Here is a 57,671-nt window from a genome sequence, read left to right as displayed (position 1 = left end):
AAGCTCTCCGCGCTCGGCTCGGCGGTCAACGACCTGCGGGTCTCGGGCGGCAGGAAGGCCGGCGCCGTGCTCGCCGACTCCGCCGTCAGGCGGGACGCGGTCAAGGAGTACACGACGCGGAACGACCACTGGGGCGCCTACAAGAACTGCCTGCGCACCGACTTCGAGGACGCCGGCACCAAGTGGGACAGCGCCTACATCAAGTACCCCGACACCTACGCGGTCAAGACCGCGGACGGCGGCGCGCTGGTGGCCTCGACCTCCTACTACGTCGAGCTGGAGTTCTCCACCCGCCCCGAGACGTGCTCCGTCGTGCCCGGCGGCAACACCACGGCCTACCTGCACGGCGACCAGAACGGCGTCCGCAGCCGCTACGCCGGCCTCAACGTGATCTCGGTGCCCGCGGCCGGCCGTCCCGTGCAGCTCGGCGGCGACGTCCAGCTCATCGGCGCCAGCTCGTAGCCCTGCCGGCGCCGGCTTGCCGACCGTCCGGCGCCGGCTCCCGCACGCCCCCCGGCGTACCCCCGACCGCTCCCGTGCCCGCGGGGCGCCCACCGTACGATGGACCGCATGACGACCGAAGCCAGCCGCCGTGTCCTGCTCGCCGCCCCCCGCGGGTACTGCGCGGGCGTGGACCGTGCGGTGATCACCGTCGAGAAGGCGCTGGAGCAGTACGGCGCCCCGGTCTACGTCCGCAAGCAGATCGTGCACAACAAGTACGTCGTGCAGACGCTGGAGAAGAAGGGCGCGGTTTTCGTCGACGAGACGGCCGAGGTCCCCGAGAACGCGATCGTGATCTTCTCCGCGCACGGTGTCGCCCCGGTCGTCCACGAGGAGGCCGACCGGCGCAAGCTCGCCTCGATCGACGCGACATGCCCGCTGGTGACCAAGGTCCACAAGGAAGCCGTCCGGTACGCCAACGACGACTACGACATCCTGCTCATCGGCCACGAGGGCCATGAGGAGGTCATCGGCACGATGGGTGAGGCGCCCGAGCGCACCCACCTCGTCGACGGCCCCAAGGACGTCGCCGACCTGACCGTGCGCGACGAGTCGAAGGTCGTCTGGCTGTCCCAGACGACGCTGTCGGTGGACGAGACGATGGAGACGGTCGACGCGCTCAAGGAGCGCTTCCCCAACCTGCTCTCGCCGCCCAGCGACGACATCTGCTACGCCACCCAGAACCGGCAGGTCGCGGTCAAGCAGATCGCCGCGGAGGCCGACCTGGTCATCGTGGTCGGCTCGCGCAACTCGTCGAACGCGATCCGGCTGGTCGAGGTCGCCCTGCAGGCCGGCGCGGGCGCGTCGTACCTGGTGGACTTCGCCGACGAGTGCGAGGACGGCTGGCTGGAGGGCGTCGCCACCGTCGGTGTCACCTCGGGCGCCTCGGTGCCGGAGATCCTCGTCGACCAGGTACTGGAGTGGCTGGCGGTGCGCGGGTACGCGGACGTCCGGGTTGTCACCTCGGCCCAGGAGTCCATCCAGTTCTCGCTGCCCAAGGAACTGCGCCGGGATCTGCGTGCGGAGGCCGCCGCGGGGGAATCGGCCAAGGGGTGAGTTTTTCCACGCGCCTCCCATGGGGGGGAGCTACGAGAGGTGAGGCCTACGGCCCGCCTCTAGCCTGGAGGTCATGAACGTGTTCGGTGTGGACATCGGCGGTACGGGCATCAAGGGCGCCCCCGTCGACCTCGACAGGGGCGATCTGACGGACGATCGCTACAAGGTGCTGACCCCGCACCCGGCGACGCCGGACGCGGTGATGGACGGCGTCCAGGACGTCGTCTCGCACTTCGGCTGGTCAGGGCCGCTCGGGGTGACCTTCCCCGGCGTCGTCATGGACGGCGTGACCAGGACCGCGGCCAACGTGGACCCCGGCTGGATCGGCGTGGACGCCCGCAAGGCGCTCAGCGAGCGCCTCGGGCTGCCCGTGGTGGTGCTGAACGACGCGGACGCCGCGGGCGTCGCCGAGATGACCTTCGGCGCCGGGCGCGGCCGCGGCGGCACGGTCGTCGTGCTGACGCTCGGCACGGGCATAGGCAGCGCCGTCTTCGTCGACGGCCGCCTGCTGCCGAACACCGAGCTGGGTCACCTGGAGCTGCACGGCCACGACGCGGAGAAGCGCGCCTCGGTCAAGGCCCGTGAGGACGAGGACCTGAGCTGGGAGCACTGGGCGCACCGGCTGCGCAAGTACCTGGAGCACGTCGAGATGCTGTTCTCGCCGGACCTGTTCGTGCTGGGCGGCGGCATCAGCCGCAAGGCCGACAAGTTCCTGCCGTACCTGCGGGGCCACGGGCTCAACGCGGAGATCGTCCCCGCCGAGCTGCAGAACAACGCCGGGATCGTCGGCGCCGCGATGGCAGCAGCAAAGCTCTGACCGCGACGATCAGCGCGGCCGCCACGGTGCCGGTGTAGAGCCAGCCGGTCATCAGGGCGAGACCGGTGAACAGCCCGAGCAGGTGCCCGACCAGACCGCCGCCCCCGCTGTCGGCGGTCAGCCCGATCCCCAGCGCGAAGGCGATCGGCGCCGACACGGGGGCCGCCACCAGGTCGTAGGGGCGTACGTAGACCGCCGCGGTCACGCTCACCGCGACGAAGACGACGCCGAAGAAGGTGCCGGGGCCGTCGAAGAGCATCGCGTCGACGGTGCCGGCCAGCACCGTCACGAGGGTGACCAGCACACCGGTGCCCAGGCCCGTCAGCCGGGGCCTGGGCCGCTGGACGGCACGCAGCCGGCGGACCAGTGCGGTCAGCGGGTGCGCGGGCTTGGCCGGGGCGGCGATCTTGCCCGGGCCGGTCACCGGCGCTCCCTGCGTTGCTCGCGCACTGTGTTGGTCCACTCACCCAACGTAGGCGCAGCGGGTCGGGAATCCGTGCAGCGGACCCGGACATTCGCCCGGCTGGGCGCCCGTGTTCGAAGCCGGGCCGGGCCGCGCGCCGCGGCCCCGTAGACTGGCGGACGGCATCCGGCTGCGGACGCCTGCCTCGTTACGGGAAGCTACGGGAAGTCGCCACGTGTCGCTCACCATCGGAATCGTCGGTCTGCCGAATGTCGGCAAGTCGACGCTCTTCAACGCCCTGACCAAGAACGACGTGCTCGCGGCCAACTACCCGTTCGCCACGATCGAGCCCAACGTCGGCGTGGTGGGCGTCCCCGACGCCCGGCTCGACACGCTCGCCGAGATCTTCAGCTCGGCCCGCGTCCTGCCCGCCACCGTCGACTTCGTCGACATCGCCGGCATCGTCCGCGGCGCCTCCGAGGGCGAGGGCCTGGGCAACAAGTTCCTCGCGAACATCCGCGAGTCCGACGCGATCTGCCAGGTCATCCGGGCCTTCAAGGACGAGAACGTGGTCCACGTGGACGGCAAGGTCTCGCCCAAGGACGACATCGAGACCATCAACACCGAGCTGATCCTCGCCGACCTCCAGTCCGTCGAGAAGGCCATCCCGCGGCTGACGAAGGAAGCCAGGCTGCAGAAGGAGAAGGTCGCGGTCCTGGCCGCGACCGAGGCCGCGCAGGCCATCCTGGCCGCCGGCGACACCCTCTTCTCACACGGCATCACCAAGGGCACCGAGCAGGGCACCCTGCTGCACGAGCTGCACCTGCTCACCACCAAGCCCTTCCTCTACGTCTTCAACGTCGACGAGGACGAGCTCACCGACGAGGCCTTCAAGGACGAGCAGCGCGCCCTGGTCGCCCCCGCCGAGGCGATCTTCCTCAACGCCAAGCTCGAATGCGACCTGGCGGAACTCGACGACGCCGAGGCGCTGGAGCTGCTCCAGTCCGTCGGCCAGCAGGAACCGGGCCTCGCCACCCTGGCCCGCGTCGGCTTCGAGACCCTGGGCCTGCAGACCTACCTGACCGCCGGCCCCAAGGAATCCCGCGCCTGGACGATCAAGCGCGGCGCCACCGCCCCCGAAGCGGCCGGCGTCATCCACACGGACTTCCAGAAGGGCTTCATCAAGGCCGAGGTCATCTCCTTCGCCGACCTGGTCGCCACCGGCTCCGTCCCCGAGGCCCGCGCCAAGGGCAAGGCCCGCATGGAGGGCAAGGACTACGTGATGCAGGACGGCGACGTGGTGGAATTCCGCTTCAACGTCTAGCTGAGCGGGTGGTAGCCCGTCTGACCTGCGGCGGAGGGAGTGCGCGGCCTCAGCGGTCCGCACCCGGTCCGCAACCGTGCTGACGCATGGTCAGCGCGGGGGAGTGGCTGCGCCGCTTCGGTGGCTGCCGCGTCGCTCGTCGGGGCGGTCTGCGTAGGCCTTGTCGACGGCGGCCCGGGGCCCGTGCCCTTCGGGACACCGGCCTTGGCGCACGATGGCCGCCAGGCGTGGTCCATGAAGTGGGTGTAGACGATGGGTCCGCCCTGGGGCGCCGTGAAGAGCCAGCCCCCTCGGCGCCGTCGACGGGGAAGTCCCGCAAGTGGGTCTTGAGCGCGGCGACTGCCATTTTCGGCAGCGGGACCGTGTGGTGGGAGCGGGCCGTCTTCGGCGGTCCGACATAGACCCCGTGCTTGGCTGTCTGCTGGATCTGCTGCTCGACCGTGACGGTCGCGTGCAGCAGGTCCGCGTGGCGGAGCTGGAGCCCGAAGAGCTCGCCGGGCCGCAGCCCGTGGCGGCGCCCAGCAGCACCAGGGCCTTGTCGCGACCCGGTATTTGCTCGGAGAGCGCACGGACCTGTTCCACCGCCAGGGGCACCACGCGCTTTCGGGGGACGGAGGGGAGCTTCGCGTCGTTGCATGGGTTGTGCGGGATCATGCGATCACGGACAGCGGCCCGGAAGACGGCGTTGACGGTATTGAAGACGATTCTGGGACGAGATCACCCGGTGCGACGCCCAGCGCCCGTCGGCCACACGACCTCGATAGTGAGGCCGAGGGCGCGGGCCTCCTCGACGACGTCGGCGGTGCCGCCGCCTTTGGTGCCCGGCGGCATGCCGTTCCAGACGGCCACGAGCCGGTCGGCCCGGCGTAGCAGTTCGCTGTTGGCGGCTTCGTACGCTTCCCGACCGGCAGTGGCATGGTCCATCACCACCACCTCGGTGGCTGCGGCCAGGAGCCGGTCGAATTGCGCGGCGTGTGCAGCCTTGACCTTCGTCTCGCGGTAGTCGCGGGAAGGGATTACGGCGACGAGGCTTCCGCCGGCGTCCAGGACGGCTTCTGCGAACAAGGAGTCCGAGCCGGCGGCGATGCAGGAGACGCCGACCAGTTCCCCGTCCGCCACGTCACGCACCAACCCGTCAAGGGCCGCCCTGACCAGGGGAACGGAAGCGTCGGTGAGGTCCATGTGGCCGGTTACAGCGAGGATGGTCACAGCGTTCCTTGTCAGTCGGAGAGTTGCTCGCGGAGCCTAGCGCGCGCTTCCCGTACGGGAGCTGAAGTTCTGTGACCCACCGTGTAGGCGTACAGCTCGGCCATGCCTTCTCGCACGCGTCCGGAATGGACACGCTCGGCGACATCGCAGGCTGCGTGGGTCTCGGCGACGGCCGCGGCGAGATCGCCGGAGAGGAAGTAGACCTCGGCCAGACCAAGGCGGTCCAACGCGTGTGATCTGCCGGCCTCCGGTCCTCGACGGGTGAGTGCAGTACGGATCTGTTCCTCGGCATGTCCGGCGTGGAGCCGAGGATCGCGCCGGGCGAGTTCCAGGTAGCGACCGCCGGTGACGCCTGCCAGTTCCGCTTCGTCGAAGTACCCAATCCAGTAGGGCTCATCGAGACCGCCATCGGCAAGTGCGTGGCGGGCTTGTTCGGTGGCCCGGTTGAACGCTGCGGTTCTGCCGAGTGCGGCCAAGGCCCATGCCTCTCGCGTGTGGAGCATCGCACGGAGTCGCGGTCCGGCCTCGTCACGGACACCCTCCTGCGCGAAGCGGACGAGTTCCAGGGCGTCTGTCGGGCGGGCCGCGTAGAGCAACTGGCGAGCCATGCCGGCCAAGGTGTTGGCGCCCCAGAGACGGTCGCCTGCGGCGTGGGCCGATCGCAAGCTGAGCCGGTAGTAGTCCTGCGCTCGTCGTTGCAGCCCCGCATCCCACGCCATGCCAGCGGCGGTACCGGCCAGCTGCGCCAGCACCGCGTACAACCGCTGCTCAACGAGTGGTGCTTGGTGTTCGTGGAGGAGCGCGGTCACCTCCTGCAGCTGGCCAAGGACCGCCCGGCGCCGCAGTCCACCGCCGTACTTGTGGTTCCAGGTGCGGAACGCCTTTGCTGTCTCCTCAAGCTGCTCGACGTCGCGCATCCCCAACCGGCCGGGGCGGTTTCGGCGGGATCCTGTCTCCCCGGGCAGCATCCAGCCTTCCAGCGAGTCGAGCAGAAGCGGTCCGGTCATCACCGTGGCTGCGATCGCTCGGGCGAGTGCGCGTCGGTCCATGGTGAGGTCGACGCGGGTGAGTTGGTCCGCCAGCTCGACAGTTGCGCCGTTCTGCCACGGAGTGTCCATGCGGGCTGTCACCTCGGGAGTTTCGGGGCGGGCCGGTTCGGCCTCCTCCGTTTCCCAGGGACGGGTGGCGAGGCCGATGAGCTTGCCGGGGATGTGCAGGCCGTCGGCGATGCGGCACAGCACGTCGTACGAGACGACGCGCGTCTGCCCGTTCATGATGGTCGACACCTTGCCGGGGGTTAATCCGCACGCCAATGCGATGCGGTTCTGGGACAGGCCACCATGCTTCTTCAGAAGCCTGAATGCCTCGGCGAAGTCGTGTTCGGCCAACGCCTGACGCATATCGGTCCTGGTCAGGACGTCCGTGGAAATCGGTGTGGCGTTCACGAGCCGCCTCCGGAGGTGTGCGGCATCCCGGCTATCAGGCTGGGACAGCGGTGTTACCGCCTCGGTAATCCCCAACGGTCATGGTGGCGAAGCGGCGTGAGCGTAACGCTACTCACAGACACCGTTCATCGAAACCGAGTGGGGAAACCTCATGCCGAACCTGCCTCGTTGTGTGAGGCCTTCGCCGTGCAGGCTGCGTCATCAGGGCCGCGCCCGTGAGGTGAACGGCCAGTGAGAGTCACGAAAGTGGTCCGACGAGCCACGCCCAACGGCCGCGTCAAACGGCTGCAGACCGCGATCTTGTTCGAACGACCCGCCGGGCCAACCACTGTCGGCATGGATGTTGCGGGCGCAGGCGTCGTCGCGCTCTGTCGCGCTGCGGCGCCGACGCCGAGGCCCGCCATCGCCCGACGAGGGGGGCTGGCTTCATGATCAAGACCGCGTACGCCGCGACGGAGACCACGCCTACGGGTCCCATCCCGAGGCTCGCCGAGCCGGTCTGCGACGAATTCGCGGTGCGGGTCTCCGTCGGATCCGCGACGTACGGCGCTCTCGAAAGGGACGTCGACGGCCAGTGGGTTGGACGCCTTCGCCGCATCAGTGCCGCCAAGTTGCGCGCCTGGGGCCTGGACCCGCTCATGGACGATGTCCAACTGCTAGTCAGCGAACTGGTCACCAACGCCCTGCGGTACGGCGAGGACGGCGAGGTCGCGTTCCGCCTCGTGATCACCCAGCAGGGGGTGTTGATCGCGGTGAACGACGGTTCCAGCCGCCGCCCGCGCTTGAGCGTCGTCGATGACGCGAGCGAAACCGGCCGTGGCCTCTTCCTCGTCGCCGCGATAGCCGACGACTGGGGAGTGAGCGCAGACGGCACGACCACGTGGTGCACGTTGCTTGTCGCGGAGGCGCGCTGATGACGGTGCAGGCCAATCCCGCCTCGTATCCACGCCGAGAGCAGCCCGCAATGACGAACGCGAAGACGCTGTTCCCCGTCTGTGGTCGGCCCGCCCGGCTCCCGGAGTACCTCGTCCAGGAGGCTCTTCGCATCGCGGCACCGTACGGATCGGCGGACGAGGCAGATGTGGAGAGGGACTTGTGGTGCCACCTTCAAGTTCACGGCGATGGGGACCATTTCGCCCTCGTACTGGACCTCGACGGCGTGGCCACCGGTGCCATCTGGACTCGCTGGGCCGGCGGCACTCCTGTTGCAGCGCTGGACATCCGACCGGATTGCTCATTCATCGATCCCGATTCACGCGATGCCTGCTGCGAGTTCGCCCTCCACCCGGGTGTCCACAGCCACCGACTCACCGCTATGCCCGTCGCGTCCTCTTGACTTCCCACCTCAGCGAAGGAGATCGAGTCTTGACCACCACCTCGGCGGTATTGGAACCGGTCAACGGAGTACCACTCGCACAGCAACCGTCCGCAGCAGGGGCCACCTCGCGGGGCGGCACCTGGTCCATCAGCACGACGGGCAGAGTCACCCTCACCGGGTACCTGCCGCCCTGGGCGGACGAGGAACCGAGCGAATCGGACGTGCCGCTGGAAGAGCTCTCCGTCAAGCTGATCGACCTCGCGGACTGGCGACCCTTCGACGGGCAGAGGATGCGCATCCACAACCCCGCTCACGCTGACGGCGCCAGCCTGGCCGTGGAAGAGAGCCTCTTCGACGGCCACATCGCCTGCTACCCGTACAGAGAGGACCTGCAGGAGCGGACTCCGTACGCCAACGTCCTCGTGGTGAACGATTTGTGGTTGAACCACCTCACGCCCGAGGACCTCACCAGGCTCACAGCTCAACTCCGCGCGCAAGCCGACCACATTGAAAAGGACGTCACTCCGATCCTCGAAGCAGCCCGCAATGACTGGACCGCTCGCCAGGTCGGACGCGCGAACCACGTCGTCGATGAGCCTGCCGGCGCGTCGATAGCCTCCGCGCCGATTGGCACTGTCCGCGGTTGACCGAGCACCCGACGTACACGCGAGAGTGAAGGAACTTCCCCTGATGACCGATATGACCGTCGAGCCCGACGAGGCCACCCGCCTGCGGAACAACGTCGTGGACACCCTCCGTGCCGAGGGCTGGATCACCTCGCCCGAGGTCGAAGCCGTGATGCGGGCGATTCCCCGCCACGAGTTCACTCCTGAGGCGTCCCTGGAGAAGGCGTACGAGCCCTACGCGGCGGTGATCACCAAGACCGACCAGTACGGCGTCCAGCTCAGCTCCGTGTCGGCGCCGCAGATCCAGGCACTGATGCTGGAGCAGGCCAAGGTCCGCCCCGGAATGCGGGTGCTGGAGATCGGTTCTGGCGGGCTGAACGCGGCCTACCTCGCCGAACTCGTCGGTGAGGACGGCGAGGTCACTACGGTGGACATCGACCCCGTCGTCACCGACCGCGCGAGCCGACTGCTGGACGAGCACGGTTACGGCCGCGTCACCGTCCTTACGGCCGACGCCGCCGAACCGATCCCCGGGTTGGGGAAGGTCGATGTCGTGCTGGTGACCGTCGGCGCCTGGGACATCCCGTCGGCCTGGACCGATCAGCTCAAGCCCGGCGGTCACCTGGTGGTGCCGTTGCGAATGCGCGGCCTGACCCGGTCCATCGCCTTCGTCCGCGTCGGCGACCACATGGAGAGCGAGTCCGCGAGAATCTGCGGCTTCGTTCCGATGCAGGGCTCCACCGCCCACAAAGAGGATTTGCTGCTGGTCAACGGCACCCCCGAGATCGGGCTGCGGTTCGACGACGGTCTGCCCTCCGATCCGAGCCTGCTCGACAACGCCGTCACTTTCCCGCGGGTCGAGCTGTGGACCGGGGTGACGATCGGCGTCAGAGAGCTGCTGGACACCCTCCAGATGCACCTGGCCATCAGGCTGCCGGGCTTCTGCGTGATGGCTGTGGACCCCGACCTTGACTCCGGCGTCGTCGCCCCGGCCAACAAGAGCTTCGCCCTGGCTGCCGTGGACGACCAGGGCCGCACCTTCGCCTACCTCACCACCCGCCGCAGTGAGGACGACAAGCACGTCGAGTTCGGCGTGCACGCCCTCGGCCCCGACGCCGCCGCGTTCGCCGAGACCATCGCCGCGCACCTGCGCGACTGGGCCGGCAAATACCGCGGCGGCCCCAGCCCGGTCATCCGGGTCTATCCGGCCGGCACCCCCGATGACCAGATCCCCGGCGACCGGGTCATCGACAAGGTCCACAGCCGGATCTCGCTCTCCTGGCCCGCCCGGCAGTAGCTGCGGCCCAGGGTTCCTGCACCATCCCCAACGGAAGGAAGGGCACCACCATGACCAACGCCACCCTGACCCCTGCGCAGGCACTCCTGGACGACGACTTCGCGCCCCTCGACGTAAGGGTCGTCCTCGCCGCGCACCCGTTCGGCAAGCTCCAGTGCGCCACCGGCGACGGCTGCGGCAGCACCTGCTCAGGCGGCGCCTCCGCGTGCAGCTCCTTCGTGGAGGACCCCGCCTGATCCCAGGCACCTCCCCTCACCCGGTGGGCCGGACGCACGCCCGGCCCACCGGCCCCCGCCCGCGCGCCCGTACCGGAAGGGAACACCTCATGGCCCCCCGAGCGGCCGTCACTTACCGGTGGCAGGGACCCGCGTTACTGCGAGCCAGCACCAGCCCCGGCGTCGCTGACCTGCCCCGCATGCTCGACCTGGACGACGCGGCAGAAACCCGCATGTGGCTGGACCGCATTTGGCAGCAGGAGGCGTTCCGCGACGCCCTGCGCGCGGCAACCCCCGTGCTCTCGGCAGCCGTCGAAGCCGTAGCCGGCGGACAGGAGACTCGTCCCCGGCAGGTACGGCGTACGGCGCTGTCCACGATCTCCTACCTGCTGCGGTGGCAGAACCGCTCCACCCCTCTCGGCCTGTTCGCCGGCACCGCCGCGGTGGCCGTCGGGGACACCGCTCGTATTCAGTGGCGCGAGAGGCATCATGTGCTGCTGCGTGCCGACGCCGAATGGGTCGCCGACATCATCGGACGCCTCCACTCCAGCCCGGAACTGCTGCGTCGTTTGCCGCTGGTGGCCAACAACACCGCCCGCGAGCGCGGTAACCGCCTCGTCGCCGTCGGAGCCCCGGCCGACGCCTACGCCCAGCTCATGGCCCCGATCGAGATATCCGTCCACAACGCCCGGCCGGTGGCCGCAGCAGTGGCCGCCGCCCGCGAGCCGATCACCTACGACGACCTGCGCTCCCACCTGCACACGCTCTTCCCGCAGGCCACAGTCGGCCAGATCGACCGGCTCCTGCGCGACCTGGTCGGCCAGCAGATCCTCCTGTCGAGTCTGTGGGCGCCGATGACCACCATGGACGCCTTCGGCCACCTGTGCGCCGAGCTGGAACGGCACGACGCGGACACCATCCCCGATCTCCACGACCTGGTCACCGCGCTGTTCGACGTACGCGACGAGATCGCCGCCCACCAGCCGGCCTCGGCCACCGCCGTGCTGGACCGCCTCTTCCCGAAGATGTGCGTGATCTCCCCGGCGACTCCGACGCCCTTGATCATCGACACCGGGCTCGACTGCGAGGCGCAGATACCCGCGGCCGTGCTGGATGAGGTGCAGGCCGCCGTCACGGCGCTGTACCGGACCACCTCGCAGCCCTACGGCTACCAGCACTGGCGCGACTACCACCGCCGCTTCCGCGCCCGGTACGGCGTCGGCGCGCACGTGCCCGTCATGGAGCTGATCTCCGACAGCGGGCTCGGGCTGCCGGCCGGATACCTCGGCTCGGAACGCGGTCGCCCGCCCAAGCTCCTCACCGATCGAGACCAGGTCCTGCTCGCGCTGCTGCAAGACGCCCTGATGGACGGCGGAAGCGAACTCGTCCTCACCGACAAGGTGATCGACACTCTCGCGGACGCCGCCGCCACCGAGCCGCACTTCGTCCCTCGCGTCGAAGCCGCCTTCGAGATCCACGCACCCTCCACCACGGCCCTTACCCGCGGCGCCTTCCAGGTGGCGATCACCGCCGTGCCCCGGCCGGGCAGCAGCATGGCCGGCCGGTTCGCCCACCTGCTGGCGCCCGACCACCATGAAGTCCTGGCTGACGGCTACCACACCGACCCCGACGCGCTCACCGCCCAACTCAGCTTCCCGCCCCGCAAACGCCGCACCGAGAACGTCACCCGCACACCCCGCCTGCTGCCCCACGTCATCGCCGTAGGCGAGCACCCGGCCGCCGACGGCAAGACAATCGACCTCGACGACATCGCCGTCACCGCCGACGCCCGCCACTTCTACCTAATCCGGCGCTCCACCGGGCACCGCGTGGACGTGCGAGTCCTACACGCTCTGGAAGCCGCCACACAGACTCCGGCGCCGGCCCGATTCCTCGCCGAGGTCGCCGGCGCCCGCTACGCCGCCTACAAACCGTTCGACTTCGGAGCCGCAGCCCACCTGCCCTACCTGCCCCGCGTGCGCTACCGCCGCACCATCCTGGCCCCCGCACGCTGGCTGCTCACCGCCGACGAGCTGCCCGGCCGCGCTTCCGAGCAGGATTCGTGGGATGGGGCGTTCGACACCTGGCGTACCCGGCTGCGCGTGCCCGACGCGGTGAGCATGATCGAGCACGACCAGCGCCTCCCGGTGGACCTGAGACATCCGGTCCACCGCCGCCTGCTGCGAACCCAGCTCGACCAGAACCGGCGCCTGGAATTACGCGAGGCGCCCGCCGCCGACGCACACGGGTGGATCGGCCGCGCCCACGAAGTATGGATCGCCCTCCACCGCACCGGGCCGGCCCCGACCGCCGAGGACGGCCCTCACGGTTCACTCGCGTATGGCGCCGAGCCGCCGCGACTTCACCTGTCCGGCGCCGGCAACGTGCTGTACGCACGCCTGCACGCCCACCCCGCCCGCTACGACGAGATCCTGACCCAGCACCTTCCCACCCTGCTCGCCGCGCTCGGCGATACCGCCTCGCTGTGGTGGTTCACCCGCCACCGTGAGACCGCCCGGCCGGACGCCGACCAGTATCTCGACCTCGTGTTCCACCTGGCGCCCGGCACCTACGCTGTGGCGGCCGAGTGCGTCCACGACTGGACCGGCACTCTCCACCGCACTGGCCTTGCAGCTGGCCTGACGCTGGCCGACTATCGGCCGCAGACCGGCCGGTTCGGGCACGGCGACGCGATGGACGCCGCACATCAGGTCTTCGCCGCCGACTCCGCCGCCGCCGTCGCACAGATTCGGTTCACCGGCCAGAACGACACCGTCACCCCGCAGGCCCTCGCAGCCGCCAGCGCCCTCGACCTTGTCCAGCACCTCGCCCCCTCCGAGGCGGAAGGCACGGACTGGCTCATCCAGCGGTTGCCGCAGGTCACCGGCCGCCTGGACCCCCACCTACGCGAACAGGTACTCGACCTCACCGCCCCTGGCGGCCGGGCCGCCTTGGGCGTACTGCCCGAGGATGACGCCGTCACCCAGGCTTGGAAGGCCCGCGCCGCCGCCCTCGACGCCTACCGACTCCGCCTGGCGGGCGCCGATCCGCTCCGGGCCGCCCGGTCGCTGCTACACCAGCACCACGTCCGTGCGCTGGTCGTAGACCCCACCGCCGAGGCCGTCACCCTCCGCCTCGCTCGCACGGCGGCCCTGCGCCAGCAGAAGGCAGTCCGATGACCGCGGTTACCACCAGCGCCGCCGAGACGGTGCTCCACGTCGCCCGCCACTTGACTGAGCCCGCGCCCCCTCACCCGGCCGAGCCCTGGGCCGTACAGTCCCTCGCCGACGGCGTAGCCGGCACCGCCCTGCTCCACATCGAGGCCGCACGCAGCCACGCACAGCCCTGGAGCACCGCCCACCGCTGGATCAGCGCCGCAGTCTCCGGCCAGGTCAGCGCCGCCGACACCACCGGCCTCTTCCTCGGCGTACCGGCCATCGGCTTCCTCCTCAGCACCCCACCGCCCGAGTTCGACCACCTCTACGGCCAAGCCCGGCACACCGTGCACCAGCACATCCTGACGCTCGCCCACCGCCGTATCGACGCCGCCCGGGCCCGCATCCACCGTGGCGACCTGCCGACCTTCGCTGAGTACGACCTCTTCTACGGCCTGACCGGCATTGGCGCCTACCTGCTGCGCACCAGCCCCGAAGACGTAGCCCTCGACCGCATCCTCCGCTACCTCGTCGCGCTGACACGCCCACTCGCGCCGGGCGCTGGCGGCCTGCCCGGCTGGTGGGTCGCGCACGATCCGCGACGAGGCCACTCCCCACGCTTCCCCGGCGGCCACGCCAACCTCGGAGCCGCCCACGGCATCACCGGCCCACTCCTCCTGCTCGCCCAGGCGCTACGACACGGCATCGAAGTCAACGGCCACCGAGATGCGATCCGGACCATCTGCGAGCACCTCGACACCTGGCGCCGGGACACCGAGACCGGCCCATGGTGGCCCGAACACCTCTCCCGCCGAGACCTCGAACAGCGCCACCCGCACCGCCCCCACGCCGCGAGGCCGAGCTGGTGCTACGGAACCCCCGGTATCGCGCGGGCGGGCCAACTCGCCGGCATCGCACTGCGCGACACCGACCTCCAAGCGCTTTACGAAGACGCCCTGTACCTCGCCCTGAGCGACCCCGCGCAACTGGCCAAAATCACGGACACCGGCCTGTGCCACGGCTGGGCGGGCATCTACCAGATCGCCGCTCGCGCCGCCGCAGACGCCAGCGACCCCCGCCTGCGCGGACTACTTCCCACGCTGGGGGACGCTCTCCTCGGCCACACCCGGTACGAGCCCACAGCGGCGCCCGGGTTGCTGAACGGCGCCGCAGGTACCGCGCTCGCCCTGTCCACTCTCGCCACCCAGCAGCCCCCGAGCACCGGATGGGACGCATGTCTCCTGATCAACTGATCCAGCCCGAACCGGGCACGACCGAACGCACCGTCCTCGCCGTGCTCTCCGGCCGCCCGCTCGCCGAAGCCGCCGCGGAGGCTGGGATGGACCCGGTGAACCTCTCCGACGCCCTGCGGGCCTTTCAACAAGCAGGCCGCGAAGCCCTCACCGACCATGCGGCACAGCACGAGTGGTGGCACGCCTATATCCACTTCACCGACTGGGCGAACGCCGACCGCACCTTCACTACCCACGTACTGCCGCTGCTACGAGCAGGAGAAGCTGACGGCACCCTCGACGGCTGGTGGTACACCCGGAAACACCCTTGCTGGCGCCTGCGCCTCCACCGCCACCCCCGGTCCGAAACCATGACGCCCATCGGAGACGCCCTCGACCACCTCGTCACCGAAGGCCACATTCACCGATGGTGGCCGGGCATCTACGAACCGGAGACGGCCGCCTTCGGCGGCCCCGCGAGCATGACGGGCGCCCACGCGCTGTTCGTCGCCGACAGCCGCGAGATCCAGCAACTGCCCTTCCGCGAGGCCCTACCCCTCGGCTCCCGCGAGCTGTCCGTCCTCCTGTGCACGACCCTGATGCGCGCCGCCGGCCTCGAATGGTACGAACAGGGCGACGTCTGGCACCACGTCATCACCGCCGAACACCGCTCCAGCATCACGGACATCCCCCGCGAAACCCTGGATGCGAGAGCAGCGGAGATCCGGCTCCTGCTCCTGGCCGACACCAACTCCCTGCTGAACCCGGGCGGCCCCTTGACCCGGGTTACCGAGTGGGTGGCTGCCTTCCACCAAGCGGGCCGCTCACTCGCAGAGGCAGTACAACTTGGATCGCTGGACCGGGGATTGCGCCAAGTCCTCAGCTACCACGTGATCTTCCACTGGAACCGCCTCGGCCTCTCCCTCCGCGCCCAAAGTGCCCTGGCATGGGCGGCCCGCACCGCCATCCTCCACTCCTGCGTACCGGATCCGGCGGTGGAAGGTTGAGGTCTCGCCTCTACCTCGTCGGGAGGTAGGGGCGGTAACCCGGTGAGTATGGAGATTCCGGGCGAAGGGGAAGGTTCCCGCATTAAGCTTGGACGGCCAGATGTTGTTCGACACGGGGGCTCGCCGGTGACGGGTGGAAGCGGAGCGTACGCATGTCGATAGCCGTTCCCGCTTCACGAGGCCGGGTTCCGGCAGTGGTAGCGGAGCAGTTCGCGGCAGCCCGGGGAAGGCGTGTGTCGGCGTTTGTGACTCGGACCAGCCGGGGAATCGGCCAGCGATGCCCTTGGGAGCTAGTGTCTATCGGTGGGCATACGGACTCCGAGCGCGGGGCGGTGGCATGGATCATCGCTGAGGCGTTGATGCGGCAGCGGTGCGGCAAGGTGACACACGCATTCGACTCCTGGAGGACGGCCACACTGGGCGGTGCTCCGTTGAATGGGCAGCTTCGGCAGTTGGTGACAGCTTTTGCGGAACCGGTATTCAAGCCACAGACCGATCCGGCGGCCAAGCCGCATCACGGAGTACCTGGTCATGTAGGCGAATGGCTCTGGTATCTACTGGCGTTGGAGAGCCCGGATACGGCCGCACGGGCACGGGAGTACCTGACTCCACCCAAGGACAACGTCAACGACTCCGGCGGAGACGGTCTGGTGATCTACCGCTCACGTTCAGGCACCGGACCGGAACTCCTCTTCCGACTTTGGGAAATGAAGAAATACACCGGGAAGGATGATTCGGTCACCGACACGGTCCGCGGTGCCTGGGATCAACTATCGGAGAGCGGCATCAACTACGTGATCTCACAGATCGCCTGGGCAGACCGGGAAGTCTCTGGCGACGTCGGTACATTTGTCAGCGAGCTGGCCGATCTGTGGCTGGAGGGGCATCCCAGCAGCGGTGCTGGGGTGAGCGTGGCCACCAACGCGTCCGCGGCTCCCAAACAGCGCGCCTTCACAACGTCTCACGAGCGCATTCCGCACCTACGGCACGATGGTCAACTCGAAGGCCTGATCGTGGCTATCGATGATTTCCCCGATTTCGCCCGGCAAGTTCAGGAACTGGTGTGGACCGCACTATAAACCCCGAAATCCTTGCGATCGCGCTCGGTGTGCACGAGGCCGGCGTGCTGCCGTCCCCAGATGAACTCGCCGCACTGATTGCAGAGGTTGAGGTCAGTGCTATCAGGGCCGAGGCTGGTGTCCCGGACCAACTGCTAGGGACTGCCTGGTACCTACACGGCATCGCTGCCGCACTTGAGGGCACCGACCTGTATGACCCAGTCCGGCGCCGACACGCCTTCGCCGTCAGTGCCCACATCCTTGAACTCGCTCTGGACGACAGCCGCAACCGTCTCGACACCACCGAAGGGAACGAGGACGACCGGACCGGCGAAGACGAAGACCTGGCGGAGACGACGGAAACGGAAACCACGGGCCCTCCGCACGATCCCGATGAGGTTCGAGCCCGCCGTCTGTCACTGGCGTTCGGCGCCCAGGTGGGCTACCGGCGATGCGAGCAGGACCCGAACGCTGCCGCGGTCTTCCGACAGGTCGACCCACTCCTCGTCACCGAGGAGTCCTTGGCCTCTCACCTGGACACGCTCGCCGTTGAGGCCGGGGTGGCATTCTTGGGCTTGCAGCGACGCAGGCTGACCCGGGTGGTGCGCGTGTGGCGACGGCAGTTGGCCGACCTGCAGCGACTGGCCGGCGTAACCGATCTACGAGAGAGCATGTACGGCCCGGCGCAGGCAGTCATTGAGGCGGTTCACAACCTGACGCTGTTTCTTACTCGTGCCGACCCCGAAGCATTGGAGACCGCCCGGGCCCATCTGTCCGACGTGGTCACCGGCGGCGCTGGCCTGGCGGACCGCTCCGCCCGCTGGGTCGCTGCCCATCTGCTGGAACTCCTGGACGACCTGGCCGAGGGCAGTCTCCAACGGCTGCTGCCTCCCGATACCCCGCCAGCACTCGCCCACGCTTTCGCCCTGTCCGACCCTCCCGTGATGACGCTGTGGCCACCGCAGCGGGAACTGCTCCGGCAGTCCCGCCCGCTGGACCCGGCCACCTCCCGGCTGCTGATCAGCGTGCCGACCAGCGCCGGCAAAACGCTCATGGCGCAGCTAATCATCTGCGCCCATCTGGCTGCTGGCGCCGGTCGGGTGCTGTATGTCTCTCCGCTGCGCAGCCTGGGCCGGGAGATGCGCCAGGCCCTTCGCTCCCGGCTACGGGTGCTGGGCCGTAAACTCGGCGACGACCAGCCCGACTTCCCCGCGCTCGGCGCCCAGGCCGCAGCCAGCAACGCAGACGTGGAGATCCTCACCCCCGAGCGGCTGATGCACGCCCTGCGGCAGGACGCGAATGCGGCGCTGGAGGAGGTGGGCCTGATTGTGGTCGACGAAGCTCATCACATGCAGCACACCGAGCGCGGCTTCCTTCTCGAAGGACTGCTGGCTTTCTGCCAGGCTCATCCGAGCCCACCTCGACTGGTACTGCTGTCTGCCGCAGTCGGCAACCACGCTGAGCTCGCAGGCTGGCTCGATCCCAGCCAGCCTGCCGAGGACGTCGTGTTCACCTCACAGTGGCGCGGGCCCCGTCGGTTGCACGGCCTACTGAGCCCGATAAGGTTCACTGCCCAGCTCACCCGGACCGAACTTCCGCCGCGCGCGAACCGGACCCGCAACACCGAGGCAGTCCTGCCGATGGGCCTGCGTATCAGCGTCCGCCCGACCTCGACCGGCAAGACCTTTCATATGGCCACTCGGCGTGACCAGCCGCTTGGCCAGCGGATCTACCGTGAGAAGTTCCCGGGTGACACCACCGGCAAGCAGGCCTCATCAGTGACGAACTACGCCCTGTTCGCGTTTGGGGCTGCCCACCTTTCCCGCTCCGGCAGTGTCTTGGTGGTCTGCACCTCCCGTGTTGCCACGCGCAACACCGCCCAGGCCATCGCCACCCTCCTGCCCGAATTTCCGCCTGCGGCCCCGCTGGCCGACTTCCTCGCCGACACTCTCGGCGCCGATCACCCGATCGTGGACTGCGCCCGACACGGTGTCGCCTACCACCACGCCCAACTGCCCGCCGAAGTCCTGCACGCCGTCGAAGACGCCCTGCGCAGTGACCAGCTCAAAGCACTGTGCTGTACCAGCACCCTCACCGACGGCGTCAATCTGCCGGTGCGCTCCGTCATCATCAACAGTGAGGTCGATGACGGTCTGCCACGTACCTGGTCCGGCCAGCCGCAAATGGGACCAGCGCAACTACTCAACGCCGTTGGCCGTGCCGGTCGGGCCGGACGTGAAAGCGAAGGCTGGATCCTGCTCACTCGCCACCGCGACCCGCACTCCCCGGACTTTGCCCTGCTCGAACCTAGTGCGGACCGCCTGCAGGTGCTGTCCGCGCTCGGCACCGACGACGCCCTGACCGACCTCGCCGCCGCCGAACAGCTGATTGCCGACACTGCCGATGCCATCTTCAAGCTTGCGGAGAACCACGCTGCGAACTTCGCCTCCTACGTGTGGTTCACCCTAGACGCGCTCTCCCGCGTTCCTACCCTCACGGCCATCGAGCCGATGGCCGCCGTCGAGCGGCTGCTGGCCATGCGGCAGCTGCCACCCGATCTCAAAGACCGCTGGCTGCATCTGGCAGCAAAGGTCGCCGAACAGTACGAGGCCATCGAACCGGCCGCCCGGCGGCGCTGGACCAATCCGGGCACCAGCATCGGTACAGCCCGCACCCTGGATTCGATCGCCGAAGCCCTCACCCAAGCCCTCCTGCGAGACCCCGCCGCCACCGCGCCGGCTTATGAGGGCATCTGGGCGGAGGTTCTGGCTGGCATGTTTCCCGACGATTGGCCACTCCAGCGCACACTGGACTTCTTCGCCCAATACGGCGTGTACGAGGTTCTGTTGACTTTCCCGGAAGCCAAGGAGGCGTGGACTTTTACCGAGAAGCGGACCGCCACCAGCACTCGCCACCACGTAGACATCGCCGCGGCGATCACCGGATGGACCGGTGGCACGACCATCCCTGACCTCGCCGACGCCTGGCTGCCAGACCTGTCTCGCGAATGGGCTTTGGAACAGACGGTTAGCAACATCAGCGTCACCTTCGAACACTATCTTGCCTGGACGCTCGGTGCGCTGACCAATCTCATCAACACCCGCCTGGAACAAGCCCGGGCCGAGATCAGGCTGCCCGCCACCGTCGGCTGGCACCTTCGCCACGGCGTCGACACCGCACAGGCCTTGGCCCTGCTAAACGCTGGCGTCACCTCCCGCCGCCTCGCCCACCAGATCGGCCACTCGGCTAACGATCGGAACATCGGCGTCGACGAATTGCGCGCCTGGCTGACCGACCTTCACATTGACGGCTGGCGCCGGGAATTTTCCGCCACCTCCTATGAGATCAACGACCTGCTGGAATACGTCCGCAACCGTCGCCCCAGCATGATTGGCAGCCTGCTCGACGCCAGACATACCTCCTTGCGTGTCACTACCACCGGGGTAACAGTCGCCGACGGCCTCCCCGCCCAGTTGCGGTTCGCCGCCGGCCCTCAGCCATCGTCCCTGACCGCCGACGTAAACCAAGACACCGTCGCTATCATCCCGGCTGACGCGTATCTCGATGTCCTCACGATCATCGACAGTGGCATCGATTTTGACGCCACCCTCACTGACGACCGGCTCACTTTGCGCCTGCGGGCCACCTGAAGTTCCCCGTGATCTCGGACACTCGTTGTTACGCGGCGTCGGTGGGGCGTAGTCGAGATTTCGTGCGGGTCGTCATCGGCGTGCTCGCCTAGCTTCTGAGCTGGCCCTGCCAGTCCGCAAACAGTCCGCGGGACAGTCGAAAATGGCCGTCGGAGGCCAACGCCAGTAAGCGCGAAATGCCTGCTCAGGAGGCTCGATGCGCGGAACTCCTTGGGCACCGCACACAAATGCACACTGTATATGCGTTTGGCCGCTGGTGCGGACAATGCCTGGTGTCTGCTGCGCGCAGCCAAGGCGCAAACCTGCCCAATATTTGCACACCTGCTCGTCACGGGGATCCTCTACCGGTTTTCCTCGCTTCGGGCACTGACCCACCGAGCCATCCCTTCAAAGGCGTCCAACGTTCGGCTATGTGCCGGACCGAACCAGGAGCTGCAGTCTCGACCGAGCCGGTCGTACAGCACGGCGGCTCCGCGTACGTCGCCGCTGTGACCAGTCAGGTCGGCCAGCTCCATGCGTGCCGTGACCACCAGAGTATGGTCCGGGCCGTGCTTCCGGATGAGGCGCCGTACGGTGAGTTCGGCGGAGGTCAGTTGATCCGCGAAGCCGCTGTCGGAGGCGGGTGCGCCTGGGTTCGCTGCAGGTCCGTCAGCACGCCGTTCCGCTCCGGAGGCATCGAGATCCCGTTCGAGCTCTTTGATCGAGTGGACGACCGCGCGCGCGTTGTGGGGCCGCTGTCGGGGATCCTTGGCGAGTAGCGCCATGATCAGTCTTTCGAGTGCCGGCGGCACTCCTGATACCTGCGCCTGGGGCGGTGCGGGGGCCTTGTTCTGGTGAGCCTGGGCGAGCGCGACTGGATCGGCGCGGGCGTCGCCGAAGGGGGGCCATCCGGTGACCATCTCGTACATCACGCACCCAAGTGAGTACAGATCACTACGTTCGTCACCAGGCTCGGCGCGGCACCGCTCCGGTGACATGTACAGAGGTGTGCCAGCCGCGCTGCGTGTCTCAGTAGCATCGACGAAGCGGGATAGGCCGAAGTCGACGATGCGTACGTCGCTGTCCGCCTCCCGAATGAGTACATTGCCGGGTTTGATGTCACGGTGGACGACGTTCTGGTCGTGAGCAGTTGCGAGGCCCTGGGCAATCTGACTGGTCCAACGACAAGTACGCGCCAGGGGCAGAGGGGTGACGCCTACATGAGCGCTCAACGGCTCACCGTCCACGTACTCCATGACGAGGAACGGATTGTCGTCCACCATGTAACAGTCGTAAATTCTGGCTACGTAGGGGCTGTCGACTTTGGCGGCAATCAGGCTCTCGCGTGAGAACCGGTCGCGTATCTGCGAGATGCGCTCTGAACTAGGCCGCGATCCGGCCAGCCGGTCCAGGGCCAGGAATTTTAGGGCTACTTCGCGGCTGAGTACTTGGTCACGCGCGCGCCATACATCTCCGAATCCGCCACTACCGATGTGGTCGACCAGTTCGAAGCGGTCGCCCAGACCGACAAAACGGCGGCCCTCGCGTGGCTGCGTCACTATTCGTTCTCCCTCTTGGTGCCGTGTCCTTTCCAAACGGCTTCTTCTATCGCGCCCGCCTCACTGCGCCACGCCTGATTCGCCCAGGCTGCCAACTGGGGAACGGCTTCGAGGTTCGCACGCCAGGCCGTGAAGAAGGTGACGCGCTGGGTCAGCGCCCCACTTAGGACGGTTGCGGCGGTCAGGGCGCTGTCCCGACCTTCACGGCTGAGTTCCTGCTTGCGCGCGGGAACTCGCCGCCACTCGTGGATCGCGAGAATGACGGCGCCGATTCCGAGGATGGCAGCGGTGACCCGCAGCGGTCCCTGTGGCGCGATGAACGCCACGATCGTGCCTGCAACAGCCACCACAGCGTCGGCGACGAACCGGAATCGATTGAGCTGGACGGACTCGATCTTTTGGCGGGTGCGGTGTTCTAGCAACCCCACCACTTCGCTGACTAGTTGCTGTTCTGGCAAGGTCACGGCCGGGTCGGCGGCCAGAGGACGATTCCACTCGCCCCAGGCGACATCGATCTGCAAGGGGAGCAAGGACGCGGAGCGTTGCGCATAGGAATTGGACGTATTTAGCACGTGAGGCCACACCGCGCGGAGTGCCAACAAGCGTGCCTCTTCTCCCAGGCGCACGGCGTCCGGCACGAAAACCGCGTTCACCAGCAGTGTCCGGAGGTTCACCGGTTTTGCGGCGTTCCGCTGGGCAGTGTGGTCCTGGTGCGCTGCCTCCTCATCGCCGTTGCGCTCAACGACGAGTTCGAGGTATCGGATGCGTGACGCGAGCTCTGCCTCGTCAGCGTCATGTCGGTCAATGAGTGCGTCGAGAGCACTGTCGGCATGTCCTGCCGGACCGCCATCGAGGTCCCCGGGAAAAGCGCGGCGGAGATGGGCGAGCGTGGCCTTCGGTATGGTCGCCAACTCCCAGCCGCTACGTAGGACACTCCAGTCATCGGCGCATACGCTGCTTAGCTCCTGATATGCCTTGGCTGGCAGCTCCTTACTCAAGTCGCGCATGTGACGCGCGACTTGGGTCTCGAGCGTGGCTGCCTGTGCCAAATCGAGACGACTCAGCCACTGGCGCATCGCATGCCGGGTGTACGCATGTGCTTCTGTTCCCAGCTCATTGCAAGCGACGGCGTCGAGCACGACGTGGAAGTCCTCATCCAGGGCGTAGGGATCGAGAGACTGCAGATAGCGGTCCATCCATCGGGCGGCTTCGTCTTGCTCGCCCAGCCGGGTACAGGTCAAGGTGAAGAAGAGGTTGGCACGGGCTTGGTCGATGGAGTATGCCTGAGCCCGGGCGCGGTGCATCTGGGGCGCCTTGTCGAGGTGGCGGGCCGCGAGAGCTACCACGGCCGGACCCAGCCAGAAGCCGCGGTCCATGAGCATGCGTTCCTGGGCGCATGCGGCCACTAGGTCTTTGTCCACCATCCCTTTCTCTAGAGCGTCTTTGGTCAGCGCGTGGACAAGTCCGTGGGCTAGGGCGCGGGTCTGCCTGCGCTGTTCGAACCGTGCGTGCCACTCAGTCGTCAGTCGGGCCAGCTCTGCCTCGGCGCGTGCTCGGACCTGGTCCCTGGCGTACCTATCGGTAAACTCCGCTAGGTTTCGGCCAAGTTGGCCTACTGAGTCCTCGACCCGGTCGATGGTGTGCGAAACGTTACCGAGTTCGGAGGCCATGGTCCGCAGCTCGCCCCGTAGCGCAGTGACGTTGCTCTGCACCGTCTCGACCCGCATCCCCAAGGCATCGACATCACTGTCCAACCGCCGTAACGCTCCTGTGACGTCACCTAGCGGCGTCTCCTGGTCGTCGTACTCGCCCACTTCAGCCCCCGGCTTGGATGTGTCGTCCGTCGCCGAGGCTTTTCACCCGGCATCACATGAGTCTCGTGTCCGTCTTGCTCATTATGTGTACGCCCCCGTCGCCCGGATCCTGAACGGCTAATCTGAGGCTGCTGTTGACTCGAATCCGTACCCGCTAGGCCTGCTGAGGCACCCCCCTGGGCGCCAGCGACACAGGAGGAGCCGTGGACAACATGGATCAACTGCACCAGCCGGTGCGTGATCTCTTCTTCGGGCGCGACGACGCCGAGCACGATTTCGCCGACGGCCTGTTGCGGCAGGGGTTCCAACGTACCCTCGCCTATGAAGCGGCACTCCACGGGCGCAAGTCGCTGGTCATCGGCCGAAAGGGCTCGGGTAAGAGCGCTATCTGCGCACAACTCGCCAACGGAGGCCTGTACCCAGGTCCAACAGCCGAGATCATGCCGGACAGTGCCGCGGGCGATGAGATTCGCCGGTTCGACCTGCAAGGCATCACGTCGGACACCGCCAAGTCGCTGATCTGGCGTTATCTGTTCGCCGTACAGGCCGCTCGTTACGTCGTTGAGCATGCCCGGGCACGGCACAGCCGGTCGTTGCGCCAGCCCGCGCCTGTCCGTGCGCTGCGCGAGTTCCTGCGGACGAACGGCGAGGAGCACGAAGCGCGCCTCACGGACCAGCTCATGCGTGGCACGAGTCGTCTGCAGTCGGCGACGCTGTCTCTGAAGATGTTCGGGTTTGAGGCCGGCGTGCAGACCGGCCATGGCACAGCGGGGCCCGGCTCGGAGGGCGCCCATGCGATGCGTCAGCTCGAGGCGCTCGAAGCTGGCGTCCGGGCAGCTCAAGGCGCGCTGGATTGTGATATCGCTGGGCACCCGCCTCTGCTCATCCTTGTCGACCAGCTGGAGCTGGTGTGGCAGGCGGACCCCGACAGTCATGCACTCGTCACAGGGTTGCTCCTGGCATCCAAGCACCTCGCAAGGATCTATGAAACGTCCGTGCGCTGCGTTCTGTTCATCCGCTCCGACATCTATGACACCCTCAACTTCGCCGATGGTGACAAGTTCCGCGGCGAGGAGATGCATATCGCCTGGACCTCACAGGCCCTGCGCGACTTGGCGCTCGCCCGCGCGTCCCTCTCTCTAGGGCGACAGCTCACCCACGAGCAGCTGTGGGGTGATGTCTTCCCCACCGCCATCCGCGGAGAGCCGACCGCTGACTATCTCGAACGTCACAGCCTGCCCCGTCCGCGCGACGCCATCCAGTTCCTCACCCTCTGCCGTGACGTCGCCTGGGAACGCGGTCACGCCACGGTGCGCGAGTCCGACGTCCTAGCCGCGACCAAGCGCTTCTCCCAATGGAAGCTGGAGGACCTTGCCAGGGAGTACAACGTCGGATTCCCGTTTCTTCGCCAAGTTTTCGCCCTGTTTGAGAACGGCGACCACCGGATACCCCGGGAGGCATTCGGCGCACGCTTCGCCGCGATCCATGCAGATCTGCACGAGGCGTACTCCGACTACACAGAGCACCTCACCCCGCACGCTGTGGTGGCGGCCCTCTTCGCCATCGGGTTCCTCGGCGTGAGGCGTGGTGACGGCATCGTGTACGCAGGTTCCACGTCGTTACCTGTCCAGCTGTACGAGGACGATCTGCACGTTCACCCCTGCTTCCAGCCTGCGTTGAACTGCGGGGAGGGCGCGATGGCAGGAGCATCGGTGGCTGACTTGGCCGTGCCGGCATTCGTATCGAGCGGCACACACACCAGCTTCCTTCGTAACGTCACCGTGACGGACGCAGGGTTCACCGTCGACCGCCGTGTCCTCCTCTTCGAGGAGGTCGACCGTGTAATACGGCGCTTGCTTCGCCACGTCGCGCGATCAGGACTGCCGGGGAGCGTGCGTGAGGACACGAGACTTGCCTTGTCGGCACTGCACGGGCGGGAACTCGCACACGCGGGGGATGGCGAAAGCGTTGGGGCGCGGGTGCGCTCCGCCGTCAGCCTCTTGGAGACACTCGCCGACCATCTCACGAGTGAGGGGTACGGCAGCGAGACCGTCACTCTGCGCCTGGCCGATGAAGCGCGCAGGCTTCAGCGTGTGCTGGGTGGTGCGGTCGGTGGCGGTGACTCCGACTCCTCTGGGTGACGCAGAGCCTAGGGATCGGTCCGGGGTTCTCGGTCCAGTTCAGCAGGGCTCGGCGGGTGAAGTCTTCGTGACGAGGGCTATGGTCGTGGCGCCGCATCTGCCGCGTTTCGGTGTGCCTGGCCGGTCCGCAGACAGTCCGCACGATGCCCGTAAACCCCCGTCGGGGACCAACGCTATCCAACCTCGAAATACCTGGTCAGAGCCATGATCGGCGCTCCGTCGCAGGTCAGGTTCGGCGCGGATACGTTCCGCTTCAACGTGTGATCGAGTACCTATGGGTGCCCTGACCTGCGGGGAAGCGATTTGTGCTGCCTTGCAGTCCGCAGCGGTCCGCAAAATTTCAGATTCGCCTGGCGCCGTGGCCGATACCGGGGCGCGCGCTGAGTGAAGGGATCGCTGGGTGAATGTCCATGGGGTCACGACCGAGGCGTGGCATGCGCACTCTGAATGACGTCGCCCTGGCCGGCGCTCGGCAGCTGCCTCACAACCTCCCCGGACAGAACGCCCAGTCGTTCGCGTGCTGACTCGGTACTGGATTCTCTGCGGTGCTGTCCAATCCGTTCCCTCTGCTCGGCTGACCCCGAGAGTGGTACGTTATTCAGTACCACTCGGCGAAGGGGTTCCTGTCATGTCCATCACCGCGAGCGAGGCCCGCAAGGATCTGTTCCCGCTCATCAAGAAGGTCAACGACGATCACGAGGCCATCGAGATCGTCTCCAAGCACGGGAATGCCGTGCTCGTCTCCGCTGAGGACTACGCTGCCCTGCGTGAGGGCTCTTACCTTCTGCGCTCGCCTGCGAATGCCCGCCGCCTCCTCAAGGCCTACGAGAACGCTCTCGGTCGCATCAATCTCTCCGAGCGTGAGTTGATCGACCCTGACGCGGCGGATGCGGGGCAGGGCGCTGCGTGAGGCTCGTGTTCGAGGACCAGGGCTGGGAGGACTACACGTCCTGGCTCAAGAACGACCGCAAGATGCTCGCCCGGATCAACAAGCTCATCGAGGACGTCAAGCGTGATCCCTTCACGGGAATCGGCAAGCCCGAGCCGCTGAAGTATCACCTGGCCGGCGCCTGGTCGCGGCGGATCGATGACGAGCACCGCCTCGTCTACCTCGTCACGGACGAAGAGGTCATCATCCTCGCCGCCCGCTACCACTACTGATCGTCCTCCGTCGAACGTCCGCCTCGCCCTCGATCGGCCAGTCCGCAGACAGTCCGCAGGACGCCCGTAAACCCCCGTCGGCAGCCAACGCACGCCAGCACAGAAATACCTGGTCAGAGCCGTGATCGGCGCCACGTCTTTTGCTGCCTGCGCCCGCCCGACCAGTCCGCAGGGCACCCGTAAAACACCGTCGGAGCCACGCCGCGTAGGAAGGGCTCCACCGTCTGCGGTGGAGCCCTTCCTGCGTCGCGCTGCGGCGGTGGCCGGTCAGCCGGCGGTTCCGGCGGTGCGGCGACGTGTCCTGAGCAGTCCGGCGCCGGCGACCGCGAGCGCGGCGGCCATGCCCACCTGGAACTGCGGCCCGTGGATCCCTGCGCCTTGGGCGAAGTCGTACAGCGGATACAGGGTGGCGGGCAGCAGTGCCAGCACCACGACGACTGCGTTGCGGCGGTAGCTGCTGCTGGAGAGCAGGGCCACGCCGAGCAGGAGAACGGCCGTCAGGATGAACCGTGCCTGGTCGAAGAGCAGGGTCTCCAGTGCCAGTGTGCCCACGGCAAGGAGAACGATGGCGCCCGCCCTCCGGCCGTTGGTGACCTCCAGGCTCAGCGGTGCCGCGAGGAGAAGCAGCGTGGAGAGCACGGTGCCCGCCAGGGGCACGAAGTTCGAGGCCCACAGGTCCGACCCGCCGCCGTGGGAGTCGGCGTAGAGCTGGGTCAGCACCGCTGCGACGGCGGCGACCCCGCAGGCGGCGACCGACAGGAGCCGGGCCAATTGCCAGCGCCCGAGCGCCAGGCCGGTCAGTGCGAGCAGGGACAGGCCGATGGCGGTGATCGCCGGCCAGAGTGCGAACTGCTGCTGCAACTGCTCCCAGGAGAGCATCGGGGTCAGGGTCCGCAGCAGCGTGACCAGGATGCCCAGGCGTACAGCTGTGTCGACCGCGACCGCCAGCGGCGCACCCCGGTTCAGGGCTCTGCCCAGTGGGCGGTCCGGGCTGATCCGCAGGCGTACGCGCAGTCCGTGCGCGGCGAGGGCCGAGGCTTCCTGCAGGACGGCCAGCCCGCCCTCGGCCTCGCCCACCTGGTCGGCGGTGGCCGCCAACTCGGCACCGTGCAGCTCCCGGTAGCCCGTCGGATAGGCGCGCAGCGCCAGCTCTATCGCCCGCGCCGTCATGCCGTCACCCCCGCGACCCGCACCCCGGGAAGCCCCTTCGCGGTCATCCGGCGCTCCGCCTCAAGGGCGACCGCCCGCAGGCGAGCGGCTTCGGCGGACAGTTCCTCGCGTCCCTGCTCGGTGAGCGCGTAGACCCGTCGCGCGCGACCGTCCACGACCTCCTCGCGCTCCACGCAGACGACACCCTGCTGCAGCAGGCGGTCCAATGCGCCGTACAGGGTTCCCGCCCGCAGCTTGACCCTGCCGTCGGAGATCTGCGCGACCTCCTGGATCAGCGCGTAGCCGTGCCGGGGCTCGTCGGCGAGAGCGATGAGGAGCATAACCGTCGGTTCCTGTAGGGGCTTTCGCGCACCCTTGAGCTGACTCATGCCGCCTATATATATCGGCCGCCGGTATATCTGTCCAGCTCCCGCCTCCCCGCCGACCGCGCCCTCGGAGGGGGATCGGCCGAGCGCGCCGCGGGAACGGGGCGCTGTGGGGTGACCGGCGATCTGCCGCTCACCGCGCGCTGGGGGCACGGGGACCTCGTACGGGCGTGGCGCCGCTACGGGGCCGCGCGCGCGGCTGGGGCACAGTTCCGGTGCTCTCTCGGCGAGAGGCCGTACGCGGCGCGGAAGGACCGGCTGAAGTCCGAAGCGCTGGGGATGCCCCAGCGCACGGCGACCATGTGGATCGGCATCGTGCGCAGCGCGGGGTCCGCGAGGTCGCGGCGTGCCCGTTCCAGGCGTTGCGCGCGGATCCAGGCGGCGACCGTCTCGCCATGCGACTGCTGGGCGAAGAGACGGTGCAGGTAGCTGACCGAGAGGTGGTGCGCGGCGGCGATCACCGGTGGCGACAGGTCGGGGTCGTGCAGATTCCGCCGGATGAACGCCCGGATGCTTTCCATCGTGGCCCGCTGCCGGGCGTGGTCCGGCGCTGCGGCCTCGCAGTCGAGTTCACGGGTCAGCCAGGCGGTCACCAGGTCGGCCACGACCGTGCCCAGTCGAGCCGCCTCGTCGAGCCCGAGGGCCGCAGCCTGCCGATCCAGGCTGACGAGGAATTCCGACAGTACGGCGCCCATGCCTTCCCGCCCCGAGAACCCGCGGCCCAGGATGCCGCGGAGCCGGTGTTCGGGCAGGGACAGCATCGACGCCGGGAGGTCGACCCCCACCGCTTCGACCCCCGGTCCGCCCCGGCCGGCGCCACCGGCGCCGAACGCGCGCAGGTCGAACGGCTGTGCGCTGTCGACGATATGCAGATCACCCGGCCGGAACATCTTCGCAGGCCCTGTCCCGTGGGTCAGTGCCATCGCCCCGCCCAGAAGCAGTGTCAGGTGGTAGACACCTGGATCCGACCGCCGCGCCATGCCGGCTGTGCGACGGAACCGCGCCGACGGGAAGGAGGTTTTGAGCAGAGTCGCCGACCCCAACTCCAGGTGCCGTGCCTCCACCTGGAAGTCGTCGGCATGGGCGCTGGTCACCTCGCTGGCCCGGCTCTTCCCGAGCAGTTCCCGCCAGTGCTCGAAGCGCTCCCTCGCCGGCACACCCTCATCCCCTCGCACGCTCCACCCCTCGCTCCCCGCTCTGTCCGCTCTGTCCGCACATTCTTTCCCAGCGGCTGGTTCTCGGCGGGCCGCCAGTGGTCGTCCCCGGCTCATATGCAGTGGACGCAAAGACAAGAGGGTGTCGACGCAGTGCCAACACGGCGGCGCGGGTCGCCTGACATCCTGCTCAAGGCACCGGCGGCACGTCACCTCCCACCTGGCACCGCACCCGGAGGTGAGAGGGACGGGGCGGCTCCACGTCCGCCCGCCGGTCTGCCGGCAGGGTTCCCGACTCGCCAGCCGATCATGTGCCGATCACACGCTGGTACGGGGGGGTCGGGAACCCGCACACGCGTCGGTCACGGTGCCGTCCGGCGCCCGGCGTGCCGCGTGACGGCGCCCCTGTATGCCGCGTCGGCTCGCTCCGCTCGCGCCTGCGCACCGGCCAGCCAGAAGAAGACCGGGGGCAGGGTGAGTTCGATCGCGGTCAGCGCCATCTGGAACCACTGCGGCCGGCCGTGCTCGGCGAGCGAGAGCAGCCGTCCCGCGCCGCCCAGCAGGAAGACGCCGGCCAGCCAGCGCACCGCCCGAGCCGGGACGGGCCGCTGTCGCGCGGCCCACAGCCACGCCAGCCCGTAGCCGGTGAAGCTCGCGCCCATGAAGCGGCCCCAGCTGTCGATCGTCGTGCCGGCCGAACCGGCGCCGGGGATGGCCGCGTTGCCCAGCAGCACGTGGTAGGCGCCGATCACCACGCAGGCCCAGCCCATCAGCAGAGTGAGGGTGCGCAGAGTCCTGGCCATGATTCCTCCGGGCGTCGCTGGCGGCTTAGTTGACACGTGTCTATCAGGGTGGGTGCGCTAGTAGACGGATGTCAACTAGGCTGGTGGGGTGCCTCCCCGCAAGCGGCTCACCCCCGCCGACCGCCACGCCCAGCTCCTCGGGGTGGGAGCCCGGCTGTTCGCGGCCCGCCCGTACGCCGACGTGCTGATGGAGGAGGTCGCGGAGGAGGCCGGAGTCTCCCGCGCCCTGCTCTACCGCCACTTCCCCAGCAAGCACGCGCTGTTCGCCGCGGTCTACCAGGAGGCGGCCGACCGGCTGCTCGCCGAGACGCGGCTCGATCCGGCCGACTCCCTGGTGGAGCAGCTCGTCCAGGGCATGGACGTCCACCTCGACTACTTCACCGCCAACCGCAACGCCGTCCTGGCAGCCAACCGGGTCCTCGCGGGCGACCCCGTGATCCAGACGATCATGGCGAACGAGCTGGACGCGCTCCGCGAGCGGCTGCTCGGCGTCCTCCCGCTCGCCGACGAGGGCGCCCGTGAGGCGGTGTCCGGCGTCCTGAAGAGCTGGCTGGTCTTCGTCCAGGTCCTCTGTGTCGACTGGCTCGCCCACGAGACCTGCACCCGCACCCAGTTGCGTGACGTATGCGTCGGCGCGGTGCTCGGCGCCCTCCGCCCGCTGCTCGACGAGGCCCCGGCCCCCGGCTGGGAGCCGGAACGGCCCGCGCAGGCATGACGCCCCGCGGTGGGCGCGGGCGTCAGTACCTCGGGCCGCCGATCCGCCGGACGACCAGTTCGGTGTCCGGCTGGAGCCGCAGCATCGCGGTGCTGCCGACCGCGTCGGCGTCGACGCATCCCTCAGGGCCGGTGAACAACGCGTAGTTGACGCCGTCGTTCTGCGCCGAGCGGAAGACGATGCCCTCCACCTGGAGCGGGGACAGCCAGCGGAAGTACTCGGTGAGGACCTGGGTGGGGACGTACGCGGAGTGGTCGCGCCCGTCGAGGCGCACGGGTCTGCTCATGTCCGCGGAGAAGGCGCGGATGAACTCCACCGGCCCCAGCAGCGCGTGGTGCTCAGGATCGAACAGGCTCGGCGGGGACAGCTCACCGGACAGGTCGATCACCGATACCGGGCGGATCAACTCGAACGCGGCCACCGCCGCGTAGGGCCGGGGGTCGTGCGCCGAGATCTCCGCGACGGTCGTGGTGATGTCCGCGGACCCGTAGAAGACCGGGACTCCCGCTGGGCTCATCCGGTTGGCGGCGGCCTTGTCGCGGGGCGCCGATCCGATGGTCGCGGCGACGAAGCCCGGCGCCGAGGTGTCCGTCTGCATCCGGCCGCGCCACACCTGGTGGCCGGCCGGCAGCGTACGGACCAGCTCCAGCTTCTCGATCACCGCCGACACCGTGTCCAGGACGGTGGTCGCGACGGAGTCCGACAACACGGTGTACCGCCGCTCGTCCCGGATCCGGTCCCGGAAGGCCGACCACGGTTCCAGGACAGGTCCCGCACTCCGGTTGTGCTCCCCCCGCCGCTGCCACATGCCGGTGCCGACGAGGCCGAGGACCGCCCGTAGGACCGCGGGTTCCATGGCACCCGAGCAGACCTCCTCCACCACCGTGGCGCTGGGAAGCCCCCTCAGGAACGGGGATCTCCGCTCGTACCGCTCCTGCACGGCCTCCATCACGACCGACGCGAGCACCCGCAGGTCCGCCGCTATCGGGAGGGACCGGCTGGTGCGGCCGCAGAAGGAGCAGCGGTCCGACGTGAGCGCCGAGCCGATCCGCTCGCGCAGACGAGGCTCGCTGAGGTGGTCGGTGCAGACGTCCATGGCGGTGCCCGGAGGGCCGGACGTACCGGAGGTACCGGCGTCGGCAGGAGCAACGGACGTCTCCGGCAAGGTCATACCGGCTCCTGGCCTGCCTGCTCGTGGGCACGCTTCTTCGCCTGCAGCCGGCTGAGCAGCAGATCGAAGATCGCACGGCGGCGCGTTGCGAAATGGATGCTCCAACTCGGGTCGTCGGCCAGCTCGTTCATCAGCGGCACCCAGATCAGCTCGAAGCTCGCCAGCACGCTCATCTCGCCGCGCCCCGCGCCGAAGAGCGGGAAGCAGATGGACGACAGGGGGAGGCCGAGCTCCTGGCGTTCCCGTCTGGCCAGGTCGAAGGTGTTGTGGACCGCCCGCGGAATGGCCTGGGAGGAGACGCGGTAGTTGTTCGTCCCCGACACCGGGGTGGCGATCGCCGCGTGGTAGATCCGCTGAACGTTCCGCCGCAGGAGAGCACCCGACGGTGTCGGCGCGACGGTTCCCTCGCGCACCGGTAAGCCGTAACTCCCCTGCGCTCGCAGCCAGTCGGCGAGGTGGTCGCCGGCCACGTCCTGCAGGATCTGTCCTCCCTCGCTCTTCTCCGCGGCGGCCCACCGCAGACTGCCGGATGTGGACGGCTTGAAGAACTGCGACAGCTGGAGGTAGGTGTTCTCGGAGGAGACCACCACGTCCACGTTCTTGAGCTGCTCCACCGGCCCGCCGTGCAGGAAGAACTGGGTGGCGTGCCCGTCCCGGCCGCCGGTGGGGATGCTGATCGGGCCGACGACCTCCCGCTCGGTCAGGACGTCGGAGGGCGCGGTCGGCGGCCTGCGGCGGTGCGGAATGTCGGCCTCGGGCTGCGGTTCGGCCGGGAAGGGCTCCGCCAGGGCGCGTGCCAGCTCCCTGCGCACGGCGTGCACGATCCGGCTGTCGGGTCCCGCTGGCCTGATGACGGAGAAGTGGTCACCGGGCAGCACACCGGTCTCCGGGAAGAACCCGGCCGCCGAGGCGGGCACCACCACGTTGTCGCTCTCACCGGCGTAGGCGACGATGGGGATCGGGCACCGGTCGGCGGAGATGTCCGGCGCGCGGACGATGCCGTCGATGACCCTGCGCTGCGTCTCCAGGACCGAGGTCTGCAGCGGTTTGAGCTCGCGCTCCTGGCGGTTGCGGGTCAGCGGCATCAGGCCCCTGCGGGCCAGCAGGAACAGGTCGGAGCCGTTGTTGGGGCAAGCCAGCATCACCAGCCGCCGGATCCGGGCGAGTTCCCTGCCCCGGCCGGCCAGCAGCATGCGCGACAGGTACCGCTGCGCGATCAGGCCGCCCTGGCTGTGCGTGACCAGGACCACCCGCTCGTAGTCGCCGGTGAAGTCGTCGATGTGGCCGCGCAGGTGGTCGGCCACGGTGTCGAGGTCCGGCATCCGGCGCAGCGGGTTCCAGGTCACGGGACGCGTGGCGTAGGTGAAGAAGAGGAAGTCGAATTCGTCCGCGACCTCGGGGATCGCGCCGAGTACGCCCGTCAGCGGAGCCCAGGTGTCCGGCGACGAGAACAGCCCGTGCACGAAGACGACGACGGACTGGCGCACTTGTACCCCCGGGGTTGACAGCGGGTGGATCCACCCCGGAATCCTAAAAGAGGTATGCGGTGGCATCCGAGTTCAACGATTCCGGAGCGCCGTGCCCCGCCCCTGACCGAGGTGTCCTCGTGGGGCGTGGCGCCCGGCACCGCCGACCGGGCTGCGCACGCCGCATGCCGTGCCGGCGCGTCCGTCCACCCGGCCGGGTGGACGGACGCGCCGGCCGTTCAGCGGGCGATCGGCTCCAGGAACTCGAGCCGGTTGCCCACCGGGTCCTCGGAGTAGAAGCGCTGGTGGCCCGGCAGCCCGTCGTCCCACACGACCTGCGCGCCGCGCTCCTCCACGCGGGCGGCGTACGCCTCGATCCCGGCGACCCGCAACCCCGGGTGGGCCTTCTTCGCGGGCCGGAAGTCCGCCTCGATCCCCAGATGCAGCTGGACCGCCCCGGCCTGGAACCAGCACCCGCCCCGGGCGGCGAGCGCGGGCGGCTTGGCGATCTCGGTCATCCCCAGGACCCCTGCGTAGTACCTCCGCAGCTCGTCCTCACTCCCGGGCGGCGCGGCGAGCAGCACATGGTCGACGGCAACGAGCATCGGATCGGGTTCTCCTTCCTGCGGGCAGTAAGAAACTACTGCCCCGGGTCAGGGGTTCACACCCTGGTGATCTCGACGCCCGGGCCGCACAGGAGCGTCAGGTCCTCGGGGTCGGACGTGAGAACCGTGACCGGCCGGTGCGCGGAACGATCGAGCGAGGGCGGGGCGACCTGCTGGCCGCCTGGCCGCTGTGAGGGGTCTGCGGGTCAAGACGCAGGCGTTGGCCAGGTGTTGGCCGCTGAGATGACGGCGCCGGCCAGGTGGGCGGACTGGGCTGCGATCTCGCGGGGAGGGGACGGGCGGCCGTGTTCCAGCCACCAGGTGATGGACTGGGTGAACATCGCGCCCAGCACCGTGGCCGCCAGGCCGTCGGGTGCAGCGGGTGCAGAGGGTGCCGGGAGGTGCTCCTTGACCATGTCCGCCAGGGACGCCCGCATCTTCGCCGCGAACCAGGAGCTGCCCTTCTTGCCGAGCATCGCCGCGTAGAAGCGGTGGTAGCGGTCGATGTGCTCGAAGAACGCCACCCACCGCTCGGCCGCGGGCCGCACCTCGCCGCCGTCGGCGATCGCGCCGAGCAGGGCGTCCATCGCGTCGTCGAAGACCTGTTCCACCAGGTGGAACTTGTCGCGGTAGTTCCGGTAGAAGGCGGCCCGGCTGACCATCGCCCGCTCGGTGATCTCCCCGACCGTGAGGCGGTCGAAGCCGCGTTCCTCGATCAGCTCGATGAGGGCGTCGCGCAGGAGTTTGCGCGTCCGCCGGACCCGTACGTTCTCGACGGACCGGGACACTTCGCACTCCTTGCCCAGAAGATGCCGGGAGCGCACAGGCTGACCCGATCGAGACATCGTGTCCGGGACGGGTCACCGTGTCAATCGGTCATCCCGTCATCCCGAGGCCGTGCCGTAGGCCGCCCGGGTGGCGCGGGCGGCGGGCTGGGCGTGCCGGTCCGCAGGGCGCAGGGCGTGGGGCGGGGTGCTCCCGTCGGGAGCGTGGTGTCCGTCGAGGACGCCGTGGCCGGCATGGCGGACCGGGTGGTGCGGGACCCTGGCCTCCGACCTGCTCGACTACGTCGTCGGCGACACCGACACGCACGCCGCGAACCTGCCGGGGGACGACGTGTGAGGCCCGTCCCCCGGGGCCGTCCCCCGAGGCCGTGCCGCTACTCGTCGTCCCCGAAGAGCAGCCCGTACGGCAGGTGGTCGTCGTCGGGGACGTACGGGACGTAGTCGGGGGCCGTCCGGGCGGCGACGGCCAGCAGCCGGTCCGCCGCCTCCTGTTCCGCGACCGGGGCCAGCCCGAGCGCGTCCAGCAGGCGGTCGCGTTCGGCGTCGAAGTCGGGGTTGTCGTCGCGCAGGTCCGCGCCGAGCTCGTCGCTCGGGAAGCCCGCCGCCAGGTCCTGCCAGTTGGGCAGCACCACGACGAGCGTGAGGGCCTCGACGAGGTCGGTGCCGATCAGCGTGGCCTGGCCCTCGGAGTCGGCGTAGAGCACCGGCCGCTCGGCCGCACCGGCCTTCCCGCACAGGAAGTACGTGCCGCCGGCGCCGCAGCCGGCTATCGGCTGCAGCGGCTCCCCGGTGGGAAGGACGACGTCCTCGACGGGGTCGCGGCGCTCGATGTCGAAGTCGCCCGGCCAGGCGAGCGCGGCGGCCAGGGCGGGGTCCTGCTCGATCCGGCGGAGCAGATCATCTGATGCGGTCATGGGCGGACCGTAACAGCGCCCTCGGACAGCGGCGGACCGTGCGGCGTCCGGATTCCCGCCCGCAATATCGCATTGCCGCCGCCATTCCCGCGGCGCCCGCCCGCGGGGTCGGCGCAGGCCGGATGCACGACGGCCGATCGGGTGACACACTGAAGATCGGAGCCGGTCCGATGCCCAGATGCGCCCGGCACAATTGCGCCGCGCGATGCGTCGGCAAGGCAATAGGCAATAGGCAATAGGCAATTCACTCCCCACGTCGACCGGTTGGGAGTTGTGCATGAGCGCTGAAGCGCAGTATTCCCCGAAGGACACCGCGCTCCCGGCCGCCGCCCCCTCCAGCGATTTCTTTTCCGTGAGGGGAAAACCGTGGCCGCGGGATGTCCGCGCGCGATCGCACGAAGGCGGTGACGACAGGTGAGCGAGCCGGCGGGCGCCGGAGGCGGCGGGCAACTGGCCGGGCAGACGGTCGTGGTGGTCGGGGGCAGCGCGGGCATCGGCCTGGAGACCGCCCGGCAGGTGCGGGCGGCCGGCGGCGACGTGGTGCTCGCGGCGCGCAACCCCGAGCGCCTGGAGCGGGCGGCCCGCGAGCTGAAGCCGCTGAGCACGGCGGCCTTCGACGCGCACGACACCGACCGCCTCGAACGCTTCTTCGCGGACCTGCCCGGGCAGGTCGACCACGTGCTCGTCACGGCGGGCGCCCCCGCGTACACGCCGCTGGACGAGCTGGACCCGGCCGACGCCGGGCGGGCCTTCGGCGGCCGCATCGCGATGACGCTGGCCGTGGCCCGGGCGTGCCGCGAGAAGGTCAGGCCCGGCGGGACCCTGCTCCTCGTCGGCGGGACGGGCGGCCGGCGGCCCGCGGCCGGTATGGCCGTCATCGGCGCCGTCACCGCGGCGCTGCCCGCGCTGACCGCCGATCTGGCGCTGGAGCTCGCCCCGGTCCGGGTCAACCTCATCGCGGCCGGGTTCGTCGACACCCCGCTGTCGGCCTCGCTGCTCGGCGACCAGCTCGACGCGCGGCGCGAGCACCTGCGCAGGACGCTGCCCATCCGCCGGGTGGTCCAGCCCGCGGACGTCGCCGCCCTCGCCGTGCACCTCATGGTCAACGACGCCCTCACCGGGGCGACCTACGACATCGACGGCGGGCAGCAGTTCGTCGGCGACTGACCCATCCCGCTCAACCAGGAGGCGTACGCCATGGACATGAAACTCGAGGTCGTCGTGGTGCCGGTGTCCGACGTGGACCGGGCCAAGGACTTCTACACGGGGCTGGGCTGGCGGCTCGACGCGGACGTCGCCCCCGACGACTCCTTCCGGGTGGTGCAGGTGACGCCGCCGGGCTCGCCCGCGTCGGTCATCTTCGGCACCGCGGTCACCGAGCAGGCGCCCGGGTCCGCCCGCGGGCTGCACCTGGTCGTCGACGACATCGGGTCCGCCCGCGCGGAGCTGGCGCGGCACGGCGTCGAGCCGAGCGGGATCTTCCACGACGCGGGCGGCGTCTTCCACCACGCCGGCACCGACGCCCGCGTGGCAGGACCCGACCCGAGCGGCACCAGCTACGGCTCCTTCCTGTCCTTCAGCGACCCGGACGGCAACGGCTGGCTGCTCCAGGAGATCACCGACCGCCTCCCGGGCCGCCTCGACCCCGCGACCACCGCCTTCAGCTCCGCCGACGACCTGGCCTCCGCCATGCGCCGGGCCTCGGTCGCCCACGGCGGGCACGAGGCGCGCACCGGCAAGGAGGACCCCGACTGGCCGGACTGGTACGCCCGTTACATGGTGAGCGAGCAGGCGGGCACCGCCCCGCCGGAATGACCGGACCGCCACCGTGAGGCGGCTGCGGCCCGCAGCAACGGCGGCGCGCAATGCGCCTCGCGCGGAAGCGGACTGACCGGCTGTCAGTGGGTGCTGCCACAATCCGGACATGATCGACGACGACATCGAGCGGGGTGCGTGATGGACCTCGTGACCCGCCTGACGCGCGCGCTGACCGACCCGGAGTTCGAGACCGACGCCCCGTACGCGGAGCTGCCGCGGCTCTCCGACGTGCAGCTGGGCAGCCTCCTCCCGCTGGCCTACCGGGTGGGTGCCACGGGGACGCCAACGATGACCCGGGTCCGGTTCGCGGTCGAGGGCGAGGGGCGGGAGCGGCCCGCGCGCTACACGCCCGAGGCGTGCCGCGCGATGTTCGACGCCCTGGTCGCCCAGCTGGAGGAACGCGACGCGGCGGACCTCGGGCGCGCGGTGGCGTCGCTGCTGCGCTGCACGGGGCCGCGGCCCGACCTGGCAGTGCCGTCCCGCGCCCTGGTCGCGTTCCGGCTGGAGAAGGACGACCTGCGCCAGCCGTACGCGCTGCTCGCGGTGGCGGCGCTGGCGGGCGACGGGTCGCTGCGGGAGGTCCGGGAAAGGCTCGGCCGCGGCGGCGGCCCCATCGCGGTCGACGAGTCCGGTCTCGTCGCGGGGCTCGCCCCGGACGAGCTGGCGCTGCTGTCCGAGGCCGCGGAGCGCGACGGGTACGGTGCGCCGCCGCCGCTGCCGGACCTGTGGCGCAGGATCGCGGACATCCCCGCGTACGCCGCCTTCGCCCGGCGCGCGCTGGAGGCGGCCACCGAGCGTGCGGAGGCGATCCAGGCGGGCCGGATCCCCTACAAGGCGGACGGCGCCTACACCGACCGGGAGGTCGCCGTGCTCGGCTGCGCCGCCCGGGTGGCGCTGGTGCGCGACGAGCCGTGGCTGCCCGACCTGCTCGACCGGCTGCTGCCCGCCGTCACCGTCGCCCCGACGACCGCGAAGACCCTGCCGTCCCAGGCCCTGCTGTACGAGCTGGTCCGCGCGGCGCAGGAGCATCCGACGCCGGAGCTGGTCACCGCGATACGCACCGTCCGGACGTCCGTCCGGCACGCGGGGGTGCCCAAGACGCTCGACAGGATGCTCAAGAAGGTCGACGCCGCCCTGGCCGCGCGGACCGACGTGGCACTGCGGCTCCCGACGCTCGGATTCGACGCCGACGGTGTGCTGCGCCGCACCGCGGGAGACCACCGGGCACTGGTCACGGTCACCGACTCGGGCGCCGTGCTGACCTGGTCCAAGGACGGCCGCCCGCTGCGCGGCGCACCCGCGGCCGTGCGCCGCGATCACGGCGGCCTGGTCAAGGAGCTGCGCGAGCTGGTCAAACGCGTGGGCGTCCAGCTCGGCACCCTGGCCCGGGCGCTGGAGGCCGGCTTCACCGTCGACGCCGTCCACCCGTACGGGCGGTGGCGCACCGAGCTGGCCGGGCATCCGCTCGCCCGGTCCGTCGTGGGCCGGCTGATCTGGGAGGTCGAGGTCGCGCCCGGCGAGTGGCAGGCCGTGCTGCCGGGGGCGGGCGCCCTGCCCGGCGCCGGCGGGCTTCCGGACGCGCCCGACGGCAGTTCCGTACGCCTGTGGCACCCCATCCGCTCGGACCCCGGCACGGTACGGGCCTGGCGGGACCTGCTCACCGAGCGCCGGATACGGCAGCCGTTCAAGCAGGCCTTCCGCGAGATCTACCTCCTCACCCCCGCCGAGCGGGAGACCGGCGTCTACTCCCACCGCTTCGCCGCGCACCTCGTCCACTACCGCCGGATGTTCGCGCTGTTCAGGGCACGCGGCTGGACGAGCCGGCTGCTCGGCTTCTGGGACGGCGGAGACCAGGACGAGGCGGTGTGCACGCTGGCCGCGGGGGAGTGGCAGGTCCGCTTCGCCCACTCGCTGGCGACCGCGGGCGACGAGGACCTGGCCACGACCGACCAGGTCCGCTTCGACCGCCGGGCGGCCGGCGGCTGGCGGGAGGCGCCGCTCGCGGACGTACCGCCGCTGGTCTTCAGCGAGGCGATGCGCGACGTGGACCTCTTCGTCGGCGTGACGTCGATAGCCGCCGACCCCGACTGGACCGACCGCGGCGCGGAGCGCGAGTACTGGCAGCGGGCCGGATTCGGCGAGCTGACCGCGAGCGCGGAGGTACGCCGCGAGGCGCTGCGGCGGATCGTGCCGCGGCTGGCGATCGCCGACCGGTGCTCGTTCGACGGCCGGTGGATGGTGGTCAGCGGCGACCTGGGCACGTACCGCATCCACCTGGGCTCGGCCAACGTCCTGATGGAGCCGGACGACGCCTACCTGTGCATCGTCGCGTCCCGCGGCAGAAGCGACGGCGAGGTCTTCCTGCCGTTCGAGGACGAGCGGCTCTCGCTGATCCTGAGCAAGGCATTGCTGCTGGCCGGCGACAGCGGGATCACCGACCCGGGCATCCTCGGCCAGATCAAGCGGGGCGCCTGACCGCCGGGCGTGCGGTCCGGGTCAGCGGTTCTGGTCGGCGGCGCGCTCCGCGTGCTTCTCCTTGACGCGGGCCGCCTCCTTGCGCACCTCGGCCTGGGTGGCGCGCTCCCGCTGCAGCCACTGCGGGCTCTCCTGCTTCAGCTCGTCGATCTGCGCGGTCGTGAGCGCCTCGGTGACGCCGCCGCGGGCCAGGCCGGCGATCGACACGCCCAGCCTCGCCGCGACGACCGGGCGCGGGTGCGGGCCTTCACGGCGCAGGTCCTGGAGCCACGGGGGAGGGTCGGTCTGCAGCGCGTTCAGCTCGCTGCGGGAGACGACACCCTCCTGGAACTCCGCGGGGGTGGCCTGGAGGTACACACCCAGCTTCTTCGCCGCGGTCGCGGGCTTCATCGTCTGGGTGGTCTTCTGCGACGTCATACGGTCAAGGGTAACGAGCGCGTGCGGCGCCCCCGACCATCGCGGATAGCCTTGCGGGGTGACAGGCTCGCAGGCACCTTCCCCCTTCCGGCTCGCCTACGTACCCGGCGTGACGCCCGCCAAGTGGGTGCGGATCTGGCAGGAGCGGCTGCCCGGCGTCCCGCTCGACCTCGTCCCGGTGCCCGCGGAGGAGGCGGCCGGCCTGCTGCGCGCCCGCGGCGCGGACGCGGGCTTCGTCCGGCTGCCGATCGACAGGACCGACCTCAGCGCGATCCCGCTCTACACCGAGACGACCGTGGTCGTGGTCCCCAAGGACCACCTGGTGGCGGCGGTGGAGGAGGTGTCCGCGGCGGACCTGGCCGACGAGATCGTGCTGCACCCGCTGGACGACACCCTCGGCTGGGAGCAGCCCCCCGGCCGCCCCGCGCGGGAGCGCCCCGCGACCACGGCGGACGCGGTCGAACTGGTCGCCGCCGGGGTGGGCCTGCTGGCCGTCCCCCAGTCGCTGGCCCGCCTGCACCACCGCAGGGACCTCACCTACCGCCCGCTGACCGACGCCCCGCAGTCCCAGGTCGCCCTGTCCTGGCCCGAGGACGCGACCACCGACCAGGTCGACGACTTCATCGGCATCGTCCGCGGCCGCACCCCCAACAGCACCCGCGGCCGCTCCCAGCCGGCCCCCGAGGCACAGCAGAAGTCCAAGCCCAAGCCGAAACCCAAGCCCGCCAGAGGCGCCACCCCCCGCCCCGCCAAACGCGGCAAACCCCGCCGCCGCACCTAAGGGCTGTCCGGCAATCCCCGGCGGGCGCGCGACGACAGCTACGGCACCTCGCTGCGTTGTCGGGCTCGCCCGAATACGACCCGGTATGAGGGCGACCCTTCGCCTTGCGATGCACCGCATCTGACGCCGCCCGCTGGTCCACCGCGGATTACGGGACAGCCCTTTAGCGCCTGCAAGGTCCCGCCCGAGGAGTTCAGCGGGCGGCGGGGAAGAGGACCTCCGCCACGTGGTGGGTGTCGGCGTACTCCCGGATCGCGGTGATGCGGCCGGCCTCGACGGTGAAGACGCCGAGGCAGCGGTTGCTGTAGGGGGCGCCGGTCGCGGTCGTGCCCTCCGAGGTCCACTCGGCGACGACCTGGGGGCCGTCGGCGATGACGTTGGTCAGGGCGATGACCAGCGGGGCGCCCGGCATGAGGCGGCCGGCCATGCCGCCGAGGAAGTCGTCGATGATGCTGTCGCGGCCCCGCCACACCCGCGAGATGGGCAGGCTGCCCGGGTAGTCCCAGGTGGCGTCGGGGGCGAAGCTGTCGCGGACGACGGCGAGGTCGCCGTCGCGCACGGCCTCGACGTAGCGGACGACGACGGCCTTCGGGTCGAGCGGTGCGGCGGTCACGGCGGTGCTCCCTCGTGCGGCGGTGGGTGGCCCTGCGGCCCGTGCGACCAGCCAATACCGTCAGCCGCGGCAGGTCCAACAGCTTGTGGACGGGCGGCGACAACCGGCGGTTGTCGCCGCCCTCCGGGGGCCGTGGAACCGCGCCCGCAGCCGGCCTCGTCCTCCCGTTCAAAGGGGCTCGGGGGGGCGTCATGCAGATCGTCGAGGTGACCGGATACGCCGTGCGGTCCGCGGTGTTCACGATGCGCCGCAAGGGCTCGCCGCTGGAGTTCGTGGTCTTCCCCATGCTGCACGTGGCCTCGCCGACCTTCTACGCGCAGGTCAGGCGGCGGCTGCGGGACTGCGACCTGATCGTGCTCGAAGGCATCAAGGGCAAGTCCGCGGGAGTCAGCACCCTCACCCTGGCCTACCGTTTCGCGCCCCGCCGGCGGCGCAACGGCCTGGTCGAGCAGGACGATGCGGAACTGCTCCCCGAGGGCGTGCCGGTGCTGTTCCCGGACGTGACCGCGGCCGAGGCGATGGCCGACCTGCGGGCGCTGCCGCGTACGACGTACGCCCTGGTGATGGTCGCGGCGCCGCTGATGGGGCTGGTCTTCGCGATGCGCGGGCCGCGCGCCTTCCTCGACGAGGACCACGTGGTCGAGGACCTGCCGCCGACGTTGCGGGCGGAGATGCTGGCCGACCACGAGGTGGAGCACGCGCTGACCGACCGCAGGGACCGCCGGCTGCTCGAAGCGCTCGGCACGATCCACGCGGAGCGCCGCCACGAGCCGATCAGGGTCGCGGTGGTCTACGGTGCCGGGCACGTTCCGGCGATCGTGCGCGGCCTCGCGGAGGGCTACGGCTATCTGCCGCGCGATGCGGAGTGGCTGACCGTACTCGTCCCGCGGTGATCGGGCCGGGATCATGGAAGGCAGTGCGGAACTGGCGTCAGGGGAGGACGGGTTGGTGACCGAGGAGAGCGACGGCGGGACGGCGGCCGTGCGGTGGGGGCTGATCATCGACGAGATGAGGCCGATGCGCGAGCACCACGAGCCGCGGGTGCTGGAGGAGTTCACCGGCACCCGGCAGGAGGCGCTGGCCCGGCTCGGGCAACTCGTCGACGAGTACGTCGCGTACAACCCGTACGACACCGCCAGGATACGGATCTACCGCACGGCCGACGGATTCCTCCACGTCCGCGACCGCGGCGGCATGTGGTCGCAGGGCATCCGCTTCTGGGTCGGCGAACTGGTCAGCGACACCAACGACGCCAAGGAGGCCGCCGCCGCGGAGAAGAGGGCCGCCAAGGAGGCCAAGGCCGCCGAGCGCAGGGCCAGGCGCGAGCGGCGCCGGATGCCGGTCGAGGACGATATCGAGGAGGACGTCCAGGACGGTGCCGAGGACGTGGGCGGCGGGTGAGCGTCAGGCCCGCGCCGCGCGGGTCTCGCGGCAGGCGGCGGCGTAGGCCCGGGTCAGCGGGTCGGTGGTGCCGCGCGGCCAGGCCAGGGCGAAACGGCTCGGGCTGATGCCGCGCACCGGCCGGGTCGTGACGCCGCCCAGCGTGATCAGCGGGGCGTTGCCCGCCGCGACCACGACCACCCCGAGGCCGGCGACCAGCGCCTCGTACGTCTCCTCTGTGCTCGCGACCTCCGCGCCGACCCTGGCCGGGCGGCCCGCCCTGGCGTCGGTGGCCAGCCAGTAGTCCCGCAGCGGGCCGGCGGCGGCCGGGAGCGCGAGGAAGGGCTCGTCCAGCAGCTCCGCGAAGTCGACACTGTCGCGGGCCGTCAGCCGGTGGCCGTCGGGCAGCGCGACCAGCCGCGGTTCCTCGGCGACGACCAGCAGGTCGTAGCGCTCCTGGTCGGGCAACGGCAGCCACACGTACGCCACATCGCTCGTGCCGTCCGCGAGCCCGGCCGTCGGGTCCTCCCAACTGACCTGCCGCAGCCGGAGGGTCGCCTCCGGGTGGGCGGCGGTGAAGCGCGAGCGGACCGCGGGCAGCAGGCCGCCGCGGCCCGGGCTGGTGCTCATCCCCACCATCAGGGTGCTGCCCTGCGCGGCCTTGGCGCTGCCGACCGCGGACCAGGCCCGGTCCCACTCGGCCAACACCCCCTGCGCGTACGGCAGCAGGGCCGTGCCGACCGCGGTCAGCGCGACGCCCTGCCGGTCCCGGTCGAAGAGCGGGGCGCCCAACTGCCTTTCCAGCGCTCTGATCTGCTTGCTCAGCGCGGGCTGTGAGACGAAGAGCCGCTCCGCGGCCCGGGTGAAGTGCAGCTCCTCGGCGACCGTCACGAAGTAGCGCAGGTCCCGACCGTGAACGTCCATAACCATCGGCTATCACGTTAGGTCTTGGACGGGCAAGCGGTGTCGGCGGCAGGGTTGGTCACGCAAGCGGGAGACACCCCAGGAGGAGCGGACAATGAACAAGGTGTGGCTGGTCACCGGTGCGAACAGCGGTTTCGGGCGGGCGATCACCGAGGCGGCGGTGGCCGCGGGCGATGTGGTGGTCGGTGCCGCCCGCAGGGTCGCAGCCCTCGACGACCTCGTCGCCGCGCACCCCGACCAGGTGGAGGCCCTCGCGCTGGACGTCACCGACACCGCCGCGATCGACGCCGCGGTCGCCGACGTGCTCGCCCGGCACGGCAGGATCGACGTCCTGGTCAACAACGCGGGCCGCAGCCACATCGGGGCCTTCGAGGAGACCGGCGACGCGGAGCTGCGCGAGCTGTTCGACGTTCACGTCTTCGGCCCGGCCGCACTCGTACGGGCCGTGCTGCCGTCGATGCGGGCCCGCAGGTCGGGGGCGATCGTCCAGATGAGCAGCATGGGCGGCCAGATGTCCTTCTCGGGCTTCTCCGCCTACAGCGGCACGAAGTTCGCCCTGGAGGGGATGACGGAGGCGCTGGCGCAGGAGGTGGGGCCGCTCGGCATCAAGACGCTGATCGTGGAGCCCGGCGCCTTCCGCACCTCCCTGCTGGCCAACCTCACCGCGAGCCCCGAGATCGGCGACTACGACGCGACGGTGGGCGGCACGCGGGCGATGGCCGCCGGCAGCGAGGGCAGCCAGCCGGGCGACCCGGACAAGGCCGCCGCGCTCATCCTGGCCGCCGTCGAGGCGGACGACACCCCGCTGCGGCTCCCGCTGGGCGACGACGGCGTCGACGCCGTCCTCGGCCACCTGGACCAGGTCAGGGACGACATCGCGCCCTGGGAGAAGCGGGCGCGGGCGACGCACTTCGACGCGTGACGCACCGCTGGGCGGCGCCCCCGGGGTCCTCCGACCCCGGGGGCGCCGTCCGGTGTCCGGCCGCCTTGCGGGCTGCCGCGGCCCGCGGTCGGCCGGCCCCCGGAGGGGTCAGCCCAGGCCGCGGTGGAGGGTGGAGATGAGTTCGCCGTCGGGCGTGTCACCGTCGAGGGACCAGACCATCGCACCGCCCAGGTGCGCGGCCCGGATGTACGCGGTCTTCGCGGCGAGCACCTGCGGATCGTCGTACGTCCAGAAGTTCGTCCCGTCGTAGAGCCACGCGAAACCGTTCCGGGTGTCGCGGTGCACCGCGTACGCACCGGAGGCGGCCAGCGCCTTGAGGGCGTGGTAGTCCTCGTTGCCCGCCTGCCAGGTGGCCGGCGCGGGTCCCGTGGAGGGCTGGAAGAGGCCGGCCGTGCCGCCGTCGGGGACGCCGGTCCAGCCCTGCCCGTAGAAGGGCACGCCGAGCACGAGCCGGCGCGCGGGGGCTCCGCGGTGCAGCCAGTCCCCGATGGCCTGCGTGTCGCTGAAGTCGTCGGCCACCGGCGAGTTGCGCGGCGCGCGCAGCGCGGACTGCTGGTTGGTGCCGGCCTCGTACGGCCCGTGGAAGTCGTAGCCCTGGACGGTGCCGAAGTCCAGGTACTTGAAGATCTTCCCCACCTCGAACCCGGCGTCGATCTTCGCCGGCGCGGCCGGCAGGAAGGCGCTGAGGTCGTAGTGCTTGCGGGTGTGCCGCCCGTACGCGTCGAGCTGCTTGCGGAACTCCGCCGCCAGTGCGGTGAAGTTCTGCTTGTCCTCGGGCCGGTAGACCGTGTCGACGTCACCGGAGGAGCCGGGCCACTCCCAGTCGATGTCGACGCCGTCGAAGAGGCCGGCCGCCGAGCCGGGGCCGCCCTTGCCGTCGAGCAGCGGGAGGTTGCCCTTGATGAAGATGTCCAGGCAGGAGTCCACAAGTGCCTGCCGGGAGGCGGGGGTTCTGGCCGCGTCGGAGAAGTTCGTGGACCAGCCCCAGCCGCCGATCGAGATCAGCACCTTCAACCCGGGGTTCTTGGCCTTGAGTTCGCGCAGCTGGTTGAAGTTGCCGGCCAGCGGCTGCTCCGCGGTGTCCGCGGTGCCGTCGACGGAGGTCGCAGCGTCGACCGGGTGCTGGTAGTCGGCCCAGGCGTCGCCCTCGCCCGCGACGTTGGCCTCGAAGCACTTGCCGTCGGCGCCGATGTTGGCGAACGCGTAGTTGAGGTGGGTGAGTTTGCCTGCGGTGCCGGAGGTCTGGACGTTCTTCACCTGGTAGTTGCGGGCGTAGATGCCCCACTGGGTGAAGTAGCCGACGCTCTTGTAGGAGGGTTTGGCGGGGGAGTGCCCGCCGTGGGCCTGCGCTGTGCTGCCGCCGGTGACGGCGGGCAGGACGGCGACCAGCGAGAGTGTGGCGGCCGTGGCGGCCATACGGCCGAGAATTCGTCGACGCATGGCGCAGAAAGTATTGGTCTGGACCAATAACGGTCAAGAGGAACGGCGGAACCGTTTCCGCCGTTTCCCCGCATCCGCCCGGTACTTGCCGCCCCTCGCGGCGGGCGTCCCTGTGGACCGTAAACTCCCCGGGTGGACATACCCCCGCCGCCTCCGCCGCCGCCGTCGCCAGACGGTGTGCCGCCGCCTGGCCAGCCGCCGTACCAGGACAACCCGCCGTACCAGCCGCCGTCGTATCCGCAGCCGGCGAACCCGTACGCGCAGCCGCAGCAGCCGGCGAACCCGTACGCCCAGCAGCCGGAGCAGAACCCGTACGCCCAGCAGCCGCAGCCGGAGCAGAACCCCTACGCCGCCCCCGGGCCGTACGGGACGCCGTACCCCGGCGCGCAGCCGCAGCAGCCCGGGTACGGCTACCCGCCGCCTGCCGGCACGGCGATGTACCCGGGGCAGCAGGGCTGGTACGCGCAGGAGCGGACCACCAACGGCATGTCGATCGCCGCGCTGGTGGTCGGCCTGCTGCCCTGCATCCCCTTCCTCGGGCTGATCTTCGGCCTGGTCGGGCTCAAGCAGGTCAAGCGGCGCGGTGAGCGCGGCAAGGGCATGGCGGTCGCCGGGATCACGCTGTCCAGCGTGTGGACGCTGGGCCTCGCCGCGCTCATCGTCCTCGCCGCGACCGGCGTGCTCGACGACGGCAACACCCAGGTCGTGGACCTCAAGGCCGGCCAGTGCTTCAACACGGTCGACGCGAAGCTGTCCGACTTCGGCTCCGACAAGGACACCCGCTCCACCACGGTGGACGTGGTGGACTGCGCCGACGCGCACGACGCCGAGGCCTTCGCGGTCTACGAGATCCAGTCCGGTTCCGACGACCCGTACCCCGGCGTGGACGGCGTCACCCAGGACGCGCAGACCAACTGCGTGAAGTACGGCCGCACCTACCTCGACGGCAAGGTGCCGCCGTCCTCGGACAAGCTCTACTTCTACCTGCCCCCGGCGGCGAACTGGGCGAAGCACGAGCGCTCGGTGATCTGCTTCTTCGGCTCGCCCGACGGCCGGGTGACCGGCACGGTGAAGAGCGGCGGGAGCCCGGCGCAGGACTCCGGCGGCACGGATGAATCCGACGGCAAGGACTCCGGCGTCGGGGTGTGAACGGGGGATGGCGGGGTGTGAGCGGAGTGTGACGCTTGGGGTAGGGCTTGCGGTCGAGTACCCAGGGTTGCGAAGCTGTCGCGGACAGTCAACCCCTTGGGAGGGGCGCCCGTGGCATTCGGTGAGCAGCCTGCGTACCTGCGCGTCGCCGACGATCTGCGCCGCAAGATCCTCGACGGCACGCTCCCCCCGCATGCCCGGCTCCCGTCGCAGGCCAGAATCCGCACCGAGTACGGCGTCTCCGACACCGTCGCGCTCGAAGCGCGCAAGGTGCTGATGGCCGAGGGCTTCGTCGAGGGGCGCTCGGGCTCGGGCACGTACGTCCGCGAGCGCCCGCGGCCCCGCCGGATCGTCCGCAGCGGCTACCGACCGGCGGGGCCGTCCACGCCCTTCCGGCAGGAGCAGGCGGACGAGGGCAGCAAGGGCAGCTGGGAGTCGCGCAGCGTGCAGGACACCGCGACGCTCGACGTCGCCGAGCGGCTGCGGATCGAGCCGGGCGAGCGGGTGATGCGCACCCACTACGTCTTCCGCGCCGAGGGCGAGCCGGCGCTGCTGTCCACCTCGTGGGAGCCGCTGGCGCTCACCGGGCGCACGCCGGTGCTGCTGCCCGAGGAGGGGCCGGTCGGCGGGCAGGGCGTGGTGGCCAGGATGGCGGCCATCGACGTGACGGTGGACCACATGGCCGAGGAGGTCGGCGCCCGGCCGGGACTGGCCGCGGAGACCGCGGCGCTCGGCGGGGTGCCCGGCCACCTGGTGATCGAGATCCGGCGCACGTACTACGCCTCGGGCCTGCCGGTGGAGACCGCCGACGTGATCATTCCCGCGGAGAAGTACCGAGCGGTGTACCACCTGCCCGTACGGTGAGTTGACACCCCGTCGACTTCTGGTCGAACGCCTGGCCTAAACGGTGCCTCTTCGTGTCAATGCGTACCCGCGCTGTGAACCTCGGGCGTAGGGTCGGGCATATGCGCATCGCTGTTTCCTCGGACATGGATGAGCCGATCGCCCGGCAGGCGGTCGAGGAGTTGCGCCGGCGCGGGCATACGGTGCAGGTCTTCGGCGCGCTCCGCGACGGCGACCGTGCCGACTGGGCCTGGAGCGCGGAGGCGGCGGCGCGCGCCGTCGCGTCGGGCGCCGCCGACCAGGCCGTCGTCTGCTGCTGGACGGGGGCCGGCGCGTCGATGGCGGCCAACAAGGTCCCCGGCGTACGCGCGGCGCTCTGCGGCGACGCGTACTCCGCGCGCGGGGCGCGCGTCTGGAGCGACGCGAACGCGCTGGCGCTGAGTCTGCGCCTGCTGTCCGGCGGCCTGCTCGCCGAGATCCTGGACGCGTGGTTCGCGGCCGGCGCCGACCAGGACCGCGACGCCGAGGACCGCGCGAACATCGCGCACCTCGGCGCGATCGAGTCCGCCCCCTCGCCCGAGTCCGCCCCCTCCGCGCAGAATGCTCCCCCCTCCGAGAACGCTCCCGCTGCCGGCGTGTCCGCCGTCAGTGCAAGTGAAAGGGCATGACCTGATGACGTCCGACCTCGTATGGGTCCTCATACGCCAGGACGACGGGGCCAACCGCTACCGCGTGGGCCGTTACGCGACCCGGGCCGAGGCCGAGCGGATCGCCGACCAGCTCGACGGCCGCAGCCGGCAGGTCGGCCAGGAGCAGGGGGGTGCGCCGGAGCGGCGCTACGTCATCGAGCGCGTCGCCCCGCGGCTGGCCCAGGCGTGACGGCCGCACGGCTGGTGGTGGGCGGCGCCGTGCTCTCCGGCGGCCGGCTGCTCGCCGCCCGCCGTACCGCCCCCGCGGCCCTTGCCGGGCGCTGGGAGCTGCCGGGCGGCAAGCTGGAGCCCGGCGAGACCGCGCCGGGCGCACTGGTGCGCGAGCTGCGCGAGGAGCTGGGCGTCGAGGTCGAGCCGCTGGAGCGGGTGCCCGGGCAGTGGCCGGTGGCCGGCGGCGCGCTGGTGCTCCAGGTGTGGACGGCCCGCCTGGTGTCGGGCAGCCCGCTGCCGCTCCAGGACCACGACGAGCTGCGCTGGCTGCGGCAGGGCGAGGTCGACAGCGTCGACTGGCTGCCCCAGGACCGCCCCGCGGTGCACTGGGTGGCTTCCCGGCTCGGCGGGTCCCGCGAAGGGTCCTGAGGGCGCCTGGGGCGGCGTCCGGTCGCCGCCCTGAACGGCGCCTCCTCCGGGCGGCGGCGGTGGGGACGCGGGGAACGGGTGCATAGGGGAATATCGGGTAAGTAGGGATGAATCCCTGTAGGAGGCCGGACGGAACCGGCCCGACCCGGTCCGGGGGTGCGACGCATGAGCGACAGCGGCGACACCCCGCCTGCCGCGCAGCCGCCCGCCGACCACCACCCCCCGCCGGACGAGCCGCGCGAGCAGGACGAGGCGCACGAGCCGCACGGGCAGAACGCCGCAGGCCTGCCCGACGACACCGGCGTCGGGGGGACCGCCGCCGGCACCCTGATGGACACCCTGCGGGTCGCCGTGGTCATGCTCGACACCTCCGGGCGGGTGCTGCTGTGGAGCCCCCTGGCGGAGGAAGTGCTCGGGTGGGCGGGCGAGCACATCGTCGGGCGGCGGGTCGGCGGGCTCTTCGCGCCGGGCGAGCAGCGGAGTGCGGGGCAGCGGCCCGTACCGTCGCCGGCGCACGCCGAGCAGCTCCTCGGGGAGCTGCTGCGCAGCGGGCGCTGGGACGGCATCCTGTCGCTGCTGCACCGCGACGGCCACACCGTGCAGGTCGAGGCGCGGGCGTCGCTGCTGGTGGACGGGGACGGGCGGCCGTTCGTCCTGGCGTCCATGGTGGAGACCAGCCGGCTGCGGACGCTGGAGCACGACCTGGCCGCGCTCGACTCGCTCTTCGACGCCTCCCCGCTGGGCGTGGCGATCTTCGACAAGGAGCTGCGCTACGTCCGCGTCAACGAGGCCCTGGCCAGGATGAACGGCCGCTCCGTCGCCGACCACGTCGGCCACACCGTCGCGGAGGTGCTGGACGTCAGGGACGCCGAGTCGCTGACCGCGCTCCAACAGGACGTGCTGGTCACCGGGCGGCCGGTGATCGACCTGGTCTCGCCCGCGCCCGGCGGCCACGGGCACCGGTCGCTGTCGTACCACCGGCTGGCGGACCGGGCGGGCCGGGTGCTGGGCATCAGCGCGACCGTCATCGACGTGACCGAGCGCGTGGAGGCCGCGTCCAGGGCCGAGCGGGCCAGGCGGCGGCTCGCCCTGCTCAACGACGTCGGCTCGCGGATCGCCGGCCAGCTCGACGTACGCAGAAACGCCGAGGAGCTGGCCGCCTCCCTGGTGCCGACCTTCGGCGACTACTCGGGCGTGGTCCTGCACTCCCAGCTGGCCGAGGGCGGCGAGCTGCCCACCGCCCCGTACAGCGACAGCACGCCGATGCGGCAGACCGGTGTCGGCGCGATCACCTGGAGCCCCGACGTGGTGCGGATGATCAGGCCGGGGCAGGCCATGTCCTTCGACCGCAAGTCGCCCTTCGGCGAGGTGCTGGCCACCGGGCGGCCCAAGCTGCTCGGTTCGCGCGAGGAACTGGTGAACATGACCTCCGCGGACGACCCCAAGACGGGCGCGGCCCTCGCCGTCGGCGTCCAGTCGATGCTGGTGCTGCCGCTGCGCGCGCACGGCGTGGTGCTGGGGCTGCTGGTGGTCAGCCGGGCGGGCGGCCGCGAGGCGTTCGACCAGGAGGACGTGGCGCTCGGCATGGAGCTGGCCGACCGCGCGGGCGCCTCGCTGGACAACGCGCGGCTGTACGTCCGCGAGCGCGAGGGCGCCCTGATGCTCCAGCGCTCCCTGCTGCCGCGCTCCACCCCCGCGGCGCCGGGCGTGGACGTGGCCTACCGCTACGTACCGGGCAGCAGCGTCGCCGAGGTCGGCGGCGACTGGTTCGACGTGCTGCCGCTGGCCGGCGGCCGGGTCGGCTTCGTCGTCGGCGACGTCATGGGCCACGGCCTGCCCGCGGCGGCGACCATGGGCCGGCTGCGGACCGCGGTGCGCACCCTGGCGGGCCTGGACATGGCCCCTGACGAGCTGCTGCGCCGGGTCAGCGAGCTGGGCGACGACCTCGCGCAGAATCAGGCCGAGGGCTGGATGGCCACCGCCGTCTACGCCGTCTACGACCCCTCGACCCGCCGCTGCACCATCGCACAGGCCGGGCACCCGCCACCGGTGCTGGTCGAGCCGGGCGACCGCCCCGGCCGGCAGGCCGCCCGGCTGCTCGACCTGCCTCCCGGGGTGCCGCTGGGGGTGGGCGGCGTCCGCTTCGAGACGACCGAGCTGGACGTGCCCGACGGCACGGTCCTCGTGCTGTACACCGACGGCCTGGTCGAGTCCCGCCGCCACGACATCGGCACCGGCCTGGAGCGCCTGCGCACCACGTTGTGCCGCCCGCTGGACTCGCTGGAGGAGGCCTGCGACGACCTGCTGGCCGCCATGGAGCCCGGGCGCGAGCCCGACGACGTGGCCCTGCTGATGGCCCGGCTCGGTACATTGCCGAGCGGTTCCACCGCGTCCTGGACGTTCCCCGCGGAAGCCAGCGCGGTACGGCTGGCCCGCCGCCGGGTGCGGGACGCGCTCGCCGACTGGGGGCTGCCCGAGCTGACCGACGTGACGGTGCTGCTGGTCAGCGAGCTGGTCACCAACTCGCTGCGCTATGCGCACGGCCCCATCGGGGTGCGGATGGTCTGCGGTACGTCGCTGCTGGTCGAGGTGTCGGACCCGCTGCCCGACCCGCCGCGCGAGCGGGTCGCCACCGCGGAGGACGAGGGCGGCCGCGGGCTGCAGCTGGTGGCCGGCGCGAGCCGCCGCTGGGGGACGAGACACGGGCCGCTGGGCAAGACCGTGTGGTTCGAACTGGCACTCCCGTGACGCGTGAGGCGGGGCCTCCCGTGACCACCGACACACCGCCCCCGTTGTGATCACCGAAATGATTCGCGGGGCGTGTGCCGGGTATTCCGAAGAGACGAGAGCGAAAGGTGCGAGCGAGGTGTTCAGGGGACGGCCCCCGTGCCCCGCGAGCCGAGATGATGCTGTGATCGACAAGACCGTGTGCTGGACGGTCCGCATGCTGAATACTCAGCTCCAACCGGTCCATGTGTGCTGAGCTGGAGGGGTCGGGCGAGTGAGCGACATGCCAGCAGGGGCGGTTCCGCCGGGAGACGACGCGGACGCGGCGGCCGAGACCGCGGTCTGGCAGTCCAGCCCGCCCGGCTCCATCTACGACTACATACGAGTCGCGTCGTTCTCGCTCGGCCCTGACGGACGTATCGAGCAGTGGAGCGAGCGCGCCGCGGAGTTCTTCGGCGTCTCCGCCGACGACGCCGTCGGCCGCGACCCCATCGCCGCGTTCGCCCCGCCGCATGTCCAGGACCGCGGCCACGAACGGCTCGCCGACATCCTCAACGGCCGCGAGTGGACCGGCCTCGTGCCGTACAACGACGCGTCAGGTACCGAGGGCCTGGCCGAGGTGTACGTGATGCCGGCCGACCGCGGCGCCCTGTGCATCGCCGTCGATGTGGCCACGCTGCGCCAGATCGAGACCGACCTGGCCGCCTCCCAGGCGGTCTTCGGGCAGTCCCCGATGGGCTTCGTGCTCTTCGACAACCGGCTTCGGCTGATCCGGGTCAACGACCGCTTCGCCACCGTCTTCGGCCGCCCGGCCGAAGAGCACCGCGGACGCGGCCCGCACGACTTCCTGTCCCGGGTCGAGGCCGACCGGCTGACCGCGGCCCTGCGCCAGGTGCTGGAGACCGGCGACGCGGTGCTCGACATGCCGCTGGTCGGCACCGTGCCGGGCGACCCGGGCCGGCGCCGCTGGTCGATCTCGCTGTACCGCCTGCACAGCTCCTCCGGCCGGCCGATCGGCGTCGCGGGCCTGGCGATGGACGTCACGGGGCGGCAGCGCGCGGAGCGCGAGGCCGCGCACGCCCGGCGCAACCTGGCGCTGCTCAACGAGGCGGGCGCGCGGATCGGTACCTCGCTGGACCTGGAGACCACCGCGCGCGAGCTGCTCGACGTGGCGGTGCCGCACTTCTGCGACCTGGCGTCCGTCGACCTCTACCAGGCACTGCTGTCCGGCGCCGAGGAGCTGTCGGGCACCACCGACGGCAGCGGCGAGCTGCGCAGGGTCGCCTTCGCCAGCTCCGTGTCCGACGCGCCCGTCGCGATGGCCGGTGACGACGACGACGTGTCCGCCGACGCGGGGCCGGTCTCGGTCGGCTCCGTCCACCGCTACCGCTTCAGCTCCGCCAGCGCCCGCGCGCTGCGCACCGCGCAGCCGCAGGTGCTCGACGGCGACGGCGGGCAGGACCTGGGCGGCGCCCTGGTGCAGTCCACGCTGGTGGTGCCCATGGTCGCCCGCGACACGGTGCTCGGCCTGGTGCAGTTCTCCCGCGCCAAGGGCAGCGAGCCCTTCACCGAGCGGGACCGGATGCTGGCCGAGGAACTGGCCGCGCGCGCCGCCATCTTCATCGACAACGCCCGCCTCTACCGCCGCGAGCACGAGCGCGCGCTGATCCTCCAGCGCAGCCTGCTGCCGCCCGACGACCCGGAGGCCGCGGGCCTGGACATCGCCTGCCGCTACCTGCCGGGCAGCATGGAGACCGAGGTCGGCGGGGACTGGTTCGACGTCATCGAACTGCCGGGACACCGCACCGCCCTCGTCGTCGGCGACGTCATGGGCCGCGGCCTGCGCGCCGCCGTCGCGATGGGCGAACTGCGCACCGCCGTGCGCACCCTGGCGATGCTCGACCTGGAGCCGGGCGAGGTGCTCAGCGCCCTGGACGAGGTCGTACGCGGCCTGGGCGCCCCGACCCCCGGCCGCACCCGCAGGACGAAGGAGCGCGGCGACTCCGACCTCACCGAGGTCTACCTCGCCACGTGCGTCTACGTCGTCTACGACGCCGTCACCCGGCGCTGCACGATCGCCAACGCGGGCCACCTGCCGCCGGTCGTCGTGGAGCCCGGCGAGTCGCCGCTGCTGCTGGAACTGCCCAGGGGCGTACCGCTCGGCGTCGGCGGCGAGCCGTTCGAGGAGAGCGAGGTGGAGCTGCCCGAGGGCGCGCTGCTCGCCCTCTACACCGACGGACTCGTCGAGTCGCGCAGCCTCCCGCTGGACGAAGGGCTTGACGCCTTCCGGCGCTCCCTCGACGGCCCGGAGCGGCCGCTGGAGGACATCTGCGACCACGTGCTCGCGACCGTGGACACCGCGCACGGCGAGGACGACATCGCGCTGCTGATGGCCCGTATCCGCGGCCTGCCCGCCGACCAGGTCGGCGACTGGACGCTCAAGCCGCAGCCGACCTCCGTGGCCAAGGGGCGCGAACTGGCCCGCGAGCAGCTGCTCGCCTGGGACCTCGGCGACCTGGTCGACACCACCGAGCTGCTGGTCAGCGAGCTGGTCACCAATGCGCTGCGGCACGGCTACGGCGACATAAGGCTGCGCCTGCTGCTGGACCGCACCCTGGTGTGCGAGGTCTGGGACAGCGCCCTGGTCCAGCCGCGCCGCCGCCGCGCCCGCGACACCGACGAGGGCGGCCGCGGGCTGCAGCTGGTCACGATGCTCAGCGAGAGCTGGGGCAGCAGGCGCACCCACCGGGGCAAGACGGTGTGGTTCGAACTCGCCCTGCCCGGACGGCAGTCCCACGTGGCGACGCCGACGGTGGACGAACTGCTGAGCATGTTCTGACCCGGGGCGAGGGGCGTTTCAGGCCGCTCCGGTCTTGATGCGGGCGAGCCTGGCGTCGATCTCGGCGCCGTCGCCGAGGGCGTCGGGCGACTCGAACTGCGCGTCGAGCGACGAAGCGGCAGGCTCCTCCTTGCCCTTGGCGCGCGCCTCCTCGCGGCGCACCTCGTCCTCGAAGCGGCCCAGCTCGCTGGTGGGGTCGAGCACGTCGACGCTCCTGACGGCGTCCATCATGCGGTTCTGCGCCCGGGCGGACGTGGCGCGGGCGGCCAGCTGCGGGTCCTCCGCCTGGTCGATCAGCGCGTTGGTGTTCGCCTTCGCGAGCTGCGCCACCCGGCGGAGGACGGTCTGCCCGCTGGTCATCGGTCGCTCCCTGGCCGTGGGGGTACGGCGGGGGTCGGGGTGTGTCGCGGGGGTGTGTCGCGGGGGCTAGAAGCGTCCGCCGCCGCCCATGCGGCCGCGGGTCCTGCCGCCGCCGAAGCTGCCGGGGCCGGCGCCCCCGAAACCGCCGCTCCCCAGGCCGCGCCTGCCGCCGAGGCTGCCGATGCCGCCGCGGGCACCGCGTCCGTTGCCGAACAGCTCGCCGAGGATGATCCCGCCGAGCACCGCCCCGCCCATGCCGCCCATGCCCGGGCCGCCGCGGCGGCCGCCGTTGGAGACCCCGACGAAGCCGCCGACGTCCTGCCGGGCCAGCCGCTGGGCCTCGCGTGCCAGCCGGTCGGCGTCCCGGGCGTGCGCGAGGGCGGCGAAGGCGTCGGCGGGGGCCGCGGCCCCCGCCTGCTGGAGCCGGCGCTCGGCCTCCGCCAGCCGGGTACGTGCCTGGCTGCCGATCGCGCCCCGGTGGGTGGTGATCACGTCATGGGCCGCCGCGACCTCGCTGCGGGCCGCCAGCAGCGCCTGGTCGAGCAGCTCGCGGGCACGCCGCTCGCCGACCTCCTGCTCGCGCGCCCCGGCCAGCGCCTCGTCCAGGCCCGCGTCCGCCTCCTCCACCCGCCGCAGCCCCGCGATCGGGTCGTAGCGCCCGCCGGCCAGCTCCGCCCGTACGTCGGCGACCACCGCCTCGGCCCGCGCGATCCGCCCCCGCAGATCGCCGTGGCCCGGTGCGCTCGCGCCCGGTGGGGCGGGGGCGCCGAGGAGGCCGCGGGCCTCCGCGAGGTCGGCGTCGGTCCCGGTCAGGGCGGCCCGCAGGCCGGCGTCGGCGGCGCGGAGCTCCTCGGCGCGGCGGGTGACCGAGTCGGCCAGCGTGGTGGCCTGGCCGAGCGCGCCCTCGGCCGCGCGGACGAAGACCGCGGCGCGGCCGTGGTCGGTGCCGATCGCCGCCCTGGCCTGGTCGAGGCTGGACCGGGCGAACTCCAGCCGGTCGCGGGCCTCTGCGGGGTGCCCGGCGACCGGCTCGACGGCCGAGCCGGCGTAGGCGGCGGACAGCGGCGCGAGCGCCGCCTCGGCGCCCGCGATCCGGCCCGGCAGCGCCGTGGCCTTCGCCTCGGCCTGCTCCAGTACCTGCGGGGCGTTCGCCTCCATCGCCCGCAGCCGGTCGAAGGACTCGGACTCCGCGTCGAGCCGCCGGTCGGCCTGCGTGCAGCGGGACAGGATCTCGTCCAGCATCTGCCGCCGGGTCTCGTCGTCCACGGGGAAGGCGTCGTCGAGCTGCTGCCGCAGCCGGAAGGCCGCGGTCAGCTCGCCCTTGGCATAGTCGACCGCCTCGGTGAACGGCTGGGCCGCCGTCTCGCCGAACTGCGCCGCCGCGAAGCCGACGTCCTCCTGGCTGGTGCGCACCGCGTCGTCCGTGGCCACCAGCAGCTTCCTGGCCTGCGCGTCCAGTTCGGGCAGCGGCGTCTGTCTGGGGGCGTAGCGGCGGGTGCGGCCGCCGGGTCCCGGCGGCGGGCCGGCCGGCGGCGGCGCCCCGCCCGCGGTGGCGGCG

50 protein-coding genes and 2 pseudogenes (1 of these 52 running past the window's edge) are annotated in these 57,671 nt (G+C 70.7%); 31 read left to right on the top strand and 21 right to left on the bottom strand.

Features of this window, described 5'->3' with window-relative positions; all coding sequences use genetic code 11:
• The 3 genes from NFU81_RS16145 to ppgK form a co-directional block, all read left to right on the top strand.
• Positions 1–462, top strand: the 3' portion of a protein-coding gene (locus tag NFU81_RS16145; RefSeq protein ID WP_251490167.1) for a DUF8094 domain-containing protein. It extends 600 nt beyond the left edge of the window; 462 of the gene's 1,062 nt are visible here — the last part of the coding sequence; its start codon lies beyond the left edge, outside the window; its stop codon occupies positions 460–462.
• 99 nt (positions 463–561) lie between these two features.
• Positions 562–1,557, top strand: a complete 996-nt coding sequence (locus NFU81_RS16140; RefSeq protein WP_251490166.1) for a 4-hydroxy-3-methylbut-2-enyl diphosphate reductase — start codon at positions 562–564, stop codon at positions 1,555–1,557.
• A 73-nt stretch (positions 1,558–1,630) separates the two neighbouring features.
• The gene (ppgK, locus tag NFU81_RS16135; RefSeq protein WP_251490165.1) at positions 1,631–2,374 is read left to right on the top strand and encodes a polyphosphate--glucose phosphotransferase; all 744 of its coding nucleotides are present in this window, start codon (positions 1,631–1,633) and stop codon (positions 2,372–2,374) included.
• Here ppgK and NFU81_RS16130 read toward each other — a convergent pair.
• A complete protein-coding gene (locus NFU81_RS16130; protein ID WP_251490164.1) occupies positions 2,295–2,798 on the bottom strand; it encodes a DUF6542 domain-containing protein in 504 nt (167 codons plus the stop codon). The two genes, ppgK and NFU81_RS16130, sit on opposite strands and share 80 nt — an antisense overlap.
• Positions 2,799–3,012: 214 nt before the next feature.
• Between NFU81_RS16130 and ychF the strand changes: the two genes are divergently transcribed.
• Entirely contained in the window at positions 3,013–4,101 is a 1,089-nt protein-coding gene (gene ychF, locus NFU81_RS16125) for a redox-regulated ATPase YchF (RefSeq protein WP_251490163.1), read from the top strand.
• Between the two features lie 717 nt (positions 4,102–4,818).
• Here the strand turns inward: ychF and NFU81_RS16120 are convergent.
• Positions 4,819–5,310 carry a hypothetical protein gene (locus tag NFU81_RS16120; protein WP_251490162.1) on the bottom strand — a complete coding sequence of 164 codons (492 nt, stop codon included), beginning with the start codon at positions 5,308–5,310 and terminating at the stop codon, positions 4,819–4,821.
• Positions 5,311–5,321: 11 nt separating this feature from the next.
• The gene (locus NFU81_RS16115; protein WP_251490161.1) at positions 5,322–6,755 is read right to left on the bottom strand and encodes a helix-turn-helix domain-containing protein; all 1,434 of its coding nucleotides are present in this window, start codon (positions 6,753–6,755) and stop codon (positions 5,322–5,324) included.
• A 428-nt stretch (positions 6,756–7,183) separates the two neighbouring features.
• On the opposite strand from NFU81_RS16115, the gene NFU81_RS16110 reads away from it, so the two are divergent.
• The 9 genes from NFU81_RS16110 to NFU81_RS16070 all read left to right on the top strand — a co-directional run bounded on the left by NFU81_RS16110 (position 7,184) and on the right by NFU81_RS16070 (position 20,313).
• Positions 7,184–7,669 (top strand): ATP-binding protein, encoded by a 486-nt coding sequence (locus NFU81_RS16110; RefSeq protein ID WP_251490160.1) that lies wholly within the window; start codon positions 7,184–7,186, stop codon positions 7,667–7,669.
• A gap of 451 nt (positions 7,670–8,120) precedes the next feature.
• Entirely contained in the window at positions 8,121–8,720 is a 600-nt protein-coding gene (locus NFU81_RS16105) for a DUF6907 domain-containing protein (RefSeq protein ID WP_251490159.1), read from the top strand.
• 43 nt (positions 8,721–8,763) lie between these two features.
• Complete coding sequence (gene fxlM / locus NFU81_RS16100; protein ID WP_251490158.1) at positions 8,764–9,996, top strand: methyltransferase, FxLD system; 1,233 nt, start codon at positions 8,764–8,766, stop codon at positions 9,994–9,996.
• A gap of 50 nt (positions 9,997–10,046) precedes the next feature.
• Positions 10,047–10,232: an FxLD family lanthipeptide gene (locus tag NFU81_RS16095; RefSeq protein ID WP_251490157.1), complete on the top strand. Its 186-nt coding sequence runs from the start codon at positions 10,047–10,049 to the stop codon at positions 10,230–10,232.
• Positions 10,233–10,321: 89 nt separating this feature from the next.
• Positions 10,322–13,390, top strand: a complete 3,069-nt coding sequence (locus NFU81_RS16090; protein ID WP_251490156.1) for a lantibiotic dehydratase — start codon at positions 10,322–10,324, stop codon at positions 13,388–13,390.
• Positions 13,387–14,619, top strand: a complete 1,233-nt coding sequence (locus NFU81_RS16085) for a lanthionine synthetase C family protein (RefSeq protein ID WP_251490155.1) — start codon at positions 13,387–13,389, stop codon at positions 14,617–14,619. Before NFU81_RS16090 ends, NFU81_RS16085 begins: the two co-directional genes overlap by 4 nt.
• Positions 14,592–15,605: a thiopeptide-type bacteriocin biosynthesis protein gene (locus NFU81_RS16080; protein WP_308208292.1), complete on the top strand. Its 1,014-nt coding sequence runs from the start codon at positions 14,592–14,594 to the stop codon at positions 15,603–15,605. Before NFU81_RS16085 ends, NFU81_RS16080 begins: the two co-directional genes overlap by 28 nt.
• A 332-nt stretch (positions 15,606–15,937) precedes the next feature.
• Positions 15,938–16,684 (top strand): hypothetical protein, encoded by a 747-nt coding sequence (locus NFU81_RS16075; RefSeq protein ID WP_251490153.1) that lies wholly within the window; start codon positions 15,938–15,940, stop codon positions 16,682–16,684.
• Positions 16,669–20,313 (top strand): DEAD/DEAH box helicase, encoded by a 3,645-nt coding sequence (locus NFU81_RS16070; RefSeq protein WP_251490152.1) that lies wholly within the window; start codon positions 16,669–16,671, stop codon positions 20,311–20,313. Before NFU81_RS16075 ends, NFU81_RS16070 begins: the two co-directional genes overlap by 16 nt.
• A 341-nt stretch (positions 20,314–20,654) precedes the next feature.
• Here NFU81_RS16070 and NFU81_RS16065 read toward each other — a convergent pair whose 3' ends face one another.
• Together NFU81_RS16065 and NFU81_RS16060 are read right to left on the bottom strand one after the other, a co-directional pair.
• Positions 20,655–21,851 carry a serine/threonine-protein kinase gene (locus tag NFU81_RS16065; protein ID WP_251490151.1) on the bottom strand — a complete coding sequence of 399 codons (1,197 nt, stop codon included), beginning with the start codon at positions 21,849–21,851 and terminating at the stop codon, positions 20,655–20,657.
• Positions 21,851–23,605, bottom strand: coding sequence for a hypothetical protein (locus tag NFU81_RS16060; RefSeq protein ID WP_251490150.1), 1,755 nt, complete (start codon positions 23,603–23,605; stop codon positions 21,851–21,853). The genes NFU81_RS16065 and NFU81_RS16060 overlap by 1 nt, the downstream gene beginning before the upstream one ends.
• Before the next feature lie 272 nt (positions 23,606–23,877).
• On the opposite strand from NFU81_RS16060, the gene NFU81_RS16055 reads away from it, so the two are divergent.
• The 3 genes from NFU81_RS16055 (at position 23,878) to NFU81_RS16045 (ending at position 26,967) form a co-directional block, all read left to right on the top strand.
• Positions 23,878–25,806, top strand: a complete 1,929-nt coding sequence (locus NFU81_RS16055) for a P-loop ATPase, Sll1717 family (protein ID WP_251490247.1) — start codon at positions 23,878–23,880, stop codon at positions 25,804–25,806.
• A gap of 628 nt (positions 25,807–26,434) precedes the next feature.
• Positions 26,435–26,716: a type II toxin-antitoxin system Phd/YefM family antitoxin gene (locus NFU81_RS16050; RefSeq protein WP_251490149.1), complete on the top strand. Its 282-nt coding sequence runs from the start codon at positions 26,435–26,437 to the stop codon at positions 26,714–26,716.
• Positions 26,713–26,967 (top strand): Txe/YoeB family addiction module toxin, encoded by a 255-nt coding sequence (locus NFU81_RS16045; protein ID WP_251490148.1) that lies wholly within the window; start codon positions 26,713–26,715, stop codon positions 26,965–26,967. Before NFU81_RS16050 ends, NFU81_RS16045 begins: the two co-directional genes overlap by 4 nt.
• Positions 26,968–27,234: 267 nt before the next feature.
• On the opposite strand, the gene NFU81_RS16040 is transcribed toward NFU81_RS16045, so the two are convergent.
• The 4 genes from NFU81_RS16040 to NFU81_RS16025 form a co-directional block, all read right to left on the bottom strand.
• A complete protein-coding gene (locus tag NFU81_RS16040; protein ID WP_251490147.1) occupies positions 27,235–28,137 on the bottom strand; it encodes a hypothetical protein in 903 nt (300 codons plus the stop codon).
• A complete protein-coding gene (locus NFU81_RS16035) occupies positions 28,134–28,457 on the bottom strand; it encodes a PadR family transcriptional regulator (RefSeq protein WP_251490146.1) in 324 nt (107 codons plus the stop codon). The genes NFU81_RS16040 and NFU81_RS16035 overlap by 4 nt, the downstream gene beginning before the upstream one ends.
• A gap of 224 nt (positions 28,458–28,681) precedes the next feature.
• Positions 28,682–29,659, bottom strand: a complete 978-nt coding sequence (locus tag NFU81_RS16030; RefSeq protein WP_251490145.1) for an AraC family transcriptional regulator — start codon at positions 29,657–29,659, stop codon at positions 28,682–28,684.
• A gap of 359 nt (positions 29,660–30,018) precedes the next feature.
• Positions 30,019–30,459 carry a DUF4345 domain-containing protein gene (locus NFU81_RS16025; RefSeq protein WP_251490144.1) on the bottom strand — a complete coding sequence of 147 codons (441 nt, stop codon included), beginning with the start codon at positions 30,457–30,459 and terminating at the stop codon, positions 30,019–30,021.
• An 88-nt stretch (positions 30,460–30,547) separates the two neighbouring features.
• Here NFU81_RS16025 and NFU81_RS16020 point away from each other — a divergent pair, with 88 nt between their 5' ends.
• A complete protein-coding gene (locus NFU81_RS16020) occupies positions 30,548–31,174 on the top strand; it encodes a TetR/AcrR family transcriptional regulator (RefSeq protein WP_251490143.1) in 627 nt (208 codons plus the stop codon).
• Between the two features lie 22 nt (positions 31,175–31,196).
• Here the strand turns inward: NFU81_RS16020 and NFU81_RS16015 are convergent, their stop codons facing one another.
• The 6 genes and pseudogenes from NFU81_RS16015 to NFU81_RS15995 all read right to left on the bottom strand — a co-directional run bounded on the left by NFU81_RS16015 (position 31,197) and on the right by NFU81_RS15995 (position 36,115).
• Positions 31,197–32,345 (bottom strand): RES family NAD+ phosphorylase, encoded by a 1,149-nt coding sequence (locus NFU81_RS16015; protein WP_251490142.1) that lies wholly within the window; start codon positions 32,343–32,345, stop codon positions 31,197–31,199.
• Entirely contained in the window at positions 32,342–33,832 is a 1,491-nt protein-coding gene (locus NFU81_RS16010; RefSeq protein ID WP_251490141.1) for an alpha/beta fold hydrolase, read from the bottom strand. Before NFU81_RS16010 ends, NFU81_RS16015 begins: the two co-directional genes overlap by 4 nt.
• Positions 33,833–34,050: 218 nt before the next feature.
• A complete protein-coding gene (locus NFU81_RS16005; protein ID WP_251490140.1) occupies positions 34,051–34,416 on the bottom strand; it encodes a VOC family protein in 366 nt (121 codons plus the stop codon).
• 56 nt (positions 34,417–34,472) lie between these two features.
• A pseudogene (locus NFU81_RS41000) lies at positions 34,473–34,565 on the bottom strand (DNA-binding protein); the annotation flags it as partial.
• Positions 34,566–34,622: 57 nt separating this feature from the next.
• Positions 34,623–35,204 (bottom strand): TetR/AcrR family transcriptional regulator, encoded by a 582-nt coding sequence (locus NFU81_RS16000; RefSeq protein ID WP_251490139.1) that lies wholly within the window; start codon positions 35,202–35,204, stop codon positions 34,623–34,625.
• A 371-nt stretch (positions 35,205–35,575) separates the two neighbouring features.
• Positions 35,576–36,115 carry a hypothetical protein gene (locus NFU81_RS15995; protein WP_251490138.1) on the bottom strand — a complete coding sequence of 180 codons (540 nt, stop codon included), beginning with the start codon at positions 36,113–36,115 and terminating at the stop codon, positions 35,576–35,578.
• Between the two features lie 414 nt (positions 36,116–36,529).
• Here NFU81_RS15995 and NFU81_RS15990 point away from each other — a divergent pair, with 414 nt between their 5' ends.
• From NFU81_RS15990 to NFU81_RS15980, 3 genes are all read left to right on the top strand, one after another.
• Complete coding sequence (locus NFU81_RS15990; RefSeq protein WP_251490137.1) at positions 36,530–37,282, top strand: SDR family oxidoreductase; 753 nt, start codon at positions 36,530–36,532, stop codon at positions 37,280–37,282.
• Positions 37,283–37,312: 30 nt separating this feature from the next.
• Positions 37,313–37,930, top strand: a complete 618-nt coding sequence (locus tag NFU81_RS15985) for a VOC family protein (RefSeq protein WP_308208291.1) — start codon at positions 37,313–37,315, stop codon at positions 37,928–37,930.
• A gap of 150 nt (positions 37,931–38,080) precedes the next feature.
• On the top strand, positions 38,081–40,408 hold the full coding sequence (locus tag NFU81_RS15980) for a DUF4132 domain-containing protein (RefSeq protein WP_251490135.1): 2,328 nt from the start codon (positions 38,081–38,083) through the stop codon (positions 40,406–40,408).
• Positions 40,409–40,429: 21 nt separating this feature from the next.
• Here the strand turns inward: NFU81_RS15980 and NFU81_RS15975 are convergent, their stop codons facing one another.
• A complete protein-coding gene (locus tag NFU81_RS15975) occupies positions 40,430–40,825 on the bottom strand; it encodes a DUF5997 family protein (protein WP_251490127.1) in 396 nt (131 codons plus the stop codon).
• Positions 40,826–40,883: 58 nt separating this feature from the next.
• On the opposite strand from NFU81_RS15975, the gene NFU81_RS15970 reads away from it, so the two are divergent.
• Positions 40,884–41,606 carry a LysR family substrate-binding domain-containing protein gene (locus tag NFU81_RS15970; protein WP_251490117.1) on the top strand — a complete coding sequence of 241 codons (723 nt, stop codon included), beginning with the start codon at positions 40,884–40,886 and terminating at the stop codon, positions 41,604–41,606.
• A gap of 193 nt (positions 41,607–41,799) precedes the next feature.
• Here NFU81_RS15970 and NFU81_RS15965 read toward each other — a convergent pair whose 3' ends face one another.
• Positions 41,800–42,219 (bottom strand): nuclear transport factor 2 family protein, encoded by a 420-nt coding sequence (locus NFU81_RS15965; protein ID WP_251490115.1) that lies wholly within the window; start codon positions 42,217–42,219, stop codon positions 41,800–41,802.
• A 191-nt stretch (positions 42,220–42,410) separates the two neighbouring features.
• Between NFU81_RS15965 and NFU81_RS15960 the strand changes: the two genes are divergently transcribed.
• Both NFU81_RS15960 and NFU81_RS15955 read left to right on the top strand, forming a co-directional pair.
• On the top strand, positions 42,411–43,112 hold the full coding sequence (locus NFU81_RS15960; protein ID WP_251490114.1) for a hypothetical protein: 702 nt from the start codon (positions 42,411–42,413) through the stop codon (positions 43,110–43,112).
• Between the two features lie 55 nt (positions 43,113–43,167).
• Positions 43,168–43,620, top strand: coding sequence for a hypothetical protein (locus tag NFU81_RS15955; protein ID WP_251490112.1), 453 nt, complete (start codon positions 43,168–43,170; stop codon positions 43,618–43,620).
• Between the two features lie 3 nt (positions 43,621–43,623).
• On the opposite strand, the gene NFU81_RS15950 is transcribed toward NFU81_RS15955, so the two are convergent.
• Positions 43,624–44,529 carry a LysR family transcriptional regulator gene (locus NFU81_RS15950; protein ID WP_251490111.1) on the bottom strand — a complete coding sequence of 302 codons (906 nt, stop codon included), beginning with the start codon at positions 44,527–44,529 and terminating at the stop codon, positions 43,624–43,626.
• Between the two features lie 88 nt (positions 44,530–44,617).
• On the opposite strand from NFU81_RS15950, the gene NFU81_RS15945 reads away from it, so the two are divergent.
• Positions 44,618–45,445, top strand: a complete 828-nt coding sequence (locus tag NFU81_RS15945) for an oxidoreductase (RefSeq protein WP_251490110.1) — start codon at positions 44,618–44,620, stop codon at positions 45,443–45,445.
• Positions 45,446–45,553: 108 nt separating this feature from the next.
• On the opposite strand, the gene NFU81_RS15940 is transcribed toward NFU81_RS15945, so the two are convergent.
• Positions 45,554–46,906: a glycoside hydrolase family 18 protein gene (locus tag NFU81_RS15940; RefSeq protein ID WP_251490109.1), complete on the bottom strand. Its 1,353-nt coding sequence runs from the start codon at positions 46,904–46,906 to the stop codon at positions 45,554–45,556.
• 132 nt (positions 46,907–47,038) lie between these two features.
• Between NFU81_RS15940 and NFU81_RS15935 the strand changes: the two genes are divergently transcribed.
• From NFU81_RS15935 to NFU81_RS15905, 7 genes are all read left to right on the top strand, one after another.
• Positions 47,039–48,055, top strand: coding sequence for a DUF4190 domain-containing protein (locus tag NFU81_RS15935; RefSeq protein WP_251490108.1), 1,017 nt, complete (start codon positions 47,039–47,041; stop codon positions 48,053–48,055).
• Positions 48,056–48,166: 111 nt separating this feature from the next.
• Complete coding sequence (locus tag NFU81_RS15930; protein WP_251490107.1) at positions 48,167–48,919, top strand: GntR family transcriptional regulator; 753 nt, start codon at positions 48,167–48,169, stop codon at positions 48,917–48,919.
• A gap of 101 nt (positions 48,920–49,020) precedes the next feature.
• Positions 49,021–49,566: an RpiB/LacA/LacB family sugar-phosphate isomerase gene (locus NFU81_RS15925; RefSeq protein ID WP_251490106.1), complete on the top strand. Its 546-nt coding sequence runs from the start codon at positions 49,021–49,023 to the stop codon at positions 49,564–49,566.
• Positions 49,567–49,570: 4 nt separating this feature from the next.
• Complete coding sequence (locus NFU81_RS15920; RefSeq protein WP_251490104.1) at positions 49,571–49,777, top strand: SPOR domain-containing protein; 207 nt, start codon at positions 49,571–49,573, stop codon at positions 49,775–49,777.
• Positions 49,774–50,187 (top strand): (deoxy)nucleoside triphosphate pyrophosphohydrolase, encoded by a 414-nt coding sequence (locus tag NFU81_RS15915; RefSeq protein ID WP_251490102.1) that lies wholly within the window; start codon positions 49,774–49,776, stop codon positions 50,185–50,187. The genes NFU81_RS15920 and NFU81_RS15915 overlap by 4 nt, the downstream gene beginning before the upstream one ends.
• A 165-nt stretch (positions 50,188–50,352) precedes the next feature.
• A complete protein-coding gene (locus tag NFU81_RS15910; RefSeq protein WP_251490100.1) occupies positions 50,353–52,935 on the top strand; it encodes a SpoIIE family protein phosphatase in 2,583 nt (860 codons plus the stop codon).
• A 262-nt stretch (positions 52,936–53,197) separates the two neighbouring features.
• Positions 53,198–55,753 carry a SpoIIE family protein phosphatase gene (locus tag NFU81_RS15905; protein WP_251490244.1) on the top strand — a complete coding sequence of 852 codons (2,556 nt, stop codon included), beginning with the start codon at positions 53,198–53,200 and terminating at the stop codon, positions 55,751–55,753.
• A gap of 18 nt (positions 55,754–55,771) precedes the next feature.
• Here the strand turns inward: NFU81_RS15905 and NFU81_RS15900 are convergent.
• Together NFU81_RS15900 and NFU81_RS15895 are read right to left on the bottom strand one after the other, a co-directional pair.
• Positions 55,772–56,023 (bottom strand): annotated as a pseudogene (locus NFU81_RS15900) (PspA/IM30 family protein); the annotation flags it as partial.
• Positions 56,024–56,179: 156 nt separating this feature from the next.
• A partial coding sequence (locus NFU81_RS15895; protein ID WP_251490098.1) for a TPM domain-containing protein occupies positions 56,180–57,671 on the bottom strand: 1,492 nt, incomplete at its 5' end.

The sequence above is a fragment of the Actinacidiphila cocklensis genome (assembly GCF_907177275.1).
GTDB classification, from domain to species: domain Bacteria; phylum Actinomycetota; class Actinomycetes; order Streptomycetales; family Streptomycetaceae; genus Actinacidiphila; species Actinacidiphila cocklensis.
The sequence above is the reverse complement of the archived record's forward strand: the minus strand, read 5'-3'. Positions and strand labels throughout refer to the sequence as shown.

What these genes read in the sequence shown, in the direction of transcription:
- NFU81_RS15975 (WP_251490127.1), bottom strand. Translation starts at nt 40,825, where the DNA reads ATGACGTCGCAGAAGACCACCCAGACGATGAAGCCCGCGACCGCGGCG.
- NFU81_RS16040 (WP_251490147.1), bottom strand. Translation starts at nt 28,137, where the DNA reads ATGACGGCGCGGGCGATAGAGCTGGCGCTGCGCGCCTATCCGACGGGC.
- NFU81_RS15925 (WP_251490106.1), top strand. Translation starts at nt 49,021, where the DNA reads ATGCGCATCGCTGTTTCCTCGGACATGGATGAGCCGATCGCCCGGCAG.
- NFU81_RS15985 (WP_308208291.1), top strand. Translation starts at nt 37,313, where the DNA reads ATGGACATGAAACTCGAGGTCGTCGTGGTGCCGGTGTCCGACGTGGAC.
- fxlM (WP_251490158.1), top strand. Translation starts at nt 8,764, where the DNA reads ATGACCGATATGACCGTCGAGCCCGACGAGGCCACCCGCCTGCGGAAC.
- NFU81_RS15945 (WP_251490110.1), top strand. Translation starts at nt 44,618, where the DNA reads ATGAACAAGGTGTGGCTGGTCACCGGTGCGAACAGCGGTTTCGGGCGG.
- NFU81_RS15910 (WP_251490100.1), top strand. Translation starts at nt 50,353, where the DNA reads ATGAGCGACAGCGGCGACACCCCGCCTGCCGCGCAGCCGCCCGCCGAC.
- NFU81_RS16085 (WP_251490155.1), top strand. Translation starts at nt 13,387, where the DNA reads ATGACCGCGGTTACCACCAGCGCCGCCGAGACGGTGCTCCACGTCGCC.
- NFU81_RS15920 (WP_251490104.1), top strand. Translation starts at nt 49,571, where the DNA reads ATGACGTCCGACCTCGTATGGGTCCTCATACGCCAGGACGACGGGGCC.
- NFU81_RS15950 (WP_251490111.1), bottom strand. Translation starts at nt 44,529, where the DNA reads ATGGTTATGGACGTTCACGGTCGGGACCTGCGCTACTTCGTGACGGTC.
- NFU81_RS16055 (WP_251490247.1), top strand. Translation starts at nt 23,878, where the DNA reads ATGGATCAACTGCACCAGCCGGTGCGTGATCTCTTCTTCGGGCGCGAC.
- NFU81_RS15905 (WP_251490244.1), top strand. Translation starts at nt 53,198, where the DNA reads ATGCCAGCAGGGGCGGTTCCGCCGGGAGACGACGCGGACGCGGCGGCC.
- NFU81_RS16050 (WP_251490149.1), top strand. Translation starts at nt 26,435, where the DNA reads ATGTCCATCACCGCGAGCGAGGCCCGCAAGGATCTGTTCCCGCTCATC.
- NFU81_RS16025 (WP_251490144.1), bottom strand. Translation starts at nt 30,459, where the DNA reads ATGGCCAGGACTCTGCGCACCCTCACTCTGCTGATGGGCTGGGCCTGC.
- NFU81_RS15995 (WP_251490138.1), bottom strand. Translation starts at nt 36,115, where the DNA reads ATGACCGCATCAGATGATCTGCTCCGCCGGATCGAGCAGGACCCCGCC.
- NFU81_RS16080 (WP_308208292.1), top strand. Translation starts at nt 14,592, where the DNA reads ATGGGACGCATGTCTCCTGATCAACTGATCCAGCCCGAACCGGGCACG.
- NFU81_RS16140 (WP_251490166.1), top strand. Translation starts at nt 562, where the DNA reads ATGGACCGCATGACGACCGAAGCCAGCCGCCGTGTCCTGCTCGCCGCC.
- NFU81_RS15960 (WP_251490114.1), top strand. Translation starts at nt 42,411, where the DNA reads ATGCAGATCGTCGAGGTGACCGGATACGCCGTGCGGTCCGCGGTGTTC.
- NFU81_RS16015 (WP_251490142.1), bottom strand. Translation starts at nt 32,345, where the DNA reads ATGACCTTGCCGGAGACGTCCGTTGCTCCTGCCGACGCCGGTACCTCC.
- NFU81_RS16035 (WP_251490146.1), bottom strand. Translation starts at nt 28,457, where the DNA reads ATGCTCCTCATCGCTCTCGCCGACGAGCCCCGGCACGGCTACGCGCTG.
- ppgK (WP_251490165.1), top strand. Translation starts at nt 1,631, where the DNA reads ATGAACGTGTTCGGTGTGGACATCGGCGGTACGGGCATCAAGGGCGCC.
- NFU81_RS16005 (WP_251490140.1), bottom strand. Translation starts at nt 34,416, where the DNA reads ATGCTCGTTGCCGTCGACCATGTGCTGCTCGCCGCGCCGCCCGGGAGT.
- NFU81_RS16095 (WP_251490157.1), top strand. Translation starts at nt 10,047, where the DNA reads ATGACCAACGCCACCCTGACCCCTGCGCAGGCACTCCTGGACGACGAC.
- NFU81_RS16090 (WP_251490156.1), top strand. Translation starts at nt 10,322, where the DNA reads ATGGCCCCCCGAGCGGCCGTCACTTACCGGTGGCAGGGACCCGCGTTA.
- NFU81_RS16110 (WP_251490160.1), top strand. Translation starts at nt 7,184, where the DNA reads ATGATCAAGACCGCGTACGCCGCGACGGAGACCACGCCTACGGGTCCC.
- NFU81_RS15940 (WP_251490109.1), bottom strand. Translation starts at nt 46,906, where the DNA reads ATGCGTCGACGAATTCTCGGCCGTATGGCCGCCACGGCCGCCACACTC.